Below are 57,001 nucleotides of genomic sequence, written 5' to 3'. Positions count from 1 at the left end.
GTACCGCACATGCTCGTCGAGCGGCACTCCGGGACCTCGATCCACCCGCGTGGCCGCGGCAACAACCTGCGGACCATGGAGCTGTTCCGGGTGGCCGGCATCGAGCCGGACATCAAGGCGGCGGCCTCGCTCCTCGCGGACAACCACGGCATCCTCCAGACCCCGACCCTGGTCGGCGACGCCGGCGAGTGGCTGTTCCGGCAGATCGACCCGGGCGGCGGACTCGCCAGGTTCAGCCCCACGACGTGGTGCCTGTGCAGCCAGAACGATCTGGAGCCGGTGCTGCTGAAGGGGGCCCGCGCGCTCGGCGGCGACCTTCGCTACTTCCACGAGATGGAATCGTTCGAGCAGGACCCCGAAGGAGTGACGGCGCTCGTCCGGGACCGCGAGAGCGACGAGCTGTACACGGTCCGCGCGGACTACCTGGTCGCGGCCGACGGCCCGCGCAGCCCCGTCCGGCGCCGGCTCGGCATCGGGCAGAGCGGTCACGGCGACCTCTTCGCCAACGTGAGCGTCACCTTCCGCTCCAAGCTGCTCGCGGACACGGTCGGCGACCGGCACTTCATCTGCTGCTACCTGACGAACCCCGAGGCCGACGGCGCCCTGCTGCCCGTCGACAACAAGGAGCACTGGGTCTTCCACGCGCCCTGGCACCCGGAGCACGGCGAGACGCTGGAGGAGTTCACCGAGGAGCGGCTCCAGCGGCACATCCGGCTGGCGGTCGGCGTGCCCGGCCTCGACGTCGAGATCACCGGCAAGGCGTCCTGGCGCGCCGCGGAACGGGTCGCCGAGCGGTACACGGCCGGCCGGGTCCTGCTGGCCGGCGACTCCGCCCACGAGATGTCCCCGACCGGCGCCTTCGGCTCCAACACCGGCATCCAGGACGCCCACAACCTGGCCTGGAAGCTGGCCGCGGTCCTCGACGGCTGGGCCGGCCCCGGCCTGCTGGAGACGTACGACTCCGAGCGCCGGCCCGTCGCCCTGGCGACCAGCGCCCGCGCCTCGGCCCGCTCCGTCGAGCACAGCCACCCCGGCTTCGCCCCCACCCCGGGGGTCGGCGGCGGACCGCGCAGCGGCATCCTCCCCGTCGTCCTCGCCTACCGCTACCTGGAGGGCGCCGTCCTGGGCGCCGACCCGGCCCAGCCGGTCGTACCCGACGAGGTGCGGCTGATCGCGGACCCGGGCAGCCGGGCGCCGCACCTGTGGCTGCGCCGGGCGGGCGCCCGGCTCTCCACGGTCGACCTGTACGAGCGGTCGCTGGTGCTGCTCAGCGACGCCGGGTCGGCCGCGGGCACGGCCTGGTACGAGGCGGCCCGGCGCATCGCCGGCACGGACGGCGTACGGCTGGAGGCGTACCGGATCGGCGCGGGGGCGGGCGCCGAGCTGACGTACGACGGGGACGGGCCCTCAGGCGGCGGGGACTGGGCCGCGGCCCACGGCACGACGGCGGACGGGGCGGTGCTGGTACGGCCGGACGGGTTCGTGGCCTGGCGCGCGTCCGGCGCCGCGGCGGACCCGGAGGCGGAGCTGCGGCAGGTCGTGGCGACGGTGCTGCGCAGGCGCTGAGCGCGTGGACGGCGACGCGGGCCCGGCGGGCGTCGGCCGCCGGGCTCAGGCGCTCAGATCCTGACTTCGACCGTCTTGGCGAGCCGGTCGTGCAGACCGCGGCCGTCGCGGTCCCAGACCAGCGCGGGGATCGCCAGGCACAGCAGGACCGTGCGCAGCAGGGAGCGCCCCGGGCTGACCGTGCCGGTCTCCAGGGCCACGACCCGGATGCCGAAGAGGCGCTTGCCGGGGGTGAAGCCGACCGTGCCGACGGTCAGGGCGCTCAGGACGAAGAAGACGCCGAGCGCCCAGTTGCTCGTAGCGGGGTTGTAGCCATGGGTGATCAGGCCGTATGCGATCAGGACGCACAGCGCCCAGTCCACGGCGAGTGCGCCGAGCCGCCGTCCGGGCCGGGCGATCGAGTTCGGCCCCTCCTCCGGGAGACCGAGCTGTTCGCCCCGGTATCCGAAGTCGGCGCCCGCCTCTTCCATGGCCGCGCGCGGCCCGGAGAGCCACGATCCCATTGCCTGCCTGTTGTCCACCCGTCCACGGTACTGTGCCCGGTTCCGGGCACTACGCCGAGGGGTGTGCCGGGGCTACGGTGGACACGTGGCCGGTTAACTTCTGCGAAACAAACGGGTCACGCCCGAGAAATCACCCGTCCCTAGGGTCGAGACCAGCGTGTGCCACCGCACTGGCCGCACGAACGATCTACCACCCCGGCGCGGACGGTCGGGAGTAGGAGGAGCTGGATGTTCCAGAACGCCGACGAGGCCAAGAAGTTCATCGCGGACGAGGACGTCAAGTTCGTCGACGTCCGATTCTGCGACCTGCCGGGCGTCATGCAGCACTTCACGGTGCCCGTTGAGGCGTTCGACCCGGACGAGGAGCTGGCCTTCGACGGATCGTCGATCCGCGGCTTCCAGGCCATCCACGAGTCCGACATGGCTCTGCGTGCCGACCTGTCCACGGCCCGTGTCGACCCGTTCCGCCGGGACAAGACCCTCAACATCAACTTCTTCATCCACGACCCGATCACGGGCGAGCAGTACTCTCGTGACCCGCGCAACGTGGCGAAGAAGGCGGAGGCGTACCTGGCGTCGACCGGTATCGCCGACACGGCGTACTTCGGCCCCGAGGCCGAGTTCTACGTCTTCGACTCGGTGCGCTTCGCGACCGGCGCGAACGAGTCCTTCTACCACATCGACTCCGAGGCGGGCGCCTGGAACACCGGCGCCCTGGAGAACAACCGCGGGTACAAGGTCCGCTACAAGGGCGGCTACTTCCCGGTCCCGCCGGTCGACCACTTCGCCGACCTGCGCGCCGAGATCTCCCTGGAGCTGGACAAGCAGGGCCTGAAGGTGGAGCGCCAGCACCACGAGGTGGGCACCGCCGGCCAGGCGGAGATCAACTACAAGTTCAACACCCTGCTCGCCGCCGCCGACGACCTGCAGCTCTTCAAGTACATCGTGAAGAACGTGGCCTGGCGCAACGGCAAGACCGCGACCTTCATGCCGAAGCCGATCTTCGGTGACAACGGCTCGGGCATGCACGTGCACCAGTCGCTGTGGAGCAACGGCGACCCGCTGTTCTACGACGAGGCCGGCTACGCGGGCCTGTCGGACACCGCCCGCTACTACATCGGCGGCATCCTCAAGCACGCCCCGTCGCTGCTGGCCTTCACCAACCCGACGGTGAACTCGTACCACCGTCTGGTGCCGGGCTTCGAGGCGCCGATCAACCTCGTGTACTCGCAGCGCAACCGCTCCGCCGCGATGCGTATCCCGATCACGGGTTCGAACCCGAAGGCCAAGCGCGTCGAGTTCCGCGCCCCGGACTCCTCCGGCAACCCGTACCTGGCCTTCTCGGCCCTGCTCCTCGCGGGTCTGGACGGCATCAAGAACAAGATCGAGCCGGCCGAGCCGATCGACAAGGACCTGTACGAGCTGGCTCCCGAGGAGCACGCGAACGTCGCCCAGGTCCCGACCTCGCTGAACGCCGTGCTGGACGCCCTTGAGGCCGACCACGAGTTCCTCCTCCAGGGCGACGTGTTCACGTCCGACCTGATCGAGACGTGGATCGACTTCAAGCGCACCAACGAGATCGCCCCGCTCCAGCTGCGTCCGCACCCGCACGAGTTCGAGCTGTACTTCGACGTGTGACAGACGCCCCGAAGCGCCGCCGAGGCCCCGCCGCTCCCCCCGTGGAGCGGCGAGGCCTCGGCCGTTGTCGGCCGCTCCGGGCTCAGCCCAGCGCGGACGCCGACGGTACGACCACCCCGTAGAGGTCCGCGACGGTGGCCAGGGCGCCGTGGTGGAGGTCGGGCGCGGGGACCCCGGCGACCGCCGTGCGCAGGGGGCGGGTCGCGCAGGCGTCGGCGACCACCGTGGGGCGGTTGCCGCGCAGGAAGGCGCCCTGTGCCGTGAACAGCACGCACATGTGGGTCATGAAGCCGGCGATCACCACGTCCTTGTGGCCGGCGGCGTCCACGTGCGCGGCGAGGTCGGTGTCGCGGAACGCGTCGGGGACTCCCTTCACGACGACGGGCTCGCCGTCGGCGGGGGCCACCCGGGGATGGATCCGGCCGATCTCGGCGCGGATGTCGTACGGGGTGCCCGGGCCGCCGTCGTTGATGACGTGGACGACCGGCGCCCCGGCGGCCCGCGCCCCGGCCAGCAGCCCGGCCGCGGCGTCGAGGGCGGCCTCCCAGCCCGCCAGCTCCATCACGCCCCGCGTGTAGGTGTTCTGGTAGTCGACCAGGATCAGCGTCAAGCCGGCGAGCGAGGCAGGGGTCTGGTCGAAGCCGTTCAGTTCGCGCAGCGTCGTGGTGGGCATGGCCGCCCTTTCTCCGGTGGTGGTCGGTGGGTACGGCGACCACGCTAGGAGCCGCCTGGAATGGCAGCAATGTCATGTAACTTGCAGATCCAGACATGACGGGGGCGGAGGGGATCCGGTGACCGGGGTGCGGCGGTTCATCGTCATCATGCTGTTCGACGGCGTCGACCTGCTGGACGTCACCGGGCCGCCGGAGGTGTTCGCCCTGCTCAGGCGGGAGACGGACGACGAGACCGGTTACGAGGTGGTCCTGGCCGCCGAGACCATGGACCCGGTCACCACCGCCGCCGGGGTGCGGGTGCTGCCCGACCTGACCTTCGCGGAGGCTGCCCGCAGAGCCATCGACACCCTGCTGGTGCCCGGCTCGGTCGAGGTCGACGAGCAGCGCCGGGTGCACGCCCTGACCGACCCCGCCGTCGTCGCCCGGGTCGGGGCGCTCGCCGCCCGGAGCCGGCGCGTCGCGTCCGTCTGCGTGGGCGCGCACCTGCTCGCCGCCGCCGGTCTGCTGGACGGCAGGCGCGCCACCACCCACTGGTCGACCGCGCAGCAGCTGGCCGCCGACCATCCCGAGGTCGAGGTCGACGCCGACCCGATCTTCATCCAGGACGGCGGGGTGTGGACCGGCGCGGGCATCACCGCCTGCCTGGATCTGTCCCTGGCGCTCGTCGCCGAGGACTTCGGGGAGGCCGCCGCGCTGCGGGTCGCCCGCCAGCTGGTCATGTACCTGAAGCGGCCGGGCGGGCAGAGCCAGTTCAGCGTCCCCGTCGAGCCGGTCTCCACGACCCGGCGCATGACCGAGCTGCGCCACTACGTCGCCGAGCACCTCGCCGGGCCGCTGACCCTCGCCGACCTGGCCCGGCACGCCCATGTCAGCGAGCGCCAGCTCACCCGGATCTTCAAGACGGAGCTGGGCATGACCCCGGCCGCCTATGTCGAGGCGGCCCGCGTCGAGGTGGCCCGGAACCGGCTCGAGACCACGGACGACACCCTGGACCGCGTGGCGTCCGGCTGCGGCTTCGGCACGACCGACACCCTCATCCGGGCGTTCCGCCGCAAGCTCGACACGACGCCCACCGAGTACCGGAGCCGTTTCCGCCACTCCGGCTGACCGACTCCGGCCCCCGTGCAACCATTGCCGCTTCCCAGGATTCCTATTGTCGGGAGATCATCCCTCCCGACCATGTCGGACGAGAGAGGTTGAACGGGGATGCCGGAACAGGACGACTGGGAGCACGAGTTCGATCACAGGTGGGCGAACTCGGCCGAGCACAAGGAGCCTTCCGCCCGGGCGCGGATGCTCGCCGCCCGCTGGAAGGAGAACCCGCCGGAGCCCGCGCCGTTCCGCGCGGACCCGGACCCGGCGCCGCGCCGGTCCTCGTGGGTGTCGACGGCCGTGGTGCTCGGCTGCGTGGCCGTGGTGATCGTGCTGCTGGGGTACGCGCAGATGCGCTCGCCCTACTAGCAGGCACGCCACCGGCAGGCCCAGGGGCCTTTGCCCGGCCTGGGGCCGTTCCGGACCACTTCATGGGGATCGGCGGGTGCACACTGGACAGCGGGACGAGTGCCTGACTGCGGGGTGATGCAAGATGCAGAGCCGCTTCCGAAGCGATCGACGGCTGACCGTACGCATGACGATCACGCTGTTCCTGCTCGGGCTGCTGTACGTGGGTTTCGTCGCCGCCCTGATCGTGTTGCTGAAGTCGTGGCTGCTGGTCGTGGTGCTGGTGGGCGCGATGTTCGTGGCGCAGTTCTGGTTCTCCGACCGGATCGCGATGTTCGCCATGCGCGGGCGGGTCGTGGAGCGGGAGGAGTATCCCGAGCTGCACGCCGTGGTGGACCGGCTGTGCGCGATCGCCGACATGCCCAAGCCGGTGGTCGCCGTGTCCGAGATGGACATGCCGAACGCGTTCGCGACCGGGCGCAATCCCGAGCACGCCGTGGTCTGTGTGACCACGGGGCTGCTGCGGCGGCTGGAGCCGGCCGAGCTGGAGGGCGTGCTCGCGCACGAGCTGTCGCACGTGGCGCACAAGGACGTCGCCGTGATCACGGTGGCGTCCTTCCTCGGGGTGATCGCGGGCCTGATCGTGCGGTTCGCCTTCTACTCGCAGATCTTCGGCGGCGGTCGCCGGGACCAGAACACCGCCGTCGTCTTCGCCGCCGTGATCGGCGTCTCGGCGGCCGTGTACGCGATCAGCTTCCTGCTGATCCGGGCCCTGTCCCGGTACCGGGAGCTGGCGGCCGACCGCGCGGCGGCGCATCTGACCGGCCGGCCCTCGGCGCTGGCGGCGGCGCTCACCAAGGTCTCCGGGGACATCGCCAGGATCCCGACCAAGGACCTGCGCACGGCCCAGGCGTTCAACGCGTTCTACTTCACCCCGGCGACCGGCAAGGAGCCCGGCATCGAGCGGTACTTCTCCACGCACCCGAGCCTGGAGCAGCGGCTCGACCAGCTGGGCCGGATCTCGGCGGAGCTGGGCGAGGCCGCCGCCCCCGGGAAGGCGGGCTGACCGTGGGGCTGCTGGACATCCTGCTGGGGCGTACGAAGCCGGTCGCGCCCGATCTCGACCAGCTGTTCGCGCTGCCGTCGGCGGCGGTCACGCTGCAGGCGGCGGCCGGGTTCACGCCGACCGGCTGCGGGGCGGTGTGCTTCGCCACGGTGGAGGGCGGGGCCTTCGAGCAGACGCACCGTGAGGTGCAGGCGCTGCTGGACGCGGACACCGACCGCACCGGCCCTCCGGTGGAGCTGCGCCGGGACGACTACGGCTACTCCTGGCTGGTGTCCCGGCGCTCCCCCGACCAGCTGCCACAGCTCGTCAACGACCTGCACGCGGTGAACGACTCACTGGAGATCAACGGCTTCGGCCCGCAACTCCTGTGCTCCCTGGCCGGCTTCACGAACGACACCGGCCGCCGCCTGGCGCTCGTGTACCTCTACAAGCGCGGGACGTTCTATCCGTTCGCCCCGCTGCCCGGTGCCGAGCGGCGGGACACCGCGCTGGAGCTGCAGCTGAAGGCGGTGCTCGGGAACGACCTGCGGATCGAGCAGGACCTGGGCCGGTGGTTCCCGGTGTGGGGCGCCCCCGGCCTGTGACGGTCGGCGGCGCCCCCGCTCAGCGTGCCTTCTCCCGCTGCTGCCTGCGGGCCTCGTAGGGCCGCTCACGGCGGTAGCGGCGCTCCCACTTGGCCTGCCGGTCCCGGCGCTCCCGGTACGCCCGGTAGCTGTCGGGCAGGGCGCCGGAGCCGGCCGGCGGGGTCGTGCCGGGCGAGCCGCGCCCGTGCGTCGCGTACAGATACAGCAGGGCGACTGCGGCGAGCCACCAGAGATGGTTTCCGATTCCGAGGATCACCAGGACGACGGTCCCGGACGCGACGATGCCACGCATGACGGACCTCCGTTGGGGTGAGGGTGGGCCGAGGGGCGTCTGTCTGTTTCGCCTCCCTTTGTTCAGCGTAGGGAGGGCGGGACGGCGGGTGCATCCCGTTTTCCGGCCCGCGGGGCGCCCGTGAGTGAATGACCCGCATGGACGAACTCACCGGTTTCAGTTACGCGTACGACGGCGAACGGCTCAGCGGAGCGAGCGCCGGCCCGGCCGGCCGGACCACGGCGGTACTGCTCCACGGCGCGGGCAACGGCAGCAAGGAGCGGCTCCTGCCGTTCCTCACCGATTTCGCCGCCCAGGGCTGCCGGGCGCTGGCGTTCGACTTCTCCGGGCACGGCGACAGCACGGGCGCACTCGCGGAGTTGAGCCTGCGCCGGCGGTACGAGCAGGCGGTGGCGGTGCTCGACGCGCACGTCCCGGCGGACGATCCGCTGGTGCTGGTCGGATTCAGCATGAGCGGACAGACGGTCGCGGACCTCGTACGGCACTACGGGGACCGGGTGGCGGCGGTGGGCCTGTGCGCGCCCGCCGTCTACACGCCCGAGGCCTGGGAGGTCCCGTTCGGCACCGGCGAGGGCCGCTTCTCCGAGCTGATCCGCACGCCCGGCAGCTGGCGGCACTCCCCCGCCCTGGAGGCGCTCCGCACCTACGCGGGCCGGGCGGTGCTGGCCGTCCCGGGCACCGACACGATCATCCCGCCGGAGGTGACGGAGGCCGTGCAGGAGGCGCTGTCGGCCCGCGCCCGGTACACCCGCCTCGACCTGCCGGACGCCGAGCACTGGCTGGGCCTGTGGTTCCGCGACCACGCCGGGGACCGGCGGGACTTCGTGGCCGCGCTGCTGGACGGGGAGCGGCGGGCGGCGGGGCCGGTTGTCAGTGGCATCGGCGACCATGGCGGCAAGGACTCGTGAGTTCGTGAGTCATGGGGAGGCCGGGATGACGGTCGGGCGGCGGCACATCGGCGTGGCGGAGCGGCGGGCCCGGCTGGCCCTGCGGCACCGCCTCGCGGGTCCGGCACGGGCGGCGACTCCCGAGGAGGTCGCGGCCTCCCTGGTGGCCCTGCACGGCTCGGACCCGGCCACGGTGCACCTGGCGGTGGCCGCCCGGCTGACCGACCCCGCGAAGGGGGTCCCGGAGACGGAGCGGGCGCTGTACGAGGACGGCACGCTGGTGCGGATGCACGGCATGCGGCACACGGTGTTCGTGTTCCCGACGGAGCTGACGGCCGTCGTCCACGCCTCGACGGGCCTGACGGTGGCCGCCCGCGAGCGCGCGAGCCTGCTGAGAGACATGGCGGGTGCGGGCGCCCCGGACGCGGCCTGGCTGGCGGAGGTCGAGGAGGCCACGCTCGCCGCGCTGGCCCGGCGCGGCCAGGCGACGGCGGCGGAGCTGGCGGCGGACGAGCCCCGGCTGCGCGAACGGTTCGTGTACGCGGCCGGGAAGAGCTACGAGGGCGTCCACACGGTCTCGACGCGGCTGCTGCGGGTGCTGGGCGTGGAGGGCAAGGTGGTCCGGGGCCGGCCGCTCGGCTCCTGGACGTCCAGTCAGTTCCGCTGGGCGCCGGCGCCGCCCCACCCCGAGCTGGACGTGGCCGAGGCCCAGGCCGGCCTGCTGCGCCGCTGGCTGCGGGCGTGCGGCCCGGCGACCGAGGCGGACCTGAAGTGGTGGACGGGGTGGGGGGTGCGGGAGGTCCGCCGGGCGCTGTCCGCGATCGGCGCCGAGGAGGTCCTGCTGGACGAGGGCACGGGGTACGTCGCCGACGGGGACGCGGACCCGGTGGCGGCCCCCGAGGAGCCCTGGGCGGCGCTGCTCCCGGGCCTCGACCCGACGGCGATGGCCTGGCAGCGGCGCGACTGGTATCTGGACCCGGCGCTGCGGCCCCTGCTCTTCGACCGCAGCGGCAATGTCGGCCCGACGGTGTGGTGGAACGGCCGGGTGGTGGGTGGCTGGGCCCAGCGCGCGGACGGCGAGATCGTCTGGCGGATCCCGGAGGAGGCCGTCGCACGGGAGGCCGCGGCCGAGGTCACGGCGGAGGCCGAGCGGCTGCGCGGATGGCTCGGGACGACCCGCATCACCCCACGCTTCCGCACCCCGCTGGAACGGGAGTTGGCGGCCTGACGGCGCCGGGCGGCCTCTGGCACCGGCCCCGGGAAAACCGAGTCGACGCCGCCCGCCCCGCCCGGCACCGAGCACACCACCACCGCACCCCGGCAGACCGACGGCCGACACGACCACTCACCCACGCCATCGCCCCCCCCGGCACCACCCCAGACACCAGACGGCACGAGACGGCTTCCGGCACCGGCCCCAGGGAGACCGAGTCGACGCCGCCCGCCCCGCCCGGCACCGAGCACACCACCACCACACCCCGGCAGACCGACGGCCGACACCGACCACTCGCCCACGCCGTCGCCCCCCCCGGCACCACCCCGGACACCCTGACAGCCACGCCGGCCGAGCGGCCGGCCGAGTGCCGGGGTACCCCGGGTACCCAAGTGCCCTGCCCTCGCCTGCGGCAGGGCACCCGGCATCCTCGGTTCGCTCAGCGCGAGTAGCGCATCAGCGCGCGCACCATGTGGCACGTGGTGTCGGACGGGGGACGCATCCCGATCCGCTCGGCCGTGCTGCGGATCGTCTCGTTCCGGGCCTGGTCCGGCAGGTACAGCCCGGAGTCGAGCAGGGCTATGGCGAGGCGCATGGCCTTCAGGCGCCGGTTGTGCGAGACGTACCACTCGCGCGGTCGCCCCGCCGGCAGCGGTCGCTTCGCCACGGGCTCGTAGGGCGAGTCGAACAGCACGGAACGCTGGGCGGTGGACTGGGTCGGCAATGGCTTCGGCTTCAGAGCGGCAGCGGGCACGGGCATCCTCCTGTCGCGGTCAGGGCGGGCACCGGAGGTTCCGGCGCCTTCCCTCGAACACTGCTTCCAGTCTACCGGCGGGCACTGACAATCGGAGGTCCGCGCACGCGACGAAACCCCCAGGTGAGGCCGTGAATTGGCACTCCGTCACAGCCGAGGAGGATGAGGCTGCCGAGGTGTCGCACATTCGAACAGAGCCCTTGCCGAGTACCGTGTTCCGCATGGAGATCTGGATCAATCCGGCCTGTTCCAAGTGCCGCAGCGCGATCAGCCTGCTCGACGCCGAGGGGGCCGACTACACCGTCCGCCGCTACCTGGAGGACGTACCGGGCGAGGACGAGATCAGGGCCGTCCTCGGCCGGCTGAACCTCGAACCGTGGGACATCACCCGCACCCAGGAGGCGGTCGCCAAGGAACTGGGCCTCAAGGAGTGGCCGCGGGACGAGAGCGCCCGGGACCGGTGGATCACCGCGCTCGCCGAGCACCCCAAGCTGATCCAGCGCCCGATCATCACCGCGGACGACGGGACGACGCTGGTGGCCCGCAGCGAGGAGGCCGTACGGGAGGCCCTTTCCCACAACAAGAGCTGACAGGCCTTCATTTTTTCTGTGACGCAGGTTACTTCAGCGAGTCACGCGACCGCTGAGTAACCTCGTTCGGTATCTCGTACATAGCGGCGTACGCTCCCCTACCTCTTCAGGAGGCGCGCATGTCGCGCAGGAGAACTCTCGGTACGAAGAAGAAGCTCGCGCTGCTCGTCAGCGCCGCGGCGGTGGCGGGCGGCGGGGCCTTCGCACTGGCGTCCACCTCGAACGCCGCGCAGAGCCCCCAGAACGCCAAGACGCTGTCCGCCGGGGACTCGACCGTCTGTCAGGGGCTGGCCACGGCCCACGGCAACAACGACAGGTTCATCGCGGACCAGAAGGCGAAACCGGACGCGCAGTCGGCGGCCCGGATCGCCAACCGCGAGGCGGTCATCAAACAGATCGAGGTCCAGCAGAAGGCCGCCGGATGCACCGTTGGGGAGTCGGCTCAGGACTCCCAGGCGGCGCAGGGCGGCAACGCTCAGCAGGGTGCCGGCCAGCAGGCCGGGGGCGGCCAGCAGGCGGGCGGCGGCCAGCAGAGCGCGCAGCCCGCGCAGACCGGGGCCGCCGGAGCCGGCGACGGCGGTGCCGCGGCCTCCGGCCAGCAGGTGTGCAAGGGCTCCACCGTGACGCTCTCCGGCGAGGGCGGCGCCCCGGCCGCGTCCAGCAACCAGTTCCCGGCCGGGACGACCCTGAAGGTCACCAACCTGGACAACAACAAGTCCACCACGGTGAAGGTGACCTCCGTCTCGGGCAGCTGTGTCCTGCTCAACAACGCCGCCTTCGAACAGGTCCGGGAACCCGGCAAGTTCCTCATCCGGCGCGCGGTGATCGAGAAGGTGGGGTGAGGCTCAGGGAGCTGACAGGAAATCCGTGAGGTGACGGACCAGGGCTTCTGGTGCCGCTTGCGGCAGCGCGTGGTGCGAGACGTCCGGAAGGACGGCGGCCTGCACGCGCGGCAGTAGCGCGGTGGCCCGGTCCAGCACCTCGGTGGGGTCATGGGTCCTGCTGTTCGCGGCCACGAGCAGCAGGACCGGCACATCGAGGGCCCGCAGCGCGTCCGGTGCCGGACGCGGGCCCGTCACCGGTTTCACGGAGGGGAAGCCGGCGGCCGCCTCCTGGAGGCGCAGCCAGTCGGGGTCCATGGGCGCCGCTCCCCCGGTCTCCCACTCCAGGAAGGCACGGACCCGGCGGGGTGCGGGCCGCACCAGCATCGGCAGGGCGTGCAGCAGGTACGCCGCCTTGAATCCGGCGAAGCACTGCGTCGGATCCAGGAGGAACAGGCGGCGCACCCGCTCGGGCGCGCGCAGGGCGTGGTGCAGGGCGATCCCGGCGCCGTAGGAGTGCCCGCCGACGTCGGCCACGGTGACACCGAGGCCGTCCAGGACGGCGTTCAGCCAGTCGGCCAGGTCGGCGACCGTACGGGGGTGACGGTTGCCGGCCGGGGCGCTCAGGCCGGGGCCGCCGATCAGGTCCAGGGCGTAGACGCGGCGGATGCGGGCGAGGTCGGCGGCCTGCGCGTACCAGGAGGCGGAGGTCGCTCCGCCGCCGCCCGGCAGCAGGAGCAGCGGGGGCGCGTCGCGCGGGCCGCAGGCGTTGACGTGGGTGTCGCCGAAGGGCGTGGGCACGGTGAGGGCCTCGCGGTCGGGCGGCCACTGGGCCATGACCTTGTCGTATGCGACCCGGAACGCGTCGCTGTCGTGTGCGGGCACGGCACCGCCCCCTTATCATCTCGTTCAGCAAGATATTCGCTGAGCGAGATGATAGTCCGGAGGGCCCCCTTGTCCAGCTCGCCCGACCCCGCCCCGGAGATGGAGATCGTCCATCTCCTGCGTGCCGTCACCGTCGAACTCGGTCTGCACAGCGCCCGGTTCGCGCAGCGCAACGGCATGCACCCCACGGACGTACGCGCCCTGATCGCACTCATGGACGCGCGGCGCGCCGGCGAGGAGATGACCGCCGGGCGGCTCGGGGCCGAGCTGGGGCTCAACTCGGCGGGGACCACCGCGCTCGTCGACCGGCTGGAGCGGGCCGGACAGGTGCGGCGGGTGCGCGGGGAACGGGACCGGCGGCGGGTCGTGATCGAGGTGGAGGAGCGGGCGGTCGAGCTGGGGCAGGCCTTCTTCGGGCCGCTCATCGAGCGGTCACTGGAGCTGCTGCGGGGGTACGACGAACGGCAGCTGACGGCGATCCGGGGATTCCTGGGCGGAGTCCGGGAGGCCGCCGCCGAGGGCCGCGAGTGAGCGCCCATACCCCGCGGGTCCGCCCCTCACAACGTGAGCCGGGGCACAGAACCACCAGGTAACACGGGGTTCACACGAGAGCAATGACCGGGAAATCGCCTGTTGACAGGCTGCCCGGCAGATCGACGCGGCGCCCCGGTGCCGTAGCGCCGCAGCACCCGCAAGTGCGCCCGACCCACCCCCGAAGGATGTGGCCCCGTGACCTTCAAGGCTGAGTACATCTGGATCGACGGCACCGCGCCGACGGCCAAGCTCCGTTCCAAGACGAAGATCATCACGGGTGCCCCCGCCGGTCTCGACGCACTGCCGATCTGGGGCTTCGACGGCTCCTCCACCAACCAGGCCGAGGGGCACGCCTCGGACCGCGTGCTCAAGCCGGTCTTCACCTGCCCGGACCCGATCCGCGGCGGCGACGACATCCTGGTGCTGTGCGAGGTCCTCGACATCGACATGACCCCGCACCGCTCCAACACGCGTGCCGCGCTGGCCGAGGTCGCCGAGAAGTTCGCCGGGCAGGAGCCGATCTTCGGCATCGAGCAGGAGTACACCTTCTTCGACGGCACCCGCCCGCTCGGCTTCCCCGAGGGCGGCTTCCCGGCCCCCCAGGGCGGCTACTACTGCGGTGTCGGCGCCGACGAGATCTTCGGCCGCGAGATCGTCGAGAAGCACCTGGACAACTGCCTGAAGGCCGGCCTCGGCATCTCCGGCATCAACGCCGAGGTCATGCCGGGCCAGTGGGAGTTCCAGGTCGGCCCGCTCGCCCCGCTGGAGGTCTCCGACCAGCTGTGGGTGGCCCGCTGGCTGCTGTACCGCACCGCCGAGGACTTCGGCGTCTCCGCCACCCTGGACCCGAAGCCGGTCAAGGGCGACTGGAACGGCGCGGGCGCGCACACCAACTTCTCCACCAAGGCGATGCGCGAGGGCTACGACGCGATCATCACCGCGTGCGAGTCGCTCGGTGAGGGCTCCAAGCCGCTGGACCACGTCAAGAACTACGGCGCCGGCATCGACGACCGCCTGACGGGTCTGCACGAGACCGCCCCCTGGGACAAGTACTCCTACGGCGTCTCCGACCGCGGCGCCTCGGTGCGCATCCCGTGGCAGGTCGAGAAGGACGGCAAGGGCTACATCGAGGACCGCCGCCCGAACGCCAACGTCGACCCGTACGTGGTGACCCGCCTGCTGGTGGACACCTGCTGCTCCGCCCTGGAGAAGGCCGGCCAGGTCTGATCCTCCGCACCGCACCGAGGGGCGCCCGCTGTCACGGCGGGCGCCCCTCGCGCATATCGTGCGCCCCATGGAGTTCGAGGAGGAGCGGCCCGACCGGGGGAAGCTCACGCACGCGTACGGACCGGCCGGCGACCGAAGCACCCGGACCACGCCCAGCGGGCCGCCGCACGGCGGCTGTTGGCGTCCGCGACCGTGACCGGCTGAAGCTGCGCCGTCCGAGGAGTGAGACGGCATTCCGGACACGGCCGACCCTCGTCAGGCCCGTGACCAGGGCGGAAACCGGGGGCCCCGGGTAGTCGCACCGTCAATTTCACGCCAAGGAAGCGTCCAAGCAGTGAGAGGAGGGTCCTGCCCGCCGCGCGCCTCTGCTTCAATGGGCCCATGGCCAGCCTCCAGCAGATCACCGCGACGGGTCGTGACGACCTCGAGCCGTTCTGGCCTTCCCGTCAGCACCACGACTTCGACCGTGTGTGTTGCCGCGCGATGAACGCGCAGGCCCTCTAAAGCCGTACACCCCGGCCTTCGGCCAGCGCGAAACGACGTACGTCCCCGGCGCGCCCGACCACGAATCGCGGCCGTCGTCCTGCCCGACGAACTCCTCGCGCGAAAGAGCTGACCTCTCATGGCGACCACTCGTTCCCTCTCCACCGCGTCCCTCGCCACCCCCGCCCCGAACGGCACCCGGCACCGGCTGCGCGCCGTAGACCGGGACGAGGTGGTCGACGTCGCGGACTTCCTGCCGCCGGGCGCCACATGGCTGCCCGCGCCGCAGCACACCCTGCCCACCCTGCCGGGCCGGCCCCCGATGGTCGGCTACCTGGTGCTGGTCCCCGCCGACCAGCAGCCCCCGTTCCTGCCGGTCGCGGTCCCGGACCAGCCGGAGACGACGGCGGCCTTGGACCCCGACCCGCTGGTGCGGATCGACGCCGTGCAGCGCACCGCCAGCGTCGACGGCCGTGAACTCGACCTCACCTACCTGGAGTTCGAGCTGCTCGCCCACCTGGTGGCGCACCCGCACCGGGTGCACACCCGCGACCAGCTGGTCACCACGGTGTGGGGCTACGGCCATGTCGGCGACGGCCGCACCGTCGACGTGCACATCGCCCGGCTGCGCCGCAAGCTGGGCGCCGAGCACCGCCAGACGATCCAGACGGTGCGCCGGGTCGGCTACAAGTACACCCCGCCGACCGGCCGCTGACCGTTCTGCCCTCGGCAGAGCCACGCGCCGGCACGGCCCCGGACCGGGCACGATCACCGGCATGAGACTTCTTGTGCTGGGCGGTACGGAGTTCGTGGGGCGGGCCGTGGTGGAGGCCGCGCTCGGGCGCGGCTGGGAGGTGACCGTCTTCCACCGCGGACGGCACCGGCCCCCGGCCGGGGTGCGGTCGCTGCACGGCGACCGCACCGCACCCGACGGCCTCGCCGCGCTCGCGGCGGACGGCGGCGGCTGGGACGCCGTGGTCGACACCTGGTCGGCCGCCCCGCGCGCCGTGCACGAGGCGGCCCGGCTGCTGCGCGGCCGGGCCGGGCGGTACGTGTACGTCTCCAGCCGGTCGGTGTACGTGTGGCCGTGGCCGCGCGGGAGCGCGGAGGACGCCCCGCTGGTCGAGGGTGCCGCCGACGCCGGGGCGACGGACTACGCCCGGGACAAGCGCGGCGGCGAACTGGCCGCCGTCGGGGCCTTCGGTACGGCGGACTCGCTGCTGGTCCGGGCCGGGCTGATCCTCGGCCCGTACGAGAACGTCGGCCGGCTGCCCTGGTGGCTGAACCGGATCGCCCGCGGCGGCCCGGTCCTGGCCCCCGGCCCGCGCGAACTGCCGCTGCAGTACGTCGATGTGCGCGACCTCGCCGACTGGCTGCTCGGCGCGGTGGAGCGCGGCCTGAGCGGGCCGTACAACCTGGTGAGCCCGCCCGGCCACACCACCATGGGCGAGCTGCTCGGGGCGTGCCTGCGGGTCACCGGCGCGGACGCGGAACTGCGCTGGACCGACCCGGAGGTGATCCTGGACGCCGGGATCGAGCCGTGGACCGAGCTGCCGGTGTGGGTGCCGCCGGGCGGCGAGATGTACGACGCGGTGCACGGCGCGGACGTGTCGCGGGCGCTCGCGACGGGGCTGGTGTGCCGGCCCGCGGCCGAGACCGTCGCGGACACCTGGCGGTGGCTGAGCGGGATCGGCGGCACCGCGCCCCAGCGTCCCGACCGGACCCGCAAGGGTCTGGACCCCGAGGTGGAGGCGAAGGTGCTGGCCCGGTCCGGGGGTGTACCTGACGCCACCCTCCAAGAGGGGCCCTCGGACGACTGACCCGGCCCCCGGCCGTGGACGACACTGACGGCATGAACACCGCCAAGAAGAGAGCCGGTTTCCGCACCCTGGCCAGGGAGACGCTGCTGGCCGCCGTGCAGGGGCTCGTGCTCGCCCTCGTGGTTCTGCCGTTCGCCGTGGCGTTCCTCGTCCTGACCCTCGTCTCCCTCGCGCTCGTCCCGCTCGGTATCGGGCTCGTCACCACTCCGGCGGTCCTCACCGGCGTACGGGCGCTGGCGGACGCCCGCAGGAAGCTCGCGCTGGAGTGGTGCGGGATCCGGATCCCGGCGGTCTACCAGCCGCTCCCCCAGGGCCTCAACCCCTGGACGCGCACGTTCGCCCTGCTCGGGGACCCTCAGGTGCGACGGGACGTGCTCTGGCTGCCGGTGGACATGACGGCGGGCTTCGTCACCGCGCTGCTGCCTGCGGTGCTGGTGTTCTTCCCGGTCGAGGGCTTCTCGCTGGCGGCCGGGCTGTGGCGGGCGTACGTGCGGGGTCCGGGCGACACCTACTGGTACGCCTTCGTGCCGGTGACCGGCCAGGCGAGCGCCTTCGGGGCCGCCGCGCTCGGCGCCGTGGTCCTCGCCGCGGGCCGGCACCTCGCCCCGCGCCTGCTGACCGCGCACTTCCGGCTCGCCCAAACCATGCTCGGCGGCGACGCGGAACTCGCCGAGCGCGTCCGGGTGCTGACCGAGACCCGGCAGGACGCGGTGGACACGTCGGCCGCCGAACTGCGCCGTATCGAACGGGACCTGCACGACGGCGCCCAGGCCCGGCTGGTCGCCATGGGCATGGACCTCGGCACCATCGAGATGCTGGTCGAACGGGACCCGGCGCAGGCGAAGAGGCTGATCGCCCAGGCCCGCCGGAACTCGGCGGAGGCCCTGGAGGAGCTGCGCGACCTGGTGCGCGGCATCCATCCGCCGGTGCTCGCCGAGCGCGGGCTCGGCGACGCCGTGCGGGCGCTGGCGCTCCGGCTGCCCCCGCCCACGGAGGTCACCGTGGAGATGCCCGGCCGCGCGGACGCGCCCGTCGAGTCGGCGGCCTACTTCGCGGTCAACGAGGTGCTCACCAACGCCGTCAAGCACTCCGGCGCCGACCGGATCTGGGTCGACGTGCACCACACCGACGGCCGGCTGCGGATCACCGTCACCGACAACGGCAAGGGCGGCGCGCTGGTCGGGGCCGGCTCGGGGCTCGCCGGGGTCGAGCGCCGGCTCGGTACATTCGACGGCGTCCTGGCCGTCAGCAGCCCCGCGGGCGGCCCCACCATGGTGACCATGGAGATTCCGTGCGTGTTGTCCTAGCCGAAGACCTCTTCCTGCTGCGCGACGGGCTGGTGCGGATGCTGGAGGCGTTCGGCTTCGAGATCGCGGCGGCCGTCGAGTCCGGACCCGAGCTCACCCGGGCCCTCGCCGAGTCGGACCCGGACGTGGCGGTGGTCGACGTACGCCTGCCGCCGACGCACACCGACGAGGGCCTGCAGTGCGCGCTCGCGGCCCGCAGGGCACGCCCCGGGCTGCCGGTGCTGGTCCTCTCCCAGCACGTGGAGCAGCTGTACGCGCGCGAGCTGCTCGCCGACGGCAACGGCGGGATCGGCTATCTGCTCAAGGACCGGGTGTTCGACGCGGAGCAGTTCGTGGACGCCGTACGACGGGTGGCGGCGGGCGGTACGGCGATGGACCCGCAGGTGATCCAGCAGCTGCTGTCCCGGCGGTCGGCGGACGACCGGCCGCTCGGCCGTCTCACCCCGCGCGAGCGGGAGGTGCTGGAGCTGATGGCGCAGGGCCGGTCCAACGCGGGTATCGCGGCGCAGCTCGTGGTGACGGAACGGGCGATCGCCAAACACACCTCCAACATCTTCACCAAACTGGGGCTTGAGGTGTCGGACGACGACAACCGGCGCGTCCTGGCGGTGCTCGCCTATCTGGACCAGGATCGCTGACCTGCCAACTCCCCTGTTTCTGCGAGGAATTTGTGAGACCGGTGAACACCTCCGGGACGGCGTCCGTATGGAAGGACGCCGCTTCACTCCTGTCGGGCGCCCCGATGCTGCCCCGCAAGGAAGTCAGAGGAGTTCCATGGGACGCAACACACGAAAACGCCGTACGCCGCTGGCCACCAAGGCCATAGCCGCATCGGCGGCCCTAGCGCTCGGTGGGGGCGGGCTGATCTGGGCGAACTTCTACGCCTCGGCGCACGAGTCGAACAACCAGACGTGGGGAGGCAACCAGACCAAGGCCGCGACCGCGCAGGTCGCGACCATCTCCTGCCCGGACGTCGGCCAGAAGCTGACGAACGTGCCGAACGCCGCTCGTCAGGGCGTGGCGACGGAGCTGGCGAACCTCGACAAGCAGATCACCGAGGCCTACAACCGGCTCGCCTCCACCCGTCAGTCGCAGACGAACGATCCGAGCTTCGTGCAGAACGCGATCGTCGCTCCCCTCAAGGAGAAGCGGGCGGCGACGATCGACCGGATCCGGATCGACATCCAGCGGGTCGGCGGTTCCTTCGACAACGCGCTGAAGCAACTCGCCGCCTGTACGACGCAGACCGCCAACCAGACGAACGCCGGTGGCCAGCAGCAGAACGGCGGCCAGCAGCAGAACGGCGGCCAGCAACAGAACGGTGGCCAGCAGCAACAGAACGGTGGTCAGCAGCAGAACGGCGGGCAGCAGCAGGGCAACGCCGGTCAGCAGCAGAACATCGGCGGGCAGGCCGGCAACGGCCCGGTCGCGGCCGACTTCGTCGACATCACCAAGGTCGCGCCGAACGTCCAGGGCAAGCCGCGCCGGTCCGGCAACGCGTCGACGGGCACGTTCACCACGCGCTGCGGTGTGAACGCCAACAAGAACTTCAACACCGACAACGTGATCGTGGCGCCCGGCGTGACCAACGGCGCGCACCACCTGCACGACTACGTCGGCAACCAGAAGGTCAACGCGTTCTCCAGCAACAACACGTTCCTGCAGGGCGGCACCAGCTGCCAGAACGGGAGCGACCTGTCGTCGTACTACTGGCCGGTGGTCCGCATCCAGGACGGCACCCAGGACTTCGACCAGAACAAGGACGGCGGCGGCAAGGAAGGCAACGTCGGCAAGATCCTGACGCCCGTACAGGCGCAGATCAAGTACGTCGGCAGCCCGGCGAGCAAGGTCGTCGCGATGCCGCAGTTCCTGCGCATCATCACCGGTGACGCCAAGACCACCACCAACGGTCTGGCGAACGCCAACGCGCACTGGAGCTGCACCGGCTTCGAGAACAAGGTGCAGCTGACTCAGCAGTACCCGATCTGCCCGCAGGGCAGCAAGGTGGTGCGCTCGTTCGCCTTCCAGAGCTGCTGGGACGGGAAGAACATCGACAGCGCCAACCACCGCACGCACGTCGCCTTCGCCGACCCGGCGAGCGGCGTCTGCCCGAACGGTTTCAAGGCGATCCCGCAGCTGACGATGCGGCTCGTCTACAACATCAACCCGCCGACCGTCCAGAACGGCCAGGTGAAGAACGCCTACGCGGTGGACGGGTTCCCGGAGCAGTTGCACAAGGCGGCCACGGACCACGACGACTTCATCAGCGTCACGAAGAACGGTCTGGCCAACAAGATCGCCAACTGCCTCAACAGCGGGCAGAACTGCGCCTGATCCCGTAACGGGCACACACCAGAAGGCCGGTGACGATTCCTCCCCGTCACCGGCCTTCGTCGTGCGCGGACCGCTTCAGCCGCTGTGCGCGTGGTGGTCGGTGCCGGTCTCCAGGTCGCCGCCGAGCGTGGTGCGCAGCGCCTTGACCACCCCGTCCTCGCCGACGGCGACCCACTTGCGGCCGACCAGGTAGTGACCGCCGTAGTCCTTCGCGTCGTTGATCCACTCGCGCTGGCCGCGGTCGGTGGCGAAGGTGGCGAGGATGAACCTCCCGTCGCCGCTCTGGCAGATGGCCTGGCGGATCTCGTCGGCGTCGGTCTGCATGTTCGGCTTGCACTTCACCTCGGCGGCCAGACGCTCCAGGCTGCCGGTCGCGGTGGGCGGCACCGCGTCCGTGTCCCCGCCCGAGCCGCAGCCCGCCAGCGCGAGCAGGGCCGCTGCGCCGAGCGTCAGTCGCGTCAACCTCATCTGTTCCTCCGGTCCTGGTGTGCCAAGCATGCCCCAGCCCCTTCGGATACGGCTCCCGCGCGCGGTGCGCTCAAATCCACTGTCCGGAGGGGCACGGGTGTGCGAAAGTGACCCGGTGAACCAGAGTTGGGAAGATCGCGTGGCCGCCGCCTGGGCGTCCTTCGACGACTATCCGGAAGAGCGCGCGCACGAGTTCCGCGCGCTGATCGACGCCCTCGTCGCCGAACTGCCGGACGGCAGTCCGCTGGGCCCCTTCGAGCGGGCCTGTGCCTGGGACTCGACCGGGCACTCGGACAAGGCGGTGCCGCTGTACCGGGAGGCGCTGGCCCTCGGCCTCGCCGACGTGAGCCGGTACAAGGCCCGGCGGACCCTGATCCAGCTGTCGAGTTCGCTGCGGAACACCGGGCAGGCGGAGGAGGGCGTCAAGCTCCTCACGCCCGAACTGGAGGCGCCCTCGGACGAGTTGGACGACGCGGTGCGGGCGTGCCTCGCGCTGTGCCTGTCCAGCCTGGGCCGCGACCGCGAGGGCCTGTCCCTCGTGCTCGGCGCGCTCGCCCCGCATCTGCCGCGCTACCAGCGGTCGATGGCGAACTACGCGCGCGCCCTGGTCGAACCGCAGGTGTGAATCCCCCGGCCGGCGGTGACCTACCGCCGGCCGGCTCGTTCTCCCGGACGTGCAGTCACAGGATGTATCCCAGCGTCACGCACCCTCCTCCGCCGGGAGCGCCGGCCCGGTCGACGTCGAGCAGGCCGAGGCCGCGCTCGTCGAGCACTACCCCCGGCTGGTCCGGCTCGCCTATCTCGTCCTGCCACCGGGCCTCGGCCGCAGCCGCCGCGTGCTGACCGCACACGCCCTCGCCCAGCGCGCCCTGCCCCGCGGCCGCAAGCAGCCGTCCGCGCTTCCGGCCCAGGCCTCGGGCCGGGAGAGCGACCCCGGGTACGCCTACCTGCGCGAGCGGGTTCTGACCGCGGCCCTGGAGGCGGCCCGCCCCCGCACGGGCCTGCCCCGCCTCACCCAGCTCCCGCCGCCGCTCCCCCAGGTGTGGGGCCTGAAGCTGTTCCCGCGTTCCGGCGGCGCCGACGAACTCGCCCTGGACCAACGGCTGTCCGCGCTGTCAGGACCGGCCCGCGCCGCCTATGTGCTGCGCGGCCTGGAGCAGCTGCCCGACCCGGACATCCGCGAGATCCTCAAGGCCGCCGGGGTGGACGACCCGGGCGGCGCGCTGGCCTCGGCGAACAGCGTGCCCGCCCAGCCCGGGCTGCTGTCCTCCCCCGAGTTCGACCCGTGCTCGCTGCAGGCCCGGCCCACCGATCTGATGCGCCGCCGCCAGCACACCAAGGCCGCCCTCGCCGCTGCCGCCGCGCTCGCGGTGTGCGGTGCGCTGGTCGCGGTGCCCGGCGGAGGCTGGGGCCCGGACGGCGCCGCCGCGCCCGTCTACGCCGGGAACCCGGCCGCCGAGGCCGCCCTCGACCCCGGCAGGCTGACCCGGGTCTCCCCCACCGCCTGGCGGACCTCGGCCCGCACCGACTTCTCGGTGTGGCCCGCGCGCGGCCCGCTCACCGGTGACAAGGCGCTGCTGCGCCGCGCCCTCGCGGTCTGGGCCCGCCCCGGGGAGCGGGTCCGTGTCTCGGCGACCCCCGGCACCCAGACCGGCGGCCCGGCCGGCCCGCCCCAGCTGCTGTACGCGGGCGAGGTCGACACCGCCCGCGTGGTGCTCCTCTACGACGGGCTGCGCATCGCGCGCTACGCCGAGCCGAAGGACGGTACCCAGGGCGCGGCCCTGGACTTCGCCCGGGCCGACGGCGCGACCGGCACGGCGGCGAGCGCGCTGGTGCTGGGCCGCTCCGACGGCAACGTCCGCTATCTGACCGCCCCGTGGGTGACGAAGGCGGCCCAGCGGGACCTGGCGAAACCGGACGCGGCCGCGGCCCCGGTCCCCCTCGCCGACGGCGTCACCGCGCCGCTGGCCAGCCCCGCCATGCAGACCGGCGCCTGCACCTCGTGGACCGCGCTCCAGCTGACCGACGCGTCCGGCACCCGGCTCGCCACCGATCTCGGCGAGCTGGTCCCGGCCCGTCTCACGGCCGGCCGGCCCGGGGCGCCCGAGGAGGCGTCCGGCGCTCAGGCGCTGCGCACCTGGGCGCCCTTCGCCTGCTCCCTGGCGGCCGAGCGCTCGGCGGGCGTGCGGAGCGTCAACGCCTGGGCCTACGCCGAGCAGCCGCTGCCCGACGGCAGCGGGTCCGGCGCGTGGGTGTGCACCCGGGCGGAGACGTGGCGCGGTGCCGGCACGGTCGCGCTGGCCCAGTTCCGCACGCCGGGCGGGGCGGCCGGGACGGCCGTCGCCAAGGCCACGGACGTGCCGGCCTGCGGGCCGCGCGATCCTCATGTGCTGGCCGGGGTGCTGTGGAAGTCGGCGGCCGGGAACTGGTACCTGCTGGCGGCGGGCAGTGCGGACACGGCCTCGATCCGGGCGACCGGCGGGGTCACCGCCTCGGGGCCGGGACCGCTGCTGGCCGTCCGGGCGAAGCAGGGTGTGCGGGCCGACCTGAAGGGCACGCTGGCGGACGGCCGGAAGATCAGCGGGCTGCGGTGAGACCTTGTTGACGTCAGCGTAAACAAGGTCCGCCGCGGGGCTTCTCAGGCGTCCTACCCATCAGTACATTGACGCCATGTCTAACACGCAGCCTCGGCCGGTGGAGTCCGAGCGCATCGCGCTCAAGGCCCGCAACGTGTCCTTCTCGTGGGAGGACACGCCGCTGCACTGGGTGCCCGGCGACCCGTTCACCACGCACACCATCAACGTGCTGCATCTGCTGCTGCCCGCCGGTGAGCGGTGGTTCGTGCACGTGTACAAGCAGGCGCTGCCGCTGATCCGGGACGACCGGCTCCGCGAGGACGTCGTCGGGTTCATCGGGCAGGAGGCCATGCACTCCCAGGCCCACGACGAGGTGCTGCCGCGCCTGCGCGAGCTGGGTCTGGACCCGACGCCGTACACCGCCCAGGTCGACTGGTTCTTCGAGAAGCTGCTCGGCGACCGCACCCTGCCGCCGGGCCGGGCGCGCCGCTGGTGGCTGCTGGAACGCATCGCGCTGATCGCGGCCATCGAGCACTACACCGCCTTCCTCGGCGACTGGGTGCTCAACGCGGCCGAGCTGGACCGGCGGGGCGCCGACCCGACCATGCTGGACCTGCTGCGCTGGCACGGCGCCGAGGAGGTCGAGCACCGGTCGGTGGCCTTCGACCTGTTCCTGCACGTCGACGGCAGCTACCGGCGCCGGGTGCGCACCTGGGCGACGGCGTTCTCGACGATGGTGTTCCTGTGGCAGCGCGGGGTCCGCTTCTTCCTGGAGAACGACCCGGTCCTCACCGACCGCAAGGCGTCCTTCCGGGACTTCCATGTGCGCGGCCGGCAGGGCACCCTGCCCGCCACCGGGGACATGCTGAAGTCCATACCGCGCTACCTGAGCCGCGCCTACCACCCCTCCCACGAGTGCTCCACCGCCCAGGCCGTGGCCTATCTGGCCGCCTCGCCCGCCGCGCTCGCCGCCGCGAAGCGGGAGGCCGCGTGATGCCGAGGCTGCGGACCGTCGCGCTCGTCGCGGGCGCCGCCCTGCTCACCCGGCGGGCGCTGCGCCGCCGCGTCCAGGCCTCACCGCTGTGGCCGCTGCCCGCCCTGGACCCGCCGCTCTCCGGCCGGCCGCGCTCACGGGCCCTGAAGCTGCTGCTCACCGCCCACGAGACGATCGCCGACGGGGTGGTACGACTCCGCCTGGAGGGAGCGGACCTGCCGCGCTGGGAGCCCGGGGCGCACCTCGACCTGGTGCTGCCGTCGGGTCTCGTACGGCAGTACTCGCTGTGCGGCGACCCGGAGGACACCTCCTCGTACACGGTGGCGACCCGGCTGGTCGAGGACGGCCGGGGCGGCTCCCGCGAGGTGCACGAGCAGCTCGCCGAGGGCATGGAGCTGGAGGTGCGCGGCCCCCGGAACCGCTTCCCGCTGGTCGACGCGCCCGCGTACGTGTTCGTCGCCGGCGGGATCGGCATCACCCCGGTCCTGCCGATGCTGCGGGCCCTGCCGGGCGGCACCGAGTGGCGGCTGCTGTACTGCGGGCGGACGCGGACGTCGATGCCGTACCTGGAGGAGGTGCGCAAACTCGCCGGAGACCGGCTGACGGTCGTCGCCGAGGACGAGGACGGACGGCCGGACCTGGGTGCCCTGTTCGCGGGGACGGCCGAGGGCACGGCCGTGTACTGCTGCGGCCCGGAGGGCCTGATGGCGGCGGTGGAGGAGGCGCTGCCCGAGGGGGCCGCGCTGCACCTGGAGCGGTTCGCGCCGCGCACCGGTCCCGGCGGCAACACGGAGTTCGAGCTGGAACTGCGCCGCAGCGGGCGGACGTTGACCGTTCCGGCCGGCTCCACGGTGCTGGCCGCCGTACGCCGTGCGCTGCCGGATGTCGCCTACTCCTGTGAGCAGGGATTCTGCGGGACCTGTCAACAGCGGGTGCTGGACGGCGAGATCGAGCACCGGGACGAGCTGCTGACGGACGCGGAACGGCGTGACTCGATGCTGATCTGCGTGTCCCGGGCCCGGAGTGATCGCTTGGTGCTCGACATGTGAACGCATGCGGCCGAATCCGATCGGTAAGGTGTTCGCATGAGTACCGGGGTTCGCCGCAGGATGGGCGTCGAGGAGCGTCGGCAGCAGCTGATCGGTGTCGCTCTCGACCTGTTCAGCCGACGCTCGCCCGACGAGGTCTCCATCGACGAGATAGCCTCGGCGGCCGGCATCTCACGCCCGCTCGTCTACCACTACTTCCCGGGCAAGCTCAGCCTGTACGAGGCCGCGCTGAAGCGTGCGTCGGAGGATCTCGCGGCCCGGTTCGCCGAGCCGCACGAGGGCCCGCTGGGGACCCGGCTGCTGCGCGTGATGCGCCGCTACTTCGACTTCGTGGACGACCACGGGCCCGGTTTCTCGGCGCTGATGCGCGGCGGCCCGGCGGTCGGCTCGTCGACGACCAACGCCCTCATCGACTCCGTACGCCAGGCCGCCTACGAGCAGATCCTCACGCATCTCGGCGTCACCGACGCACCCGCGCGCCTCGAACTGGTCATCCGCTCCTGGATCTCGCTCGCCGAGTCCACGGCACTGCTCTGGCTGGACGGCCGGCGTATCCCGCGCGCCGAGCTGGAGCTGCAGCTCGTGCACGACTTCGCCGCGCTGGCGGCGGTGAGCGCGGCCTACGACGAGGACATGGCGCTCCTGCTGCGCACGATGGTCAAGGACGAGCCGGCCGACGGCCCCTTCGCGGAGCTCGTCGGCCGGCTGATGTCCCTGGCTTCCTGACGACCGCTACCGGTCGAACTTCCGGTACGACGGATCCAGGTCGCGGATCTCGGCGGAGGCGTGCAGGGCGAACCGCTCGTCCGCCACGTGCTTGCGGAGCAGGTCCAGCACGGCCTCCGTGAGCCGCGCCTTCGTCTCGTCGCTGCGGCCGGCGAGGAGCCCGATGGTCACGTGCACGACGGCGTGCCCGTGCTCCGCCGGGTCCTCGTACCCGTACGCCGTGAGCGCGCTCGGCCGGAACTGCGTCTTGCATGCCTCCGGCTTGGCCGCCGCGATCTCGACGGTCGCCTCGTGCAGCGCCCTCGCGAAGCCCGCGCGGTCGAAGGCGGCCTCCATCGTGTGCGAGTAGTCGACGGTGATCTGCGGCATGAGCACTCCTGTTCTACGGCAACGGGCCCGACCCTACTTCGCCGCCCGGGTGAAGACCGCCACCGTCCGCGCGGGAACGGTGAACGTGCCCGAGCCGGCCGCGTAGGCGGAGGTCTTCACCACCGCGTCCGCACCGGCCGCCTGCACCGGGTGCAGCCGGTACGGCGTCCCGGCGAGGGCGCCGATCCGCTGCTCCTGCCGCTCGGGGGTGGCGTTGAGGACGACGACCAGGTCGCCGAGCCGCATCGTGATCACGCCGGGCGTCTCGTCCTTGCCGGACAGCGGGAAGGACAGCCGGTCCTGCACCTGCGCGGCCGTACCGAGCGAGAACGCCTTCTCCGCCGTACGGATCCTCAGCAGGTCCCGGTAGGCGGCCGAGGCCCCGGTGATCTGCGGGCAGCCGACCTTGACCGTGCTCAGCAGCGGCTTGGCGTAGTCCCACTTGGACCGGTTGTCGGCCGCCGGGGGCAGCCCCTGCCCGAAGCCGTTGCCGTCGGCGCAGTTCCAGTGGATGGCGTTGAACCAGTCCCCGCTGTCGAAGGAGTTGCGGTCCAGGGACTTGGAGCGCAGCAGGTCGGTGCCCGCCTGGGAGAGGGCCGGGCCCTGCGAGAGGGCGGCCGTGGCCATCGCCAGCACCTGCATCCGGGCCCGGTCGGACGCGGACGTGTCCTTCGGCAGCTTGTAGGTCAGCGCGTCGAACAGCGACTCGTTGTCGTGCGCGTCGACATAGGCGAGGGCGTCGCCGGGCGCGTCCGCGTAGCCGGCGGGGGCGCCGTTGTAGTCGACCTCGGAGCCCTTGACCCGCTTGCCGTCGGTGTCGGTGAAGGTGAAGGACTTCAGGTTGCCGGTCAGGCCGACCTTGATCAGGTCCTGGTAGTGCAGGAGGCGGGCCTTCTGCTCGGTCGGAGTCCCGTTGGCCGTCGACGTGTTCGGGTCGGTGTACAGCCCGGACGCGAAGCCCTGGACGCCGGGGTCCGAGTCGAAGGGGCCGCCGCCGCGCACGGCGTCACGGGCGCGGTCGGAGAAGGTGGCGATGCCGGTGCCGGCCATGTTGGCCTGCGTGGCCTGCACGAACCGGGCGTCGTTCGCGACCTCGCCGAAGTTCCAGCCCTCGCCGTAGAGGATGATCTTCTTCCCGTCGACGCCGTCCTTCTCCAGGGTCAGCGCGTCGAGGGCCTTCCTGACCGCCAGGATGTTGGCCTTCGGGTGGTGGCCCATGAGGTCGAAGCGGAACCCGTCGACCTTGTACTCCTTGGCCCAGGTGACGATCGAGTCCACGACCAGCTTGCCCATCATCGCGTTCTCGGGCGCGGTGTTCGAGCAGCAGGTGCTGTTGGCCACGCTGCCGTCGGCGAGGAGCCGCTGGTAGTAGCCGGGCACGACCTTGTCCAGGACGGAGGTGTCCGCCTGGCCGCTGGCGGCGGTGTGGTTGTAGACGACGTCCATGACGACCCTGAGGCCGTCCCCGTTCAGCGCCTGGACCATCTTGCGGAACTGGACCGTACGGGCGGTGCCGTCGGGGTCGGTGGCGTACGAGCCCTCCGGGACCGTGTAGTGGTACGGGTCGTAGCCCCAGTTGTAGGCGTCCTTCGCGGCGATCTTCGCCACGCACTCCTGCTGCTTGTCGGAGTCGGCCGGATAGGAGGCCAGGTCGCAGTCGGTGGTCGCCTGGTCGGCCTTCTTCTCGGGGATCGTCGCGATGTCGAAGGCCGGCAGGAGATGCACGTACGACGTGCCCGACTTCGCCAGCTCACGCAGGTGCCTGGAGCCGTCGCTGCCCTTGTCGGTGAAGGCCAGGTAGGTGCCCGGGTGCTTCGAGGTGCTGTCCCCGACGGAGAAGTCCCGGATGTGCAGCTCCTGGATCTGCGCGTCCTTCAGCGGCACGGCCTTGGGCTTGCGCAGGCCCGACCAGCCGCTCGGGGCGAGGGCCTTGTCGTTCAGGTCGACGACGAGGCTGCGCGCGGAGTTCGCGGTGAGCGCGACCGAGTAGGGGTCGGTGACCTTGTTGGTGACCATCTTGCGGACGCTGGGCGCCCACACCTTCACGACGTACCGGTAGGGCTTGCCCTTCCAGGACGCGGGACCGGTGACGGACCAGACGCCGGTGGTGGCGTTCCGGTGCATCCTCACGGCCTTGCCGTCCAGGTCGAGGTGCACCGACCGGGCCGTCGGCGCCCACACGGACAGGGTCGGCTTGCCGTCGTGGAAGACCGGGCCGAGGGCGGCCTTCGTCGCGCCGGGGTACAGGTCGTCCAGGACACCGGCGATCTGCACGCCGGTCGCGGCCAGCACCGCGCCGTTCGCGGCGCGCTGGGACGCGACCAGCTGGCCCTTGACGGCCTCGCGCACCCGGTCCCGGTCGCGCGGGTCGACGGACCAGGCGGTGTAGTCCTTCAGATGCGGGAACTTCGCCTTCTGGGCGTCGGTGAGCGTGGTCTTCGACAGCCGCAGCCAGCGCTCGTCGTCGCTGGTCAGCGACCCGTCCTTGACGGCGATGGAACCGCCCGGGGAGTACAGCAGCTGGGTGGAGACGGCGCCGTCCACGCCGTTCCAGGCGACCGTGTTCCGGTCGATCCAGATCGCCTTGGACGTGGTCAGGTCAAGGGCGGCCGCGCTGCCCGCGGGCTGCGGCAGCAGGTACTTCTCCTGGCCGTTCAACAGCCACACCTCGTGGCCGTTGGACTTGAGGTCCAGGGACTGGTCGGTGGGCAGATCCTTGTCGTCGCCCTTGTGGATGATGTAGCTGAGGCTGGTGGCACCCTCGGTGAGCGGCACCTCGAAGACCGCGCCATAGGCATCAGTCTTCACCGGCTTCAGCGGGTTCGACCAGTCGGTGGGGTCCGCGGCACCCGTCCAGACGTGCAGGCCCCAGCCGTCGTAGTTCCCGTCGGCGCGGTGGTAGTGGAGGACCGCCTTGGTCTTGTCCTGGGCCGGGTAGTCGGGCTTCTGCGTGAGGACGTCGGCCTTGCCCTGCTCGATCCAGACCTCGCCCGTCCTGGTGACGTCGATGCTCCGGTCGGCGGAGACGTCCTTGTTGCCGTCCTTGTCGATGACCAGGAAGCCGACGTTCGAGGCGCCCGGCTTGAGCTTGACGTAGGCGAAGGCGCCGTACGCGTCGCGGCCGACGAAGGGGTGGCTGTTCGGCCAGGTGGTCGACTCGCCGTCGGCGAGGTCGCCCCACGCGTACAGGCCCCACTTGTCGTAGTCGCCGTCGGTGCGCTTGTAGTGGACGATCGCGTGGTCCCGGGAGGAGGCCGTGGGGACCTCCGGCGCGGGCGGAGTACCGGTGGTGCTGCTCGCCAGGGCGCTCGCGGTGCGCCCGGCCGAGTCGATCACGACCGCCTTGTAGCGCAGGGCGGTCCCGGCGGGTACGTCCTTGCCCAGGGCCTGGGTGACCTTGTAGGGGGCGTGGTCGGCGGAGCCGAGCGTCTTCCACCTGCCGTCTCCGACCTGGGCGGCGAAGACGACCCGGTCGAGCCGGCCTCCGTCGACGTCGGCCGTGACCTCCACGGTGCCGGTGGCTCCGGTGGCCGGGGCCTTCAGGGTGACGGCCGGCTTGGTGGCGGGCTCGGCGAGGGCACCGGTGGCCTTGAGGACCACTGCGGAACCGGCCGGGACGGTGACGGTGAGCCTGCGGTCGGCGTCGGACGTCACCGCGTCGGAGGTCCCGTAGACACCCCGGTACGACATGCCCGCGGAGCCGGTCGCGAAGGTCGCGGACTTCTCGCCGTCGGCGTTGTTGAAGGCGACGACGTACTCGGCGCCCGTCCTGGCGTCCGTACGGGTGAAGGCGTAGATGCCCGCGCCGTCGGCCGCGTACCGCTCGGTCTGGACGCCGTCCGTCAGCGCCGGGTTGTTCTTCCGGAGCTTGGAGAGAGTGGCGATGTCCTTGTAGAGCGGTGCCTTCGGGTCGTACGCGGCGCTCGCGTGGGTGCGGTCGGTGCCGATCTCGTCGTCGTCCAGGTAGTCGGCGACCTTGGAGGCGAACATGGTCTGGCGGGCGTCCTTGTCGCCGCCGGAGCCGGTGAAGCCCTGCTCGTCGCCGTAGTAGACGACCGGGTTGCCGCGGCTGAGGAACATCAGCTCGTTGGCGAGCTTGTCCTTCTTGAGGACCTCGGCGTCGGTCGCCTTCGGGTTGTCCTGCTTCAGGAAGTACCCGATGCGGCCCATGTCGTGGTTGCCGAGGAAGGTGACCTGCTCGTACGCGTTGGCCTTGTCGGTCGTGTACTTGTAGTCGTCACCGAAGACGCCGGCCAGCCTGCGCGCGCTGCCGCCCTGGGAGGCGTACTGGCGTGCCGCGTCCTGGAAGGGGAAGTCGAGGGTGGCGTCGAGGCGGCCCTGGGTGACGTACGGGGACGTGATGGACGTGTCCGCCGAGTAGACCTCGCCGAACATGAAGAAGTTCTTCCGCCCCTGCCCGGCCGCGTACCGGTCCAGCGCGGTGGCCCACTGGGTCCAGAACTCCATGTTCACGTGCTTGACGGTGTCGATCCGGAAGCCGTCGACGGCGAAGTCCTTCACCCACCGCTCATAGATCTTCTCCATGCCCTGGACGACCTCGGGGCGCTCGGTCCACAGGTCGTCCAGGCCGGAGAAGTCGCCGTGGGCCGAGGACTCGCCGGCGAACGTCGAGTCGCCCCGGTTGTGGTACATCGTCGGGTCGTTGAGCCAGGCCGGGACCTTGGACCGGCTGGTGACCTTCGGGGTGTACGGGAAGGAGGCGCCGGAGACGGCCGGGAACTTCCGGGTGCCGTCCGCGTAGTCGGCGTCGTCGAACGGCCGCCCGTCCTCGGTCAGGTACGGAAAGGCGCCCTTGGACAGATAGCCGTACGACTTCTCCTCGTAGTCCACGACGTCGGCGGTGTGGTTGGTGATGACGTCGAAGAAGACCTTCATGCCCTTGGCGTGTGCCTTGGAGATGAGGGTCTTGAGGTCCTCGTTGGTGCCGAAGTGCGGGTCGACCTGGGTGAAGTCGGTGATCCAGTAGCCGTGGTAGCCGGCCGAGGCGTTGCTGCCCGTGCCCTGCACCGGGCGGTTCTTGAAGATCGGCGCCAGCCAGATGGCGGTGGTGCCGAGTCCCTTGATGTAGTCCAGCCTGCCGGTCAGGCCCTTGAGGTCGCCGCCCTGGTAGAAGCCCTTGTCGGTGGGGTCGTAGCCGGTGCTGAGGCGTGAGCCGGTGAGGCCGCCCCGGTCGTTGGACCTGTCCCCGTTGGCGAAACGGTCCGGCATGACGAAGTAGAACTGCTCGCGCGTGTCGTCGTGCCGGGCGGGCTGGGCCGCGAGGGCCGCGTCCGACGGAGGTGCGGGCGGGCTGGCTGCGTGTGCCGCCAGTGGCTGGATCAGGGCGGCGGCGAGGGCTACGGCGGTGACGGCCGCTGCCCGTCTCGCTCTCGGTATCACAGGCAGTAACTCCTTGCGAATGCGGCTCTCTTGGGTCCGACCCCGCGCGACCGTATCGCCGACGAAAGGTTTACAGCAAGAGTCTTGAAACTCATAGCAAGGAGTTTCAGCGTCAATCTTGACGCGCCCGACGCGATCCCGCTCTCCTCGGCCTCCTGCCCGACGTGGAGAACGTGACCTGGGAGTTGGGGACGAACCGCCCGTACACGACGGGCGGTTCGTCCGGCTACACGACGAGCGACACCTGGAAGCAGTCCTCCGGGTTCAGCAGCTCGACTTCCCGGCGTAGATCGCCAGCGCCGTGTTCGAGCCCAGGGTGGCGGTGAACTGCCCCGCGGAGTTCACCGTCACCGTCGTGTTGCTCTGCACATTGCAGTACGTGCCCGCCGGCAGCGAGGTCTGGTACGTGCGGGTCTGCGACGAGGACTCGTGGTTGATCGCCACATAGCCCTTGCTGCCCCGGCCGAAGGCGATCCAGTTGTTGCCGTTGTCCCACCAGTTGGAGACGGCCTGGCCGCGTGTCGCGTTGCGGAAGGCGACCATGGACCTGATCTCCGGCCAGGCGTGCTGGCACTTCCAGCCGTCCTGCCAGCAGGCGTTGACCGTGCCCCCGTTGGGCGGGCCGGCGTCGGCGTCCGACCACTCGTAGCCGGAGTTGATGTCCGGGGCGCCGTAGGGCCAGGCGAGCATGAAGACGTTCGCCAGGGTGTAGTTCGCGCCGTCCTTGTAGTTCAGGGTGGAGCCGTTGCGTTCCGTGTCGTGGTTGTCCACGAAGACGCCCGCGGTCGAGCTGCTCAGGTAGCCCCAGCCCTCGCCGTAGTTGGTGAGGTACGCGAGCTTCTCGTTGTTGAAGACGCGCTTGAGGTCGTAGGCGTAGCGGAACTCCTGGACGTCTCCGTTGCCGGTGTACTCGCCAGGCTGGACGGCCTCGTTCGCGCCGTAGATGACCTCCTGCTTCCAGTAGACGGAGGGGCTGGTCAGGCGGCTCTTGATGTTCGCCAGGTCGGCGGCCGGGATGTGCTTGGCCGCGTCGATCCGGAAGCCGTCCACGCCGAGGGTGAGCAGGTCGTTCATATAGCCGGCGATGGTCTTGCGGACGTACTCCTCGCCGGTGTCCAGGTCGGCCAGGCCGACGAGTTCGCAGTGCTGGACGTTCCAGCGGTCGGAGTAGTTCGACACCTGCGAGGTGCAGTCGTCGAAGTCGGAGGAGGAGTAGAGGCCGGGGTAGTCGTACTTCGTGTACGACGAGCCGCCGGTGCCGGTGCCCGAACCCGCCGACATGTGGTTGATGACGGTGTCGGCCACGACCTTCACACCGGCCGCGTGGCAGGTGTTCACCATGTTCTGGAAGGCCGTGCGGTCGCCGAGACGGCCCGCGATCTTGTACGACACCGGCTGGTACGAGGTCCACCACTGCGAGCCCGGTATGTGCTCGGCGGGCGGGGAGACCTGGACGTATCCGTAGCCGGCGGGGCCGAGGGTGGTGGTGCACTCCTTGGCCACCGAGGCGTACTTCCACTCGAAGAGGACGGCGGTGACGTCCTTGGTGCCGGGCGGGGAGGCCGCGGCGGTGGTCGGGTTCATGCCAACCAGAGCGACGGCCGTGAGGGCGACCGCCGTGGGGAGGAATCTGCGTGCCATGTGGGGTCCTTCGACGTTGAAGGCAAAGTGGACCGCTGAAGGCGCTTGCTGAAATGTTTCAGCAAACTTGCGGTGACGCAGATGTTAAAGGCCCGCTGACCGAAAGGCAGCGGGCCGTTGTGAAGTTGATGCAAGAACTTTCAGACGGGGTGTCAGTCGGCCGACGTCCACCACACGGTCGTGTCGGCGGGCACCTTCGCCTCGCCGCCCGTCTCGGCCACCTCGCCGCTGCTGAGCAGGACGCGGCCGTACGCCGGTGTCGTCACCGACTCCGCCGTGGTGTTCGCCACGCAGACGAAGTCGCCCCGGCGGAACGCCAGGACGCCCTCCGGCGCGCGCAGCCACTCGACCGCGTCGCCCGCGCCCAGGTCGGGCCGCGACCGGCGCACGCTCAGCGCCGCGCGGTACAGCTCCAGCGTCGAGCCGGCGACACCGGTCTGCGCCTCGACGCTCAGCTCGGCCCACGTCGCCGGCTGGGGCAGCCAGCTGCCGCCGCTGCCGAAGCCGTAGGAGGAGCCCTCGCGGGTCCACGGGATCGGGACCCGGCAGCCGTCACGGAAGCCGTCCTGGCCGGCGCCCCGGAAGTACGCCGGGTCCTGGCGCACCTCGTCGGGCAGGTCCACCACGTCCGGCAGGCCCAGTTCCTCGCCCTGGTAGACGTACGCGGAGCCGGGCAGGGCCAGCATCAGCAGGGTGGCCGCGCGGGCGCGGCGCAGGCCCAGCTCGCGGTCGCCCGCGGTGCGGATCTGGGTGCCGAGGCCGGGCGGGTTGGCGAACCGGGTGGCGTGCCGGGTGACGTCGTGGTTGGACAGCACCCAGGTGGCCGGGGCGCCGACCGGGCGCATGGCCTCAAGGGTGCGGTCGATGACCTCGCGCAGCTCGGCCGCGTCCCACTCGGTGCTCAGGTACTGGAAGTTGAAGGCCTGGTGGAGTTCGTCGGGGCGGACGTAGCGGGCGGTGCGCTCGACGGTCGGCGTCCACGCCTCCGCCACGAAGATGCGCTCGCCCGCGTACTCGTCCAGGATCGTGCGCCACTGCCGGTAGATGGCGTGCACGCCGTCCTGGTCGAAGAACGGCATGACATCGTTGCCCAGCAGTTTGAGCTGGTCGTGGGAGCCGAGGTCGGGCAGTCCGTCGGCCTTGACCAGGCCGTGGGCGACGTCGATGCGGAAGCCGTCCACGCCCATGTCCAGCCAGAAGCGGAGGATGGAGCGGAACTCGTCGCCGACGGCGGGGTGGTTCCAGTTGAAGTCGGGCTGCTCGGGGGCGAAGAGGTGGAGGTACCACTCGCCGTCCGGGACCCGGGTCCAGGCCGGGCCGCCGAAGATGGACTCCCAGTCGTTGGGCGGCAGCTCGCCGCTCACGCCCTTGCCGGGGCGGAAGTGGTAGCGCTCGCGCAGCGGGGAGCCGGGGCCCTCGGCGAGGGCGCGCTTGAACCACTCGTGCTGGTCGGAGGAGTGGTTCGGGACGAGGTCCACGATGATGCGCAGGCCCAGCTCGTGGGCGTCGCGGATGAGCGCGTCGGCGTCGAGCAGGTTGCCGAACATGGGGTCGACGGCACGGTAGTCGGCGACGTCGTAGCCGGCGTCGGCCTGCGGGGAGGCGTAGAAGGGGCTGAGCCACACGGCGTCGACGCCGAGGTCGCGCAAGTACGGGAGTCGGGAGCGTACGCCTTCCAGGTCGCCCATGCCGTCGCCGTTGCTGTCGGCGAAGCTGCGCGGGTAGACCTGGTAGATGACCGCGTCCCGCCACCAGTCGCGGCGGTCGGCGACGGTGGCGGCGCAGTGGCGGGCCGGTGCGGCAGGGTGCTGCTGGCTCATGGCGTCCTTGATGCGTAAGGGATTTCGGGTCATGGCGTGGGTGCGCGGCAGGCCGGGGGCTTCTTGCGAGGCGGGCCGCGGTGATTGCGGGGTCGGATGGACACCGCGGCCCGCCTACCCGCGCGGTGAGGCGCGGGAGTCTCTCCGGTGGGCGTCAGCCCTTGGTGCCGCCGGCGGTGAGGCCGGTGACGAGGTTCTTCTGGACGAGGTAGAAGAAGACGGTCACGGGTATCGCGATCAGCACCGCGGTGGCGGCCATGTAGTTCCACTGGGCGTCGTGCTCGCTGACGAAGGTCTGCAGGCCGACGGCGAAGGTGTACTTGGAGTCGTCCAGCAGGAAGGTGGTCGCGAAGGCGACCTCGCCGACGGCGGTGATGAAGGTGTAGAAGGCGGCCACGGCCAGGCCCGGGCGGGCCAGCGGGAGGATGAGCCGGAAGAAGGTGCCGAAGGGGGTGAGCCCGTCCACGCGTCCGGCCTCGTCGATCTCGAAGGGGATGGTGTCGAAGTAGCCCTTGAGCAGCCAGGCGCTGTACGGCACGGCGGTGGTGGAGTTGATGAGGATCAGCGACCAGTAGGTGTCGATGAGGCCGAGTTCGCTGAAGATCTCGTACATCGGCACGATCAGGATGGCGATCGGGAAGGCCTGCGTGAGCAGCAGGACCCACATCAGCTGCTTGTAGCCGGGGAAGCGCATGCGGGAGACCGCGTAGCCGGTGGTGGCGGCGACGAGGACACCGATGACGGTGGTACCGAGGGCCACGATCATCGTCGACTTGAACCAGTCGAAGAAGCCGGTGTGCTGCAGCACGAAGCTGTAGTTGGAGAACGTCGCCCTGCCCGCGATCCGGGCCGGGTGCAGGTAGTCCTCCTTGTCCGGGCCGAGGGACAGGTAGAACAGCCAGGCCACCGGGGCCAGGGCGATGAGGCTCGCCACGACGAGGCCGCCGTGCAGCAGGGCGGCGCCCGCCGGGCCGCGCTCGCCGCGCCGGCGGACGCGGCGCCGGGGCGCGGGTGCGGGGGCCGGGGCGGTCTCGGTCTTGTCCAGGGTGGTGGTGCTCATGGCGGCGGCTCCTGCGGCGTCAGACGGCGAGCTGGTCATTGCGCTTCAGCCAGCGGAAGTAGAAGGAGGTGAAGACGGTGAGGATCGACAGCAGCAGCACGCCGTAGGCGGCGGACTGGGCGAAGTCGCGCGGCTGCTGGCCGAAGCCCAGTGCGTAGGCCCAGGTGACGAGGATCTGGGCGTCCGGGGCGGAGTTCTTGCCGAACAGCAGGAAGATGATGACGAACTGGTTGAACGTCCAGATGATGCCGAGCAGGACGACGGTGGAGCTGACCGAGCGCAGACCGGGCAGGGTGACGTGCCGGAAGCGCTGCCAGGCGGTCGCGCCGTCCATCTCGGCGGCCTCGTAGAGGGAGGAGTCGATCGACTGCAGGCCGCCGAGCAGGGACAGCATCATGAACGGCACACCGCACCAGGTGTTGACCATGATCGCGGCGAACCGCTGCCAGAAGGTGTCCTCCAGCCACTCGGGCTGGGGCAGGTGGAGCGCGCCGAGGATCTGGTTGAGCACGCCGGAGTCGGCGAGCATGATCCGCCAGGAGAAGACGGTGACGAAGGTCGGCACGGCCCAGGGCAGGACGAGCAGCAGCCGGTAGACGGTACGGCCGCGCAGCTTCTGGTTGAGCATGAGGGCGAGGCCGAGGCCGATGGTGTAGTGCAGGGCCACACAGGCGGCCGTCCAGAACACGGTCCACAGGAAGTGCGACCAGAACCGGTCGTACGCCGTCGGGCCGAACAGGATGTCCTGGTAGTTGTCGAGGCCGATGAACTTGTAGGTGGCGTCGATGTGGTTGACGCCGATCGTGCGCGCCGAGTTGAGGCTGTTGGCGTCGGTGAGGGTGAGGTACAAGCCCCGGGCGAGCGGGTAGCCCACGAGGACGCCGAGCACGACGACCACCGGGGCGATCATCGCGTAGGCGTACCAGTATTTCTGGAAGCCGTTCCTGATGCGCTGCCCCAGCCCGGGCCGAGGCGCGCGGTCACCGCGGCGCTTGCGGGTCGCGCGGTCGATGGCGACTGTCATGGTTCGACACCTTCAATGGTTCAAGGAGTTGGGCTGGGCACAGGGCGGTGGCCGCCGGATCCTTCCCCCCCTTCTCATACCGGGAGGATCCGACGGCCACGCGGGCTCACTTGCTGAAGTCCTGCACGAGCTTGGAGATGGCCAGCTCGGCGTTGCTCAGGCCCTTGTCCAGCGACTCCTTGCCGCTGGCGACCTTAGGCAGCTCGGTGTCGAGCGGACCCCACAGGGAGCTGTACTCGGCGAGCGCCGGGCGGGGCTGGGCGGCGGCGAGGACGCCCTGGTAGCCGGCGATGCCGGGGTCGGCCTTGACCTTGGCGGTGTAGGCGTCGGAGCGGGTGGGCAGGGTGGAGTTCTTCTCGGCGATGGTCTCCTGGGACTGCGCCGAGGTCATGAACTTCACGAACTTCAGGGCCGCTTCCTGGTGGGCCTTGTCCGAGCCGGCGTAGACCGAGAGGTTATGGCCGCCGGTCGGGGCGCCCGCCTTGCCGGCGGAGCCGGCCGGGACGGTGGCGATGCCGAGGTTGGACTTGTCCTTGAAGGCGCTGCCCTTGTAGAAGTTCGTGATCTCCCAGGGGCCCTGGATGATCGCGGCGACCTTGCCGTTGACGAACGCGTCCTGGATGTGGGCGTAGGCGTCGGCGGTGGCGTCGGCCTTGTGCAGGCCCTTGCCGGAGAACAGGCTCAGCCAGGTGCCGTAGCCCTTCTTGGCGGCGGCCGAGTTGACGGTGATCTTCTTGGCGGCGACGTCGACGGTGTCGGCGCCCTCGCCGTAGAGGAAGGTCTGGGCGTAGTAGGCCTGGGTGGAGCCCCAGTAGCCGTCGACCTTGGCCTTGTCCTTGATCTTGGCGGCGTCGGCCTTCAGCTCGTCCCAGGTCTTGGGGGCCTCGGTGATGCCGGCCTTCTTGAACAGGGCCTTGTTGTAGACCAGCGCGAGGGTGTCGGTGACCAGCGGGACGCCGTAGGTCTTGCCCTCGTACTGGGCCTGCTTGATCAGGTTCGGCTCGAACTTGCCCTGGTCGGCGAGGGCCTCGGTGCCGTCCAGCGGCAGGAAGAAGCTCTTCTTGGCGAAGGCGGGGGTCCAGCCGACCTCGGAGCGCAGCACGTCGGGCGCGCCCGTGGCGCCGGCCGCGGTGTCGAACTTGTTCTGCGCCTGGTCGAAGGGCACGTTGACGTACTTGACCTTGATGTTCTTGTTGGCGGCCTCGAACTGCTTGACCAGGGCCTTGTACGTCGGCGCCTCATTGGTGGCGTTGGAGGTGTCCCACCAGGTGATGGTGACCGGGCCGTCCGACTTCCCGCTGTCGCTCCCGCCGCACGCCGTCGCCGTCAGGGCGAGGGACGCCACCAGCGCGGAGGCCGCTATGCCACGCCGCATGAGTTCTCCTTGAGGGTTAAGCCCGAGTGGTACAGGGGGCGGAGCAGGTCCGCCCCTGCGACTTGCCGACTGCGCCGTTGCCGCGGCCGGGCGACTGGGAACGTAACAGCGATGTAAGCGTTGCGAAAGACCTTGCAGAAAAAAAGTGCAAGAGGACACGATGGTTACCCGGCCGTGACCGGGCCTCGACCGCGACGCAACCCAGTGGTGAAGGCGCTGAGCGGCGAGGACGACACTTGTGCAAGACTCTGCAAGCTCTTGCCACCATGATTCCGAGGGAGCGCGATGACGCAGCAACCCACGGCAGGCCGTGCGCCCGCCCGCGCCCGGCGTCCGGCCGGTGTGCAAGGGGACATACGACCGGTACAGTCCGGTGCCGTGACCACACGGCTTGCCGACATCGCTGCGCAGGCGGGGGTGAGCGAAGCGACCGTCAGCCGGGTCCTCAACGGGAAGCCGGGCGTCGCCGCCACCACCCGTCAGTCCGTGCTCGCCGCGCTGGACGTGCTCGGCTACGAGCGCCCGGTGCGGCTGCGGCAGCGCAGCGAGGGCCTGGTGGGCCTGATCACGCCGGAGCTGGAGAACCCGATATTCCCGGCCCTGGCCCAGGTCATCGGCCAGGCGCTGACCCGCCAGGGCTACACGCCGGTGCTCGCCACGCAGACCCCGGGCGGGTCCACCGAGGACGAGCTGACCGAGATGCTGGTGGACCGCGGGGTCGCCGGGATCATCTACGTCTCCGGGCTGCACGCGGACACCACCGCCGACATGCAGCGCTACGAGCGGCTGCGGGCGCAGGGCGTGCCGTTCGTGCTCGTGGACGGGTTCTCGCCGAAGGTGCAGGCGCCGTTCATCTCCCCCGACGACCGGGCCGCGATGACGCTCGCGGTGACGCATCTGGTGTCGCTGGGGCACACCCGGATAGGGCTCGCGCTCGGGCCCAAGCGGTTCGTGCCCGTGCAGCGCAAGATCGAGGGTTTCGTCCGGGCGATGCAGGACCAGCTGGGGCTCCCCGCCGAGACCGTCGAGACCGAGCTGATCCAGCACTCGCTGTATACGCTGGAGGGCGGTCAGGCGGCGGCGACGGCGCTGATCGAGCGGGACTGCACGGCGGTGGTCTGCGCCAGCGACATGATGGCGCTGGGTGCGATACGGGCGGCCCGGCAGCGGGGTCTTGAGGTGCCCCGGCACGTGTCGGTGGTCGGCTTCGACGACTCCCCGCTGATCGCCTTCACCGACCCGCCGCTGACCACGGTCCGCAAGCCGGTCCCGGCGATGGGGCAGGCGGCGGTGCGCACGCTGCTGGAGGAGATCGGCGGGACACCGGCGCCGCACAGTGAGTTCGTGTTCATGCCGGAGCTGGTGGTGCGTGGTTCGACCGCTTCGGCACCGCATGTCCTCCGTACGTCGTAGAAGGTGCGCTGCGGACCCAACCTTGGGATGATCGGCCGAGGAAGCCTTTTCTGGCAGACTCTGTGCCTATGAGTGACTCGACCGTGACAGAGCCGGAAGGTCGCGAGGAGGTGGCCGTTCCGCGGACCGACACGGGCGAGGGCAGAGGGGGTCCTCTGGACCGGCTGCGACGCCCGCGCCGGCCTCGGCTGTGGTTCGAGATCCTTCTGATCGCGGTGAGTTACTGGACGTACTCACTGATCCGCAACGCCGTGCCGGAGCAGCGGGGCAAGGCGCTGCGGAACGCGGACTGGATCTGGCGCGTCGAGCACGGGCTGGGCGTCGCCGTGGAGCAGTCGGTCAACCACGCCGTGAACTCGGTGCCTTGGCTCATCGTCGGGATGAACTACTACTACGCCACCCTGCACTTCGTCATCACGCTCGGTGTGCTGGTGTGGCTGTACCGGTGGCATCCCGGCCGGTACGCGGCGACCCGGCTGGTGCTGTTCGCGACCACGGGCGTGGCCCTGGTCGGCTACTACCTGTTCCCGCTCGCCCCGCCCCGGCTGATGCGCGGGGGGCATTTCGTGGACACCGTGATGGTGCACCACACCTGGGGTTCGATGGCCTCCGGCGACCTCAAGCACATGTCGAACCAGTACGCGGCGATGCCGTCGATGCACATCGGCTGGTCGCTGTGGTGCGGGGTGACGATCTTCGCGCTGGCGTCGGTGCCCTGGGTGCGGGTGCTGGGGCTGCTGTATCCGACGGCCACCCTGCTGGTGATCGTTGCCACGGCCAACCACTTCTGGCTGGACGCGGTGGGCGGAGTGCTCTGCCTGTCCTTCGGGTTCACGGTGGCCCGGGTCTGGTACGGCAGCCTGCCGTACCGGCTGCCGAGGGTGGTGCCGGCCCGGGCCCCCGCGCCGGCTCAGGCCCTGTCGCCGTAGAACAGCTCCTCCACCACCGTGCGCGCCCGGCGGGTGGTCCGGCGGTACGCGTCCAGCATGTCGCCGGCGTGCCCGGCGCCGTAGCCCAGGTAGCGGCCGACGGCGGCCAGCTCGCGAGGCTCGGTGGGGAAGGTGTCCCCGGCCCGGCCGCGGACCAGCATGACGGCGTTGCGCACCCGGGTGGCCAGCACCCACGCCTCGTCCAGGATCTCCGCGTCCACGGCGGACAGCAGCCCGGCCTCCCGGGCGGCGGCCAGGGCCTGGCGGGTGCGGGTGGTGCGCAGGCCGCCCTCGCGGTGGGCGTGGCGCAGCTGGAGCAGCTGGACGGTCCACTCGACGTCGGACAGGCCGCCCGGGCCGAGCTTGGTGTGCAGCTTGGGATCGGCGCCGCGCGGCAGCCGCTCGGACTCCATACGGGCCTTCAGGCGGCGGATCTCCCGGACGGCGTCGTCCGTGAGGCCCTGCCGGGGGTAGCGCAGCGGGTCGATCAGTTCCATGAAGCGCCGGCCCAGGTCCTCGTCGCCCGCGAACGGCTCGGCCCGCAGCAGCGCCTGGGACTCCCAGACCAGGGACCAGCGGCGGTAGTACGCCTCGTACGACTTCAGGGTGCGCACCAGCGGGCCCGACTTGCCCTCCGGGCGCAGGCCGGCGTCGATGAGCAGCGGCGGGTCGGCGCTGGGCAGCTGGAGCAGCCGGCGCATCTCGGCGACGACCTTGCCCGCGGCGGCGGACGCCTCGTGCTCGTCCACACCGTCCTGGGGTTCGTGGACGAACAGCACGTCGGCGTCGGAGCCGTAGCCCAGCTCGTGGCCGCCGAAACGGCCCATCCCGATGATCGCGAACCGGGTGGGCAGGGTGTCGCCCCAGCCGTCCCGGACGACCGCGCGCAGGGTGCCGGCGAGGGTGGCGGCGGTGAGGTCGGAGACGGCCGCGCCGACCCGGTCCACCAGGGCGCCCTGATCGGCCTCGGCGGGGCTGGTCTCGGTGCCGTAGGAGCCGACGATGTCGCCGGCGGCGGTACGGAACAGCTCGCGGCGGCGGACGCCGCGGGCCGCGGTGACGCCCTGCGCGGCGTTCTCCGCGCGGCCCACGGCCGCAAGGATCTCCTGCTCCAGCTGGGCGCGGTCGCGGGGGGCCAGGCCACCGCCCTCGGCGGCCGGGCCCGCGCCGGTGCCGTCGCCGAGGAGGGCCACCGCCTCGGGGGCGCGCATGAGCAGGTCGGGCGCGAGGCGGCCCGCCGACAGGACCCGGGCCAGGTTCTCCGCGGCTGCGCCCTCGTCGCGCAGCAGGCGCAGGTACCACGGGGTCTTGCCGAGCGCGTCGGAGACCTTGCGGAAGTTCAGCAGGCCGGCGTCCGGGTCGGCGGAGTCGGCGAACCAGCCGAGCAGGACCGGCAGGAGGGTGCGCTGGATCGCCGCCTTGCGGGTCACGCCGGAGGCCAGGGCCTCCAGGTGGCGCAGGGCGGCGGCCGGGTCGGCGTAGCCGAGGGCCTCCAGGCGTTCGCGGGCCGCCTCGGCGCTGAGCCGGGCCTCGCCGGGGGCGAGCTGGGCGACCGCGTCGAGCAGCGGACGGTAGAAGAGCTTCTCGTGCAGCCTGCGGACGACGCCGGTGTGCCGGCGCCACTCGCGGTTCAGCTCCGCGACCGGGTCGGTGCGCAGGCCCAGGGAGCGGCCGAGGCGCCGCTGGTCCGCCTCCGCCACCGGGACGAGGTGGGTGCGGCGCAGCCGGTACAGCTGGATGCGGTGCTCCATGGAGCGCAGGAAGCGGTACGCCTCGTCCAGGCGGGCGGCGTCCTCGCGGCCGACGTAGCCGCCGGCGGCGAGGGCCTGCAGGGCGTCCAGGGTGGTGCCGCTGCGGAGGGCGGGGTCGGTACGGCCGTGCACCAACTGGAGGAGCTGGACGGCGAACTCCACGTCGCGCAGGCCGCCCGGGCCCAGTTTGAGTTCGCGGTCGATCTCGGACGCGGGGATGTTCTCGACCACGCGGCGGCGCATCTTCTGGACGTCCGCCACGAAGTTCTCCCGCTCCGCCGCCGTCCAGACCATGGGTTCCAGCGCGTCGACGTACGCCCGGCCGAGGTCCGCGTCCCCGGCCACCGGGCGGGCCTTGAGGAGGGCCTGGAACTCCCAGGTCTTCGCCCAGCGTTGGTAGTAGGCGAGGTGGCTGCTGAGGGTGCGGACGAGGGGGCCGTTGCGGCCCTCGGGGCGGAGGTTGGCGTCCACGGGCCAGATGGAGCCCTCGACCGTCGTCTCGGAGCAGATCCGCATCAGGTGTGAGGCGAGTTTCGTCGCGGATCTGAGGGCCTGGGGTTCGGGGGTGCCGCCGGCCGGCTCCGCCACGAAGATCACGTCCACGTCCGAGACGTAGTTCAGCTCGTGGCCGCCGCACTTGCCCATGGCGATCACCGCGAGACGGCAGGCGGCGGTGTCCTCGGGTGCGGCGCGTTCGGCCAGGGCCAGGGCCGTGCGGAGGGTGGCGGTGGCCAGGTCGGCGAGTTCCGCGGCCGTCTGGGCGACGTCCGTGGTGCCGCAGACGTCGCGGGCGGCGATGGAGAGCAGGCAGCGGCGGTAGGCGACGCGGAGGCCGACCGGGTCGGCGGCGTCGGCCAGGCCGCGTTCGAACTCCGTGACGCCCGGGTGGAGGTCCTCCGGCTCGTACATGACCAGGGCCTGCCAGTCGCTGGGGTGGCGGGCCAGGTGGTCGGTGAGGGCGGCGGAGGCGCCGAGGACGCCCAGGAGGCGGTCGCGCAGGGGCTTGGCCGCGATGAGGGTGTCCAGCAGGGCGCGGTGGGCGGTGGGGTCGGGCTGGGCCTCCAGGAGGCGGACCAGGCCGTGCAGGGCGAGGTCGGGGTCGGCGGTGGCACCCAGGGCCTCCAGGAGGACCGGGTCGTCGCGGACGGGGCCCAGCTCGGGGCCGTCCAGGAGACGCTCGGCCGCGGAGGGGTCCGTGAAGCCGTGTCGCAGCAGACGGGTGAAGGTACTGCTCCTGCGCCCCGGCGTCATCTCCGCGGCCTCCCCTCGGATCTTCAGTCGTCCTGGCCAGAGCCTAACCGGAGGGGGCGGGAGTGGGGGTGATGGCTTGGGTGGGGGTGGCTTGGGCGGGGGGGGGTGGCTTGGGTGGGTGCGTTGCGGTGTGTGGGTGCGTTGCGGTCCGTGGGCGCCTTGCGGTGCGTGGGCGCCTTGCGGTGCGTGGGCGCCTTGCGCCTGCGGTGCGTTGTGGAGTCGGTGCCGCGCCGGGCAGTGTCCGTCCTCGGTCCGGCGCCCTGTCCGCGGTGCGTTGCCGGAGTTCGCGCCGGCCGCTGCGGGCGGACACCGCCCGGCACGTCCCCTTCCCGCCGTACGCGGCTGCTCCGTTCGTTCATCGCCTCTTCACCCGTGAGGTTGGCCGGCGTGGGGCCGGGGAATGTTGGCGTGTGCATGCTCTGTCCGCACCGCCAGCCGTCCATCCTTACCCGGAGGTTGATGTGTCCGGCAGTTCCGTGTATCGCCGTGCCCGCGCCGTCGTGGCGTCCGCGGCGGCCCTCGCCGCAGCCGCCGTCGGGCTGTGGACCGGGCTCGGCGAGGGGTCCGCGCACGCCGCGGGCGCCGTCCCCAGCCCGGACCACGTCGTCGTCGTGGTCTTCGAGAACCATGCCTACAGCCAGGTCATCGGTTCCTCCAGCGCGCCGTACATCAACTCGCTGAAGACGGGAGGTGCCAATCTCACCCAGTCGTACGCCGAGACCCATCCGAGCCAGCCGAACTACTTCGCGATGTTCTCCGGCTCGACGCAGGGCATCACCGACGACAGCTGCTACACCCCGGGCTTCTCGTCGGCGCCCAACCTCGCCTCCGAGCTGATCGCCGCCGGGCGCAGCTGGGCCAGCTACAACGAGTCGCTGCCGAGTCAGGGGTCGACCACGTGCAGCAGCGGGAACTATGCCCGGAAGCACAATCCGTGGTTCGGGTTCAGCAATGTGCCGACGTCGAGTGCCAAGACGTTCGCGCAGTTCCCGACCGACTACACGACGCTGCCGCAGCTCTCGTTCGTCGTGCCGAACCTGTGCAGCGACATGCACGACTGCTCGGTGTCCACCGGTGACACCTGGCTGAAGAACAACCTGGGCGCCTACGCGACCTGGGCCAAGACCCACAACAGCCTGCTCGTCGTCACCTTCGACGAGGACAACCGGCTGAGCGGGAACCGGATTCCGACGGTGCTCTACGGGCAGCCCGTGACCGCCGGGTCCAGCTCCTCGACCACGTACAACCACTACGACCTGCTGCGCACCCTGGAGGACACCCAGGGTCTGACGACGCACGCGGGCAACGCGGCCTCCGCCAAGGACATCACCGGCGTCTGGGCGTCCTGACGTGTACGTAGCGGACAGCCGTGCGTCCGCTCATGGTGCCGTCCGGCCTCGTGCCGGGCGGCGCCGTGCCGCGGTCGCGCCCACGGTGCTCGCGCTGGGGACGGTGAGCCTGGTCACCGACGTGTCGTCGGAGATGGTGACGGCGGTGCTGCCGCTGTACCTGGTGACCGGGCTGGGCCTGTCCCCGCTGGGCTTCGGACTGCTGGACGGGATCTACAACGGGTTCTCGGCGCTCGTACGCCTCGTGGGCGGGCACTTCGCCGACCGGGGCGGCGGGCGGCACAAGTGGGTGGCCGGGCTGGGGTACGGCATCTCGGCCGTGTGCAAGCCGCTGCTGCTGGCGGCCCACTCGCTGACGCCGATCGGGGTCGTGCTCGCCGTCGACCGGACGGGGAAGGGGCTGCGGACGGCTCCGCGCGACGCGCTGATCTCCCTGTCGAGCACGCCCGAGACGCGGGGGCGGGCGTTCGGGGTGCACCGGGCGATGGACACGGCCGGGGCGCTGCTCGGGCCGCTGGTGGCGTTCCTGATCCTGCGGGCCACCGTGGACGGGTACGACGCGGTGTTCACCGTCAGCTTCTGTGTCGCGGTGCTGGGCGTCCTGGTGCTGGTCCTGTTCGTGCCGGGCGGGCGGCGTGACGCGGTGCGGGACGAGCGGCCGACGGTCCGTGCGGCTCTCACCCTGCTGCGCGGCCGTGACCTGCGCCGGATCACCGTCTGCGCGTTGCTGCTGGGCCTGGCCACGGTCAGCGACTCCTTCGTCTACCTGCTGCTCCAGCGCCGGCTGGGCGTGCCCGACCGCTGGTTCGCGCTGCTGCCCCTGGGGACGGCCGCCGCGTTCCTGCTGCTGGCGGTGCCGCTCGGCCGGCTCGCGGACCGGGTGGGCCGCTGGGCCGTCTTCCTGGCCGGTCACGGCGCGCTGCTCGCCGTGTACGTCCTGCTGCTCACCTCGTGGCACGGTCCGGGCCTGCCGTACCTCGTGCTCGCCCTGCACGGCGGCTTCTACGCGGCCACCGACGGGGTGCTGATGGCCGCCGCCTCGGACAGCGTGCCTCAGACGCTGCGTTCGTCGGGGCTGGCCGTCGTACAGACCGGGCAGGCGCTGACGCGGTTCGCCTGCTCGCTGCTGTTCGGCGCGGCCTGGACGGTGTGGGGCGACCGGGCGGCGCTCGCGGGGGCGGCGGTGGCGCTGGCCGCGTGTGCCGCGTTCTCCCTCACCCTGCGCCCGAAAAGGACGGTGCCCGCATGACCGTACGCAATCGAGTGCTGATCCTGGTCTCGGCCGTCGCCGTGCTGGCGGCGGTCGGGCTCGCCTCCGTGCTGCACGCGTCCGCGCGGGCGGACCGGCGTGACCACGAGCAGGCGGGCGGGCCGCGCGTCACGTCGGGGAAGGTGACGCTGACCGGGTCCGGGCGGCTGGTCTTCCGGAACATGGCGTGGGGGCCGCACCGGGACGAGCTGACGTCCGTACCGGCCGGCGATCCGTCGGGCCCGCGTACCGCCTCAGGACTCAAGTGCCTGCGGTTCCACGCCGCTTCGGGCACCGGAGTGTGCCTGCAGGCCGTGCACGGGCCGGTCTCGGACACCTACCGCGCGGTGATCCTGGACGCGCGTCTGCGGACCGTCGACCGCTACGACGTGCCGGGCATCCCTTCCCGGGCGCGGGTCTCCCCCACCGGGCACTTCGCCGCGTGGACGGCGTTCGTGGGCGGTGACTCGTACGCCGGGACGGACTTCTCCACGCGCACGGCGATCGTGGACACGCGCAGCGGTGCGCTGATCCCGTCGCTGGAGGCCTTCCGGATCGTGCGGGACGGGCGTCCGTACCGGGCCGCGGACGTCAACTTCTGGGGCGTGACGTTCGCGGACGACGACCGCACGTTCTACGCGACGCTCGCCACGAAGGGGCGGACCTACCTGGTCCGCGGCGACCTGCGCGACCGCACGGTCACGACCCTGCACACCAACGTGGAGTGCCCGTCCCTGTCCCCGGACGGCACCCGGGTCGCCTACAAGAAGCGGGTCGAGGGCCTGTCGAAGGACGCGCCCTGGCGCCTGTACGTCCTGGACCTGCGCACGCTGCGGGAGACCCCGCTCGCCGGGTCGCGGAGCGTGGACGACCAGGCGGTGTGGAAGGACACCCACACACTCGTGTACGCGCTGCCCGGGGACTACGGCGCCGATCTGTACGAGGTCCCGGCGGACGGGTCGGGGCGGGCGCGCCTGATCGCCGCGTCCGCGGTCTCACCGGCCTATCTGCCGTGAGGTCCGGTGCTCGGACGTGATCAGCATCACCGACGGGGGCAGCTCGGCGGCGCCCCGGATGCGGTCATCGCCGACCGTGACGCGGACCACGCGCAGCCCGGGCAGAGCCGCGAGCGGTGCGATGTCGATGTCTCCTTCCGCGCTCATGTCCCCCGTGAGCGTGCAGTCGGTCATGCCGGGAAACGCCCGGGGCAGGAGGTGCACCGCCGCCTGGAGGGTCCGGTCGCCGCCGCCACCGACCAGGACGAGCGAGGTGACGTCCGCCAGGACCGTGGCCGACGGCAGTGTCTCCAGCCAGGAGGCGTTGAGCTTGATGTCGGCCAGGCCGGGCATGCGGCTCAGCTCCTCCCAGTCCTCGGCCGAGGCCGGGTTGGACGCGGAGTTGAGGTGGAGCGAGCGCAGGGTGTGGACACCGGCCAGACCCCGCAGGCCGTGCTCGGGCCTCATCTCGCCCTCCAGCCACAGGCTGTGCAGCGAGGCGTGCGCGGGAAGGTCCTCCGGGGACCATGAGCTGCCCGGACGGCCGCGCAGCGTCAGATGCCCCAGTCGGGGCAGCTGTGCGAGCGGGCTCAGGTCGGCATCGGGGCCGGGGCACGTCAGGACGAGGAGTTCCAGCGGGAGTCCGGCGAGCGCGGAGATGTCCGCCAGCGCCGGGCAGTCGTCGATGATGAGCAGGTTCAGGCCGGTCTGCCCGGCCAGGAACCCCAGATCGCGTGCGGAGGCGTTGGCCAGGGTCAGTTCGGTGAGCCTGTTGCGGGAGGTGTACGCGGTGACGGCTTCCATGGAGACGCCGTTGCGGAGGTCCAGGCGGTCCGGCCGGAGGCCCAGGCGGTCCAGCTCGCGCAGCTGTGCGTCGGACTGGATCGTGTAGTCGAGCCCGGCCGGGTCGAGGCGCGTGATGATCTCGTCGGCGTACTGGGTGCAGTCGAAGCGCGACCAGGCCCACATGAGCTGGGCACGGACCGGATGGTAGGGGTGGGCGGCGAACCGGGCCAGGAAGGGCAGGGCGGCGTCGGACTTCACGTGGGACGCGGCGACGACCACATGGAAGGCGGCCAGGTCGTCCAGCTTCTCCGGGCCGGGCAGCAGGCCGAGGATCAGCGGGCCGACCTCTGCCAGGGCGCGGGCCTCCTCCGGGCTCTCCGGCGGGATGAGCGTGGCGGTGCGCCGCTCCACGGCCTCTCTGACGGACGGCGCGAGGGAGGTGGCGTGCTCCAGGCAGGCGGCCGCGAGGAGATAGACGCGCGCCTGGGTCCGTTTGTCGGGGGTCGTGTCACCGAGAGCCAGCAGGGCCCGGAAGATCGTCTCCCGTTCGCGGGGGCGGCCCAGTGCCACCGCCATGCCGATGACGTCCTCCCACTGGTCGTCGGCGGCGTGGCCGGCGAGCAGGCCGAAGTCGCCTTCCTCCACGGCGGCCCGTGCGCCCAGGAAGTCCTGGAAGGTGCGGTGGATGAAGTCCACGGTGTCCGGGGCCGGTTCGCGCAGCAGGCCGCTGCGGTTGAGGAAGTAGCCGAAGACGGCCGGCGCGTCTCCGAGGGCCGCCGCTTCGGGGACCGCCGGCAGGGCCCGGCCGATGATGGTCTCGGCGCGCGACCGGTCCATCTCCGTGCGGCCGTTCTTGATGAGCCAGTAGGCGAGCCGTTGCAACAGATCCAGCTGCGGTTCCTCCCGCAGGTCTGGGACGGCCATGTCGCGCTCGCGGTCACGGCGGCTCAGCAGCATGGACAGCGCGGCCTCGTAGAGGTCCTTGCGGCCCTGCGGGAGATAGCCGTGCCGGTCGCGGTGCAGGGCACAGATCAGCCCGCACATCAGGGGGTTGGTGGCCAGCCGCCCGAGGTCCGGCTTGGTACGGACGGCCGTGAGGAGCTGCTGCTCGTACCGGTCGAGGCCGGCGTCGTCGGTGCCGGTGCGTGCCGCCCGGTGCCACCGTCTGACGAAGGTGGCGATGTCGGCGGGGCTCATCGGGGACAGCGTCAGCTCCGTGAAGTCGTCCTCGGCGAGCCAGTTCTCGGCCACGGCGGGCGGACGGGAGGTGACCAGCCAGCGGTTGCCACCGTCGTAGGTCTCGACCAGGTCCCGCAGCCATGTGCGGGTGCGCTCGCGCTCGGCGTCGGGGACCTCGTCGATGCCGTCGACAAGGATCAGGCCCCGGCCCGCGGCGAGGACCCGGTTCTCCCATCCGGCGGGCTGGCTGCCGGCCAGCGGGCAGCCGACGGCGCTCAGGAAGTCCTTCGGCGCGGGCAGCGCCTCACCGTGCCGGGTGAGGGTGCGCAGCGGCAGCACGAACGGTATGCGGTCCTGGAGATACGCCGTGTGCTCGGGGACGTCCTGCCGGGCGGCCGTGACGGCGAGCCACTGCACGAGGGTGCTCTTGCCCGAGCCGGCCTCGCCGCGCAGCAGAATGCGGGGGCTGTCGGCCAGTGCCTGGTCGGCGGGCCGGTGGCCATGGGCTTCGGACGGCAGACGGTCGGGGAGGCTCCTGAGCAGCTCGACGGCGGTCACGGCGCCGGGGTACGAGTTCGTGACCAGCAGCTGTTGCGTCCTGTCGGTCTTCAACAGGTGGCCCAGTGCCGCACGCAGCGCCCATTCTTCGCCGCGACCGCTCACCCGGTCGGCGTACGTGCGGTGGGCCGACGGGTGGAGAGCCAGGAGCGTTCCGGGCGTCACGTCGGAGTCGACGAGCCCGGCGACCTCCTTGATCCACTCGGCCGCCGCCGACAGAGACGGCTCCGACGGCGTCGCCTCCAGACTGAGGTACGCGACGTCCAGCGGCCATCGCCTCGGCGTGTGGTTGAGGTCGATGCCGTAGATCGTGAGCTTGCCGTGCTTCTTGGCCACGTACGCCAGGTAGTCCCGCTCGAAGGCGGCGTCCTCGCCACCGGGCAGCGGGTTGCGCCGGATCAGCTCGTCCACCTTGGCGGTGAGGGAGTCCAGCGCACGCGTCTGCTCGACCAGCGTGTGGGCGACGAAGGTCGAGCGCTGGGTGAAGAAGTGCAGGATGTGCAGGCACGCCGAGTCGAGCAGGCGCTCGTAGAAGTGGGCGGCGTCCGTGGACAGTTCACGCTCGGGGTGGCGGGCGGCGCGCCGTAGCTCACGGGCGAAGGCCTCGTGGCCGAGGCGGACGGCGTCGAGGTCGGTGAGGGTGAGGTCACCGAGAGCGTGCAGGGTGAGGGAGAGGGCCTCGATGACGGCCTGCCGCTCGTCGCCGGCGACCGCCGGTTCGCCGGTGCGCAGGGCCTGCTCGACCAGCTTGGCGGCCAGGCCACGGAGGTCGGACGCGGTGAGGCTGCGTTTCTCTCCCGTGAAGGAGACGTACCCGGAGATCCGGATCGGTTTGTCGACCAGGCCCGCGCCGGGACCCTCGGTGACGAACAGCTTCTTGATCAGCGGGCCGATGACGGCCGAGGCGAGGCGGATGCCGATGGTCGCGGGTTCCACAGGTGCCCTTCTCTTCGCAACTGCCCCTCGTCACAGTGATCGTAAGGCGTGTCGACCGGGGCGGGGGCCTGTTCGGGCCAAGCCGGGATTCGGGTCAGGCCAGGGTTCGGGTCAAGCCGGGGTTCCGGGTTTCCGTCATCACGGTGATTCGCCGTCCCGGGCTGCCGGGGCTGTGGGGGGACGCGCCGAGACTTTCCGGGGCGGCGGCCGGAGGGTCGCCGGGAAGGCGAGGGTGCGGGATGGCCGACAGCAGGATCCTGGTCGCGGTACCGGAGCATCCGCGCGCCGAGGGCGCCGGGGCCGAGCAGTTGCGGAAGATCCGGGACGCGGTGGAGGCGGACGGCTTCGGGGTGCGCTGGGCGGTCAGCGCCGGGGACGCGGACGCAGTGCTGCGGACCGAGGCGGGGCTGGCCGCGGCGCTGGTCGCCTGGGAGCTGCCCGGGGACGGGTGGACCGCCAAGGACGGTCCCGGGGCCGCGCTCGCCGACGGGGGTTCCGGTGGGGCGGCCGTGCTGCGGCGGATCGGGCGGCGGTTCCGGGATCTGCCGGTGTTCCTGGTCATGGCCGAGGAGGGGGTGCGGGAGCTGCCACTGTGGGTGTCGGAGACGGTCGTCGGGTACGTGTGGCCGCTGGAGGACACCCCGGGGTTCATCGCGGGCCGGATCACCAGCGCCGCCCGCGCCTACCGGGAGGACGTGCTGCCGCCGTTCTTCCGGGCGCTGCGCCGCTTCGACGACGCCCACGAGTACTCCTGGCACACCCCGGCCCACTCCGGTGGCGTCGCCTTCCTCAAGTCGCCCGCGGGGCGCGCCTTCCACGACTACTTCGGCGAGCGGCTGCTGCGGTCCGACCTGTCGATCTCGGTGGAGGAGCTGGGCTCGCTGTTCGAGCACACCGGTCCGATCGGGGAGGCGGAGCGCAACGCGGCCCGGGTCTTCGGCGCCGACCTGACCTACTTCGTGCTGCACGGCGACTCCACCTGCAACCGGCTGGTGGGTCACTTCAGCGTCACCCGTGACGAGCTGGCCCTGGTGGACCGCAACTGCCACAAGTCGGTGCTGCACGGGCTGGTCGTCTCCGGCGCCCGGCCGGTCTATCTGGTGCCCACGCGCAACGGGTACGGCCTCGCCGGGCCGCTGCCGCCGGCCGAGCTGGCGGCGGACTCGATCGCGGCCCGGATCGCCGCGCACCCGCTCGCCGAGGGCGCCGTCTCGCGCGATCCGCAGTACGCCGTGTTCACCAACTCCACGTACGACGGCCTGTGTTACGCCGCAGTGCCGGCCGCGCGGGCGCTCGCGGCCAGCACGCCCCGGGTGCACTTCGACGAGGCGTGGTTCGCGTACGCCCGCTTCCATCCGCTGTACCGGGGCCGGTACGGCATGTCGGTGGACGCGGACGCCTTCCCCGGCCCGGACCGGCCGACGGTGTTCGCGACCCAGTCCACGCACAAGCTGCTGGCCGCGCTGTCCCAGTCGGCGATGGTGCATGTGCGGCCCGCGCCGCGTGCGCCGGTGGAGCACGACCGGTTCAACGAGGCACTGATGATGCACGGCACCACGTCACCGCTGTACCCGATGATCGCCTCGCTGGACGTGGCGACCGCGATGATGGACGGACCGCAGGGCGAGTGGCTGCTGGACGAGGCGGTGACCGAGGCGATCCGCTTCCGGCAGGAGATGGTGCGGCTGGCGCGGCGGGTGGCGAGCGCCGGGGACCGGCCGCCGTGGTTCTTCGGCGTCTGGCAGCCGGAGGAGGTCACCGACCCGGCGACGGGCGAACGGCTGCCCTTCGAGGACGCCCCGCCGGAGCTGCTGCGCACCGAGCAGTCCTGCTGGCTGCTGGAGCCGGGCGCCGCCTGGCACGGCTTCCCGGGGCTGACCGAGGGGCACTGCATGCTGGACCCGGTCAAGGTCACGCTGACCTGCCCCGGCGTCACCGCCACCGGCGAGATGGCCGAGGAGGGCATCCCCGCGCGCGTCCTGACCGCTTATCTGGCCACCCGGAACATCGTGGTCGAGAAGACGGACAGCTACACCACGCTGATCCTGTTCTCCATGGGCATCACGAAGGGCAAGTGGGGCACGCTGCTGGACGCCCTGATGGACTTCAAGGCCCTGTACGACGCCGACGCCCCGCTCGACCGTGTCCTCCCGGAGGCGGTCGCCGCGCACCCGCGCCGCTACTCCGGCCTCACCCTGCGCCAGCTGTGCCGGGAGATGCACGACCAGCTGCGCTCGGCGCGCCTGGTGGAGCTGCTGGACACGGCGTTCCAGCAGCTTCCGGAGCCGGTGCACCCGCCCCAGCACTGCTATCAGCGTCTGGTGCGGGGCGGCACGGAGCGCGTTCGGATCGCCGACGCGGCGCACCGGGTGGCGGCGGCGATGGTCACGGTCACCCCGCCCGGCATCCCGGTCCTCATGCCGGGCGAGTCCACCGGCACGCCCGACGGCCCCCTCCTGCGCTACCTCACCGCCCTGGAGACCTTCGACCGCCGCTTCCCGGGCTTCCGCAGCGAGACCCACGGCGTGACGATCGACGAGGACAGCGGGGACTACGGGATCGAGTGCCTGCGCCGGGAGTGACCCGGAAGCCCGCTCCGACCTGCGTTTACAGCACCGGCAGGTTCTTCCGCAGCTCGAACGCCGTGACCTCGCTGCGGTACTCGTGCCACTCCGCGCGCTTGTTGCGCAGGAAGAAGTCGAAGACGTGTTCGCCGAGGGTGTCGGCGACCAGGTCGCTGCGTTCCATGAGGGTGAGGGCCTCGCCGAGGTTCTGCGGGAGGGGTTCGATGCCCATCGCGCGGCGCTCGGCGTCGGAGAGGGCCCAGACGTCGTCCTCGGCGCCCGGCGGGAGTTCGTAACCCTCCTCGATGCCCTTCAGGCCCGCCGCCAGGAGGAGGGCGTAGGCCAGGTACGGGTTGGCGCCGGAGTCCAGGGAGCGGACCTCGACGCGGGCCGAGCCGGTCTTGCCGGGCTTGTACATCGGGACGCGGACCAGGGCGCTGCGGTTGTTGTGGCCCCAGCAGATGTAGGAGGGGGCCTCGCCGCCGGCGCCCGCCGTGCGCTCGGAGCCGCCCCAGATGCGCTTGTAGGAGTTCACCCACTGGTTGGTGACCGCGGAGATCTCGGCGGCGTGCTTGAGCAGGCCCGCGATGAAGGAGCGGCCGACCTTGGAGAGCTGGTACTCGGCGCCGGACTCGTAGAACGCGTTCCGGTCGCCCTCGAAGAGGGAGAGGTGCGTGTGCATGCCGGAGCCGGGGTGCTCGGAGAAAGGCTTCGGCATGAAGGTCGCCTGGACGCCCTGCTCCAGGGCCACCTGCTTCATGACCAGGCGGAACGTCATGATGTTGTCGGCCGTGGAGAGCGCGTCGGCGTAGCGCAGGTCGATCTCCTGCTGGCCGGGGGCGCCCTCGTGGTGGGAGAACTCCACCGAGATGCCCATGGACTCCAGCATGGTGATCGCCTGGCGGCGGAAGTCCATGCCGACGTTGGTCGGGGTGTGGTCGAAGTAGCCCGAGTTGTCGGCGGGGGTGGGGCGGGAGCCGTCCAGCGGGCGGTCCTTCAGCAGGAAGAACTCGATCTCGGGGTGGGTGTAGAAGGTGAAGCCCAGGTCGGAGGTGCGGGCCAGGGCGCGCTTGAGCACGTAGCGCGGGTCCGCGAAGGACGGGGAGCCGTCCGGCATGAGGATGTCGCAGAACATGCGGGCCGTGCCGGGGGTCTCCGCGCGCCACGGCAGCACCTGGAAGGTGGACGGGTCCGGCTTGGCGATCATGTCGGACTCGTAGACCCGGGCGAAGCCCTCGATGGCGGAGCCGTCGAAGCCGATGCCCTCGTCGAAGGCCTGCTCCAGCTCGGCGGGGGCCACGGCGACGGACTTGAGGAAGCCCAGCACGTCCGTGAACCACAGGCGTACGAACCGGATGTCGCGCTCCTCCAAGGTCCGGAGCACGAACTCCTGCTGCTTGTCCATCTTCCGCTTCCCCATCCTTGCTGGTCAGGCCGCCTGTCCCTGGCACCGCGGGAGGCGGTCGGGCACCTGAGCATCCCACCACAACACCATTTCACGCGCGTTGCGGACCGTGATCGCCCGAGCGTCTTCGCCCTGAACGCCTCTCGTACGGCAGGTGTACTGCGCTCTCGCCCATCTTGCCTGCTCGCACCGACATCCGTAATGGCCGATCCGCTTCCGCCGTGACCGACACCACCCCCGTTGAAATTTGCATCTCAGATGCAAGTTTCCATAGCGTGCCGATCAGCCCGAGTCCTCCGAGGAGTCCCGATGCTGACCGAGCAGTCCGCAGCCACCGTCCGCGCCACCCTGCCCGCCGTCGGAGCGGCCATCGGCGAGATCACCGAGCGCTTCTACACGCGCCTCTTCACCGCCCACCCCGACCTGCTCCGCAACCTCTTCAACCGCGGCAACCAGGCGGCCGGCACCCAGAGGCAGGCCCTCGCCGGCTCGATCGCCGCCTTCGCCACGCACCTGCTGGACCACCCGGACCAGCGGCCGGACGCGATGCTCGCCCGCATCGCCCACAAGCACGCCTCCCTCGGCGTGGCCCCCGAGCAGTACGACGTCGTCCACGAGCACCTCTTCGCCGCCATCGCCGAGGTCCTCGGCGAGGCCGTCACGCCCGAGGTGGCCGCCGCCTGGGACGAGGTGTACTGGCTGATGGCGAACGCGCTCATCGCGATCGAGAAGCGGCTGTACGAGGAGAGCGGCGGCCCGGGCCCGCGCGACTTCCGGGTCGAGGAGCGCATCGAGGAGACCCCGGACGTCGTCACCTTCCGGCTGCGGCCGGCCGACGGGGGCCCGGTGGCCGCCTTCCGCGCCGGTCAGTACGTCTCGGTCGGCGTCACCCTGCCCGACGGCGCCCGGCAGATACGGCAGTACAGCCTGACCGGAGCCCCCGGCGAGGCGGTGCGCCAGATCAGCGTCAAGCGCGTACAGGGCGACGCGACGCCCGACGGCGAGGTCTCGAACCACCTCCACGCGCGCGTGCGCCCCGGCGACGTCCTGGAGCTGTCCGAGCCGTACGGCGACCTCGTCCTCTCCGGCGAGCCGGACACCCCCCTGCTGCTCGCCTCGGCCGGCATCGGCGTGACCCCGATGATCGCGATGCTGGCCGACCTCGCGGCCGGCGGCCACCGTGCCCCGGTCACCGTCGTCCACGGCGACCGCTCCCCCGCCGACCACGCCCTGCGCACCGACCACACTGCCTACGCCGGCAAGCTGCCCGGCGCCTCCGTGCACTTCTTCTACGAGCGCGACGCCGAGCCCGGCACCCGGACCGGCCTGGTCGACCTGGCGGACACCGCCGTCCACCCCGGCACGCGCGCGTACCTGTGCGGCCCGCTGCCCTTCATGCGCGCGGTCCGCGCCCAGCTGATCGAGAAGGGCGCGGCCCCGGCGGACATCCACTACGAGGTGTTCGGCCCGGACCTGTGGCTGGCCCAGGGTTAGCCTCGGCCCTCTCCTGCCGGCC

At 71.6% G+C, this 57,001-nt stretch carries 46 protein-coding genes (2 of these 46 cut by a window edge); 29 read left to right on the top strand and 17 right to left on the bottom strand.

All coding sequences use genetic code 11. The features are described from left to right. Positions 1-1,566: the 3' portion of an FAD-dependent monooxygenase gene (locus ABZ937_RS31110; protein WP_361696672.1), read on the top strand. It extends 93 nt beyond the left edge of the window; only the last 1,566 of its 1,659 coding nucleotides appear in the window; its start codon lies off the left edge, out of view; its stop codon occupies positions 1,564-1,566. Positions 1,567-1,619: 53 nt separating this feature from the next. Here the strand turns inward: ABZ937_RS31110 and ABZ937_RS31105 are convergent, their stop codons facing one another. Next, entirely contained in the window at positions 1,620-2,087 is a 468-nt protein-coding gene (locus ABZ937_RS31105) for an RDD family protein (protein WP_361696671.1), read from the bottom strand. Positions 2,088-2,297: 210 nt separating this feature from the next. On the opposite strand from ABZ937_RS31105, the gene glnA (ABZ937_RS31100) reads away from it, so the two are divergent. Beyond that, positions 2,298-3,707: a type I glutamate--ammonia ligase gene (gene glnA, locus ABZ937_RS31100; protein ID WP_361696670.1), complete on the top strand. Its 1,410-nt coding sequence runs from the start codon at positions 2,298-2,300 to the stop codon at positions 3,705-3,707. 82 nt (positions 3,708-3,789) lie between these two features. Here the strand turns inward: glnA (ABZ937_RS31100) and ABZ937_RS31095 are convergent, their stop codons facing one another. Next, positions 3,790-4,380 (bottom strand): isochorismatase family protein, encoded by a 591-nt coding sequence (locus ABZ937_RS31095; RefSeq protein WP_361696669.1) that lies wholly within the window; start codon positions 4,378-4,380, stop codon positions 3,790-3,792. Between the two features lie 118 nt (positions 4,381-4,498). On the opposite strand from ABZ937_RS31095, the gene ABZ937_RS31090 reads away from it, so the two are divergent. The 4 genes from ABZ937_RS31090 to ABZ937_RS31075 all read left to right on the top strand — a co-directional run bounded on the left by ABZ937_RS31090 (position 4,499) and on the right by ABZ937_RS31075 (position 7,471). Continuing rightward, positions 4,499-5,488 (top strand): DJ-1/PfpI family protein, encoded by a 990-nt coding sequence (locus ABZ937_RS31090; protein ID WP_361696668.1) that lies wholly within the window; start codon positions 4,499-4,501, stop codon positions 5,486-5,488. A gap of 99 nt (positions 5,489-5,587) precedes the next feature. Continuing rightward, a complete protein-coding gene (locus tag ABZ937_RS31085; RefSeq protein WP_361696667.1) occupies positions 5,588-5,842 on the top strand; it encodes a hypothetical protein in 255 nt (84 codons plus the stop codon). A 166-nt stretch (positions 5,843-6,008) separates the two neighbouring features. Then, positions 6,009-6,887, top strand: a complete 879-nt coding sequence (htpX, locus tag ABZ937_RS31080; RefSeq protein ID WP_361696666.1) for a zinc metalloprotease HtpX — start codon at positions 6,009-6,011, stop codon at positions 6,885-6,887. Between the two features lie 2 nt (positions 6,888-6,889). Then, on the top strand, positions 6,890-7,471 hold the full coding sequence (locus ABZ937_RS31075; protein WP_361696665.1) for a hypothetical protein: 582 nt from the start codon (positions 6,890-6,892) through the stop codon (positions 7,469-7,471). A 19-nt stretch (positions 7,472-7,490) separates the two neighbouring features. Here the strand turns inward: ABZ937_RS31075 and ABZ937_RS31070 are convergent, their stop codons facing one another. Next, positions 7,491-7,763 (bottom strand): hypothetical protein, encoded by a 273-nt coding sequence (locus tag ABZ937_RS31070; RefSeq protein WP_361696664.1) that lies wholly within the window; start codon positions 7,761-7,763, stop codon positions 7,491-7,493. Positions 7,764-7,891: 128 nt separating this feature from the next. Here ABZ937_RS31070 and ABZ937_RS31065 point away from each other — a divergent pair, with 128 nt between their 5' ends. Then, a complete protein-coding gene (locus tag ABZ937_RS31065; protein ID WP_361696663.1) occupies positions 7,892-8,671 on the top strand; it encodes an alpha/beta fold hydrolase in 780 nt (259 codons plus the stop codon). 25 nt (positions 8,672-8,696) lie between these two features. Next, positions 8,697-9,878: a winged helix DNA-binding domain-containing protein gene (locus tag ABZ937_RS31060; RefSeq protein WP_361696682.1), complete on the top strand. Its 1,182-nt coding sequence runs from the start codon at positions 8,697-8,699 to the stop codon at positions 9,876-9,878. Positions 9,879-10,302: 424 nt separating this feature from the next. Here the strand turns inward: ABZ937_RS31060 and ABZ937_RS31055 are convergent, their stop codons facing one another. Further along, a complete protein-coding gene (locus tag ABZ937_RS31055; protein WP_361696662.1) occupies positions 10,303-10,617 on the bottom strand; it encodes a hypothetical protein in 315 nt (104 codons plus the stop codon). Positions 10,618-10,838: 221 nt separating this feature from the next. Here ABZ937_RS31055 and ABZ937_RS31050 point away from each other — a divergent pair, with 221 nt between their 5' ends. Both ABZ937_RS31050 and ABZ937_RS31045 read left to right on the top strand, forming a co-directional pair. After that, the gene (locus tag ABZ937_RS31050) at positions 10,839-11,207 is read left to right on the top strand and encodes an ArsC/Spx/MgsR family protein (RefSeq protein ID WP_361696661.1); all 369 of its coding nucleotides are present in this window, start codon (positions 10,839-10,841) and stop codon (positions 11,205-11,207) included. 119 nt (positions 11,208-11,326) lie between these two features. Further along, entirely contained in the window at positions 11,327-12,049 is a 723-nt protein-coding gene (locus ABZ937_RS31045) for a hypothetical protein (RefSeq protein WP_361696660.1), read from the top strand. Between the two features lie 3 nt (positions 12,050-12,052). Here ABZ937_RS31045 and ABZ937_RS31040 read toward each other — a convergent pair whose 3' ends face one another. Continuing rightward, entirely contained in the window at positions 12,053-12,865 is an 813-nt protein-coding gene (locus tag ABZ937_RS31040; protein WP_361696681.1) for an alpha/beta fold hydrolase, read from the bottom strand. 147 nt (positions 12,866-13,012) lie between these two features. Here ABZ937_RS31040 and ABZ937_RS31035 point away from each other — a divergent pair, with 147 nt between their 5' ends. The 7 genes from ABZ937_RS31035 (at position 13,013) to ABZ937_RS31005 (ending at position 20,618) form a co-directional block, all read left to right on the top strand. Further along, entirely contained in the window at positions 13,013-13,444 is a 432-nt protein-coding gene (locus ABZ937_RS31035) for a MarR family transcriptional regulator (protein WP_361696680.1), read from the top strand. Positions 13,445-13,642: 198 nt separating this feature from the next. Next, positions 13,643-14,674, top strand: coding sequence for a glutamine synthetase (gene glnII / locus ABZ937_RS31030; RefSeq protein WP_361696659.1), 1,032 nt, complete (start codon positions 13,643-13,645; stop codon positions 14,672-14,674). A gap of 622 nt (positions 14,675-15,296) precedes the next feature. Next, positions 15,297-15,872 carry a winged helix-turn-helix domain-containing protein gene (locus ABZ937_RS31025; RefSeq protein WP_361696658.1) on the top strand — a complete coding sequence of 192 codons (576 nt, stop codon included), beginning with the start codon at positions 15,297-15,299 and terminating at the stop codon, positions 15,870-15,872. Between the two features lie 61 nt (positions 15,873-15,933). Next, positions 15,934-16,977 (top strand): SDR family oxidoreductase, encoded by a 1,044-nt coding sequence (locus ABZ937_RS31020; RefSeq protein ID WP_361696657.1) that lies wholly within the window; start codon positions 15,934-15,936, stop codon positions 16,975-16,977. A 32-nt stretch (positions 16,978-17,009) separates the two neighbouring features. After that, complete coding sequence (locus ABZ937_RS31015) at positions 17,010-18,284, top strand: sensor histidine kinase (RefSeq protein ID WP_361696656.1); 1,275 nt, start codon at positions 17,010-17,012, stop codon at positions 18,282-18,284. Continuing rightward, complete coding sequence (locus tag ABZ937_RS31010; RefSeq protein ID WP_361696654.1) at positions 18,269-18,922, top strand: response regulator transcription factor; 654 nt, start codon at positions 18,269-18,271, stop codon at positions 18,920-18,922. Before ABZ937_RS31015 ends, ABZ937_RS31010 begins: the two co-directional genes overlap by 16 nt. Positions 18,923-19,058: 136 nt before the next feature. Then, a complete protein-coding gene (locus tag ABZ937_RS31005) occupies positions 19,059-20,618 on the top strand; it encodes a DUF1996 domain-containing protein (RefSeq protein WP_361696653.1) in 1,560 nt (519 codons plus the stop codon). Between the two features lie 75 nt (positions 20,619-20,693). Here ABZ937_RS31005 and ABZ937_RS31000 read toward each other — a convergent pair whose 3' ends face one another. Beyond that, positions 20,694-21,086, bottom strand: coding sequence for a hypothetical protein (locus ABZ937_RS31000; protein ID WP_361696652.1), 393 nt, complete (start codon positions 21,084-21,086; stop codon positions 20,694-20,696). Positions 21,087-21,201: 115 nt separating this feature from the next. Between ABZ937_RS31000 and ABZ937_RS30995 the strand changes: the two genes are divergently transcribed. The 5 genes from ABZ937_RS30995 to ABZ937_RS30975 all read left to right on the top strand — a co-directional run bounded on the left by ABZ937_RS30995 (position 21,202) and on the right by ABZ937_RS30975 (position 26,431). Beyond that, a complete protein-coding gene (locus ABZ937_RS30995; RefSeq protein WP_361696651.1) occupies positions 21,202-21,711 on the top strand; it encodes a tetratricopeptide repeat protein in 510 nt (169 codons plus the stop codon). A 49-nt stretch (positions 21,712-21,760) separates the two neighbouring features. After that, on the top strand, positions 21,761-23,680 hold the full coding sequence (locus ABZ937_RS30990) for a hypothetical protein (protein WP_361696650.1): 1,920 nt from the start codon (positions 21,761-21,763) through the stop codon (positions 23,678-23,680). Between the two features lie 76 nt (positions 23,681-23,756). Beyond that, entirely contained in the window at positions 23,757-24,656 is a 900-nt protein-coding gene (locus tag ABZ937_RS30985; RefSeq protein ID WP_361696649.1) for a metal-dependent hydrolase, read from the top strand. Continuing rightward, positions 24,656-25,705, top strand: coding sequence for a PDR/VanB family oxidoreductase (locus ABZ937_RS30980; protein WP_361696648.1), 1,050 nt, complete (start codon positions 24,656-24,658; stop codon positions 25,703-25,705). Before ABZ937_RS30985 ends, ABZ937_RS30980 begins: the two co-directional genes overlap by 1 nt. A 36-nt stretch (positions 25,706-25,741) precedes the next feature. Next, positions 25,742-26,431 carry a TetR/AcrR family transcriptional regulator gene (locus ABZ937_RS30975; RefSeq protein ID WP_361696647.1) on the top strand — a complete coding sequence of 230 codons (690 nt, stop codon included), beginning with the start codon at positions 25,742-25,744 and terminating at the stop codon, positions 26,429-26,431. 6 nt (positions 26,432-26,437) lie between these two features. Here ABZ937_RS30975 and ABZ937_RS30970 read toward each other — a convergent pair whose 3' ends face one another. From ABZ937_RS30970 to ABZ937_RS30940, 7 genes are all read right to left on the bottom strand, one after another. After that, on the bottom strand, positions 26,438-26,800 hold the full coding sequence (locus ABZ937_RS30970; RefSeq protein ID WP_361696646.1) for an isomerase: 363 nt from the start codon (positions 26,798-26,800) through the stop codon (positions 26,438-26,440). 33 nt (positions 26,801-26,833) lie between these two features. Then, positions 26,834-32,200: a pullulanase-type alpha-1,6-glucosidase gene (gene pulA, locus ABZ937_RS30965; RefSeq protein WP_361696645.1), complete on the bottom strand. Its 5,367-nt coding sequence runs from the start codon at positions 32,198-32,200 to the stop codon at positions 26,834-26,836. A gap of 264 nt (positions 32,201-32,464) precedes the next feature. Further along, positions 32,465-33,841, bottom strand: coding sequence for an alpha-amylase family protein (locus ABZ937_RS30960; protein ID WP_361696644.1), 1,377 nt, complete (start codon positions 33,839-33,841; stop codon positions 32,465-32,467). A 152-nt stretch (positions 33,842-33,993) separates the two neighbouring features. Further along, positions 33,994-35,661, bottom strand: a complete 1,668-nt coding sequence (locus ABZ937_RS30955; RefSeq protein WP_361696643.1) for a glycoside hydrolase family 13 protein — start codon at positions 35,659-35,661, stop codon at positions 33,994-33,996. Between the two features lie 154 nt (positions 35,662-35,815). Further along, complete coding sequence (locus ABZ937_RS30950) at positions 35,816-36,721, bottom strand: ABC transporter permease subunit (RefSeq protein WP_361696642.1); 906 nt, start codon at positions 36,719-36,721, stop codon at positions 35,816-35,818. Positions 36,722-36,740: 19 nt separating this feature from the next. Then, the gene (locus tag ABZ937_RS30945; RefSeq protein WP_361696641.1) at positions 36,741-37,745 is read right to left on the bottom strand and encodes a sugar ABC transporter permease; all 1,005 of its coding nucleotides are present in this window, start codon (positions 37,743-37,745) and stop codon (positions 36,741-36,743) included. 106 nt (positions 37,746-37,851) lie between these two features. After that, the gene (locus ABZ937_RS30940) at positions 37,852-39,120 is read right to left on the bottom strand and encodes an extracellular solute-binding protein (protein WP_361696640.1); all 1,269 of its coding nucleotides are present in this window, start codon (positions 39,118-39,120) and stop codon (positions 37,852-37,854) included. 378 nt (positions 39,121-39,498) lie between these two features. On the opposite strand from ABZ937_RS30940, the gene ABZ937_RS30935 reads away from it, so the two are divergent. Together ABZ937_RS30935 and ABZ937_RS30930 are read left to right on the top strand one after the other, a co-directional pair. Further along, the gene (locus ABZ937_RS30935) at positions 39,499-40,533 is read left to right on the top strand and encodes a LacI family DNA-binding transcriptional regulator (RefSeq protein ID WP_361696639.1); all 1,035 of its coding nucleotides are present in this window, start codon (positions 39,499-39,501) and stop codon (positions 40,531-40,533) included. A gap of 68 nt (positions 40,534-40,601) precedes the next feature. Then, positions 40,602-41,462, top strand: a complete 861-nt coding sequence (locus ABZ937_RS30930; protein WP_361696638.1) for a phosphatase PAP2 family protein — start codon at positions 40,602-40,604, stop codon at positions 41,460-41,462. On the opposite strand, the gene ABZ937_RS30925 is transcribed toward ABZ937_RS30930, so the two are convergent. Further along, positions 41,444-44,464, bottom strand: a complete 3,021-nt coding sequence (locus ABZ937_RS30925; RefSeq protein ID WP_361696637.1) for a bifunctional [glutamine synthetase] adenylyltransferase/[glutamine synthetase]-adenylyl-L-tyrosine phosphorylase — start codon at positions 44,462-44,464, stop codon at positions 41,444-41,446. The two genes, ABZ937_RS30930 and ABZ937_RS30925, sit on opposite strands and share 19 nt — an antisense overlap. A 461-nt stretch (positions 44,465-44,925) precedes the next feature. On the opposite strand from ABZ937_RS30925, the gene ABZ937_RS30920 reads away from it, so the two are divergent. Genes ABZ937_RS30920 through ABZ937_RS30910 form a run of 3 tightly spaced genes read left to right on the top strand, consistent with a single transcriptional unit; the run spans position 44,926 to position 48,078 of the window. Further along, a complete protein-coding gene (locus ABZ937_RS30920; protein ID WP_361696636.1) occupies positions 44,926-45,813 on the top strand; it encodes an alkaline phosphatase family protein in 888 nt (295 codons plus the stop codon). A 1-nt stretch (position 45,814) separates the two neighbouring features. Next, positions 45,815-47,062: an MFS transporter gene (locus tag ABZ937_RS30915; protein WP_361696635.1), complete on the top strand. Its 1,248-nt coding sequence runs from the start codon at positions 45,815-45,817 to the stop codon at positions 47,060-47,062. Next, entirely contained in the window at positions 47,059-48,078 is a 1,020-nt protein-coding gene (locus ABZ937_RS30910) for a TolB-like translocation protein (RefSeq protein ID WP_361696634.1), read from the top strand. Before ABZ937_RS30915 ends, ABZ937_RS30910 begins: the two co-directional genes overlap by 4 nt. On the opposite strand, the gene ABZ937_RS30905 is transcribed toward ABZ937_RS30910, so the two are convergent. Continuing rightward, positions 48,058-51,516 (bottom strand): NACHT domain-containing protein, encoded by a 3,459-nt coding sequence (locus ABZ937_RS30905; RefSeq protein ID WP_361696633.1) that lies wholly within the window; start codon positions 51,514-51,516, stop codon positions 48,058-48,060. The two genes, ABZ937_RS30910 and ABZ937_RS30905, sit on opposite strands and share 21 nt — an antisense overlap. A 239-nt stretch (positions 51,517-51,755) precedes the next feature. Between ABZ937_RS30905 and ABZ937_RS30900 the strand changes: the two genes are divergently transcribed. Next, positions 51,756-54,098, top strand: coding sequence for an Orn/Lys/Arg decarboxylase N-terminal domain-containing protein (locus tag ABZ937_RS30900; protein WP_361696632.1), 2,343 nt, complete (start codon positions 51,756-51,758; stop codon positions 54,096-54,098). A gap of 25 nt (positions 54,099-54,123) precedes the next feature. Here the strand turns inward: ABZ937_RS30900 and glnA (ABZ937_RS30895) are convergent, their stop codons facing one another. Beyond that, entirely contained in the window at positions 54,124-55,485 is a 1,362-nt protein-coding gene (gene glnA / locus ABZ937_RS30895; protein ID WP_361696631.1) for a type I glutamate--ammonia ligase, read from the bottom strand. Between the two features lie 309 nt (positions 55,486-55,794). Here glnA (ABZ937_RS30895) and ABZ937_RS30890 point away from each other — a divergent pair, with 309 nt between their 5' ends. After that, positions 55,795-56,979 carry a globin domain-containing protein gene (locus ABZ937_RS30890; protein WP_361696630.1) on the top strand — a complete coding sequence of 395 codons (1,185 nt, stop codon included), beginning with the start codon at positions 55,795-55,797 and terminating at the stop codon, positions 56,977-56,979. Here the strand turns inward: ABZ937_RS30890 and ABZ937_RS30885 are convergent. Then, positions 56,976-57,001, bottom strand: the final stretch of a protein-coding gene (locus ABZ937_RS30885; protein ID WP_361696629.1) for an Rrf2 family transcriptional regulator. 427 nt of this gene lie beyond the right edge of the window; only the last 26 of its 453 coding nucleotides appear in the window; its start codon lies off the right edge, out of view; its stop codon occupies positions 56,976-56,978. The two genes, ABZ937_RS30890 and ABZ937_RS30885, sit on opposite strands and share 4 nt — an antisense overlap.

The sequence above is a fragment of the Streptomyces sp. NPDC046727 genome, assembly GCF_040645635.1.
Classification (GTDB): domain Bacteria; phylum Actinomycetota; class Actinomycetes; order Streptomycetales; family Streptomycetaceae; genus Streptomyces.
This window is presented reverse-complemented; position numbering and strand designations above follow the sequence as displayed.

Coding starts and splice junctions, on each gene's coding strand:
- ABZ937_RS31085 (WP_361696667.1), top strand. CDS start 5,588: ATGCCGGAACAGGACGACTGGGAGCACGAGTTCGATCACAGGTGGGCG.
- htpX (WP_361696666.1), top strand. CDS start 6,009: ATGACGATCACGCTGTTCCTGCTCGGGCTGCTGTACGTGGGTTTCGTC.
- ABZ937_RS31020 (WP_361696657.1), top strand. CDS start 15,934: ATGAGACTTCTTGTGCTGGGCGGTACGGAGTTCGTGGGGCGGGCCGTG.
- ABZ937_RS30890 (WP_361696630.1), top strand. CDS start 55,795: ATGCTGACCGAGCAGTCCGCAGCCACCGTCCGCGCCACCCTGCCCGCC.
- ABZ937_RS31000 (WP_361696652.1), bottom strand. CDS start 21,086: ATGAGGTTGACGCGACTGACGCTCGGCGCAGCGGCCCTGCTCGCGCTG.
- ABZ937_RS30955 (WP_361696643.1), bottom strand. CDS start 35,661: ATGAGCCAGCAGCACCCTGCCGCACCGGCCCGCCACTGCGCCGCCACC.
- ABZ937_RS30985 (WP_361696649.1), top strand. CDS start 23,757: ATGTCTAACACGCAGCCTCGGCCGGTGGAGTCCGAGCGCATCGCGCTC.
- ABZ937_RS31095 (WP_361696669.1), bottom strand. CDS start 4,380: ATGCCCACCACGACGCTGCGCGAACTGAACGGCTTCGACCAGACCCCT.
- ABZ937_RS30900 (WP_361696632.1), top strand. CDS start 51,756: ATGGCCGACAGCAGGATCCTGGTCGCGGTACCGGAGCATCCGCGCGCC.
- ABZ937_RS30950 (WP_361696642.1), bottom strand. CDS start 36,721: ATGAGCACCACCACCCTGGACAAGACCGAGACCGCCCCGGCCCCCGCA.
- ABZ937_RS31060 (WP_361696682.1), top strand. CDS start 8,697: ATGACGGTCGGGCGGCGGCACATCGGCGTGGCGGAGCGGCGGGCCCGG.
- glnA (WP_361696670.1), top strand. CDS start 2,298: ATGTTCCAGAACGCCGACGAGGCCAAGAAGTTCATCGCGGACGAGGAC.
- ABZ937_RS30975 (WP_361696647.1), top strand. CDS start 25,742: ATGAGTACCGGGGTTCGCCGCAGGATGGGCGTCGAGGAGCGTCGGCAG.
- ABZ937_RS31065 (WP_361696663.1), top strand. CDS start 7,892: ATGACCCGCATGGACGAACTCACCGGTTTCAGTTACGCGTACGACGGC.
- ABZ937_RS31040 (WP_361696681.1), bottom strand. CDS start 12,865: ATGGCCCAGTGGCCGCCCGACCGCGAGGCCCTCACCGTGCCCACGCCC.
- ABZ937_RS30960 (WP_361696644.1), bottom strand. CDS start 33,841: ATGGCACGCAGATTCCTCCCCACGGCGGTCGCCCTCACGGCCGTCGCT.
- ABZ937_RS31035 (WP_361696680.1), top strand. CDS start 13,013: ATGGAGATCGTCCATCTCCTGCGTGCCGTCACCGTCGAACTCGGTCTG.
- ABZ937_RS30970 (WP_361696646.1), bottom strand. CDS start 26,800: ATGCCGCAGATCACCGTCGACTACTCGCACACGATGGAGGCCGCCTTC.
- ABZ937_RS31015 (WP_361696656.1), top strand. CDS start 17,010: ATGAACACCGCCAAGAAGAGAGCCGGTTTCCGCACCCTGGCCAGGGAG.
- ABZ937_RS30940 (WP_361696640.1), bottom strand. CDS start 39,120: ATGCGGCGTGGCATAGCGGCCTCCGCGCTGGTGGCGTCCCTCGCCCTG.
- ABZ937_RS30910 (WP_361696634.1), top strand. CDS start 47,059: ATGACCGTACGCAATCGAGTGCTGATCCTGGTCTCGGCCGTCGCCGTG.
- ABZ937_RS30980 (WP_361696648.1), top strand. CDS start 24,656: ATGCCGAGGCTGCGGACCGTCGCGCTCGTCGCGGGCGCCGCCCTGCTC.
- ABZ937_RS31045 (WP_361696660.1), top strand. CDS start 11,327: ATGTCGCGCAGGAGAACTCTCGGTACGAAGAAGAAGCTCGCGCTGCTC.
- ABZ937_RS31025 (WP_361696658.1), top strand. CDS start 15,297: ATGGCGACCACTCGTTCCCTCTCCACCGCGTCCCTCGCCACCCCCGCC.
- ABZ937_RS30925 (WP_361696637.1), bottom strand. CDS start 44,464: ATGACGCCGGGGCGCAGGAGCAGTACCTTCACCCGTCTGCTGCGACAC.
- glnA (WP_361696631.1), bottom strand. CDS start 55,485: ATGGACAAGCAGCAGGAGTTCGTGCTCCGGACCTTGGAGGAGCGCGAC.
- ABZ937_RS31050 (WP_361696661.1), top strand. CDS start 10,839: ATGGAGATCTGGATCAATCCGGCCTGTTCCAAGTGCCGCAGCGCGATC.
- ABZ937_RS31005 (WP_361696653.1), top strand. CDS start 19,059: ATGGGACGCAACACACGAAAACGCCGTACGCCGCTGGCCACCAAGGCC.
- ABZ937_RS30945 (WP_361696641.1), bottom strand. CDS start 37,745: ATGACAGTCGCCATCGACCGCGCGACCCGCAAGCGCCGCGGTGACCGC.
- ABZ937_RS30930 (WP_361696638.1), top strand. CDS start 40,602: ATGAGTGACTCGACCGTGACAGAGCCGGAAGGTCGCGAGGAGGTGGCC.
- ABZ937_RS31070 (WP_361696664.1), bottom strand. CDS start 7,763: ATGCGTGGCATCGTCGCGTCCGGGACCGTCGTCCTGGTGATCCTCGGA.